The organism is Candidatus Zixiibacteriota bacterium (assembly GCA_035574315.1).
Taxonomy (GTDB): Bacteria; Desulfobacterota; Binatia; order UBA9968; family UBA9968; genus DATLYW01.
This window is the reverse complement of sequence record DATLYW010000029.1, coordinates 1-57,671: the sequence shown is the minus strand read 5'-3', so window position 1 is coordinate 57,671 and position 57,671 is coordinate 1. Positions and strand designations below refer to the sequence as shown.

The following is a 57,671-nucleotide window of genomic DNA, read 5'->3' as shown; positions in this document are numbered from 1 at the left end:
TACGGCGCTTTGCTTCACCTGATCGTGATGCCGCGGACGCGGCCCGACCTGCCGGGACACGCGCGTCAAAAGGCATATCGCCTCGCGGGCCTGAAAGCCGCGGTTCATCTGGCGCGGGCCGGTTTCGCCCGGCCTGCGGATACGGTCGAAACGCTCGAGATCGAGGCCGCCGGCGGAGAACGCCGGGGACTTCCGCGGATGGCGTACGTTGGCCAGATCTTCTCGCGCCAGAGAAAGCCGGAAGCGGGGGAGCAGATTCTGTACGGGGCCGACACCGACGGGATGCTGCCGGTCGTGCTCCACCCCAACGAGTGGCTGGACGGAGCCGTGCTGCCGTCGTATCACACGTCGCTCGGCGGTGCGGAAACCTACTTTTACCAGAACCATCCCGTGATCGGCGCGCTTTACGAACGCCATCGCGCCGGCGAGCTGGCGTTCGTGGGGACCGTGGCGACGATCGCCTCTGCGAACAATTTCGACCGCGAACGGAACTGCTCCTTTGCGGCCAATCTCGTGAAGACGGCGCTGGGCGCCGACGCCGCGGTGCTAACGAAATTCGGCGGCGGAGTCCCCCACACGGATCTCGCCGAGACGGCGCGCCTGCTCGAGAAGCTGGGAGTCAAGACTGCGGTCATGGTAACCGACCTGGCGCGTGACCACCGGGTCGAATCGGCCCTGCTTTTCAACTTTCCTGAGGTCGACGCGATTGTCTGCATCGGCGGCAACGACACCCGATGGTCGCTGCCGCGGGTCGAGCGGGTGATCGCGTCGACTCGCGAGATGGCCGAAGTGCTGGCAGGACCCTTGGAGATCGAGTCGCTGAACGTCGTCGGCGTGGCCAACCAGCAAGGCGCGTCGAGGCTGAGGGCGATGGTGTGTTGATAAAAAATCGTTCAAAAGGTTCAAGCGGTTCAAGCGGTTCAAACGGACCGCTTGAACCGCTTGAACGGAGCGAAACGGTCGAATGACTTGAACGGTTTTCTTCCGTAAGAGGTGCCCAATGCGGGTCGTCCATTATCTGAACCAGTTCTTCGGCGGCGCCGGAGGCGAGGAGCGGGCCGGTATGGGGCTGGAAGTGCGCGAGGGCGCCGTCGGCCCCGGGAAGCTCTTCGAGCAGGCGATGGGTGGCGAGGCGCGGATCGTCCGCACGCTGGTATGCGGCGACAACTACGCCGTGGAGGAGCAGGAGTCGATGCTCGCTTCGGCGCTGGCCGCGATCCTGGAGGCCGGCGCCGAGCTGCTGGTCGCCGGACCATGCTTTCAGGCCGGGCGATACGGGATCGCGGCGGGGGCGGTCTGCGCCGCCGCGCAGGAGCGCTTCGGGATCCCGGTCGTCTGCGCGATGAGCTCCGAGAATCCCGGCGCGGAACTGTACCGGGAAAAACTTTACATCGTGGACTCCGGAACCAGCGCGGCCAGGATGCGGGACGTGATGGCCCGCATGGCGGGCTTGGCGCGGAAGCTCGTGGCCAAGGCTGAGATCGGTCTGCCGGCCGAGGACGGATATCTGCCGCGGGGCTTCATTCGCGACCGCTTCGTCGAGCAAACTGCGGGGCAGCGCCTGGTGGCGATGGCCCTCGCGAAAGCGAGGGGCAAGCCGTACGAGCCCGAAATGCCGCCGCCCGCCTTCACACCGATCCCGAAGCCGCCGCCGGTGAAAGATCTCTCGCGGGCGCGGATCATGGTGATCACCGACGGCGGTCTGGTTCCCAGGGGAAATCCGGACCACATCGAAAGCTCGGCCGCGACCCGCTGGGGGCGGTACAGCATCGAAGGGGTGGCCGATCTTCGCGGAGAAGACTACGAAATCTCGCACGGCGGCTACGATCCGCAGTTCGTGCGCCAGGATCCCGACCGCCTCGTCCCGGTCGATGCGCTCCGGGAGCTGGAACGAGAAGGCGTCATCGGCAAGCTCCACGACGAGTTCTTTTCCACCTCGGGGCTGGCCAATCCGCTTTCGAACACGCGCCGGATCGGGCGCGAGATGGCGGAAACCATCCGGTTGCTGGACGTGGACGCCGTCCTGTTGACCTCGACCTGAGGGACGAGCACGCGCAGCGGCGCTGCGATCGCAACCGAGCTGGAGAAAGCGGGTATCCCGACCGTGCAGATCACGGCGGCGCTTCCGGTGGCGAAAATGGTCGGCTCGAACCGCACCGTGCTCGGAAACGGCATCGTCCACGTCGTCGGCGATGCCAGGGTTCCGCCTCCGGAGGAGAAAAAAATCCGCCGTTCGCTGGTGGAGAAAGCGCTCGAAGAGCTGAAGAGCTGAATCGAGAGGGCGGCTCACCCGGGGGCGCGAAAGACCGAGCCGGCCCGGATCGTCCAGCGAACGGCAAGGCGCTGCCCGGCCGTAAGCTCGCCGCCGACGGAATCCCGCAGGGAGACCCGATCCTCCGTCAGCGAGAGCACGGCGAGGTCGGCCTCCCGGCCGACGGCGACGCTCCCCAACCGGTCCTCCCAGCCGATTGCCCTGGCCGCGTTGATCGTGCACGCGGCAACGACCTGGTCCAGGGACATGCCCAAGGCGAGAAACTTGCTCATCGTCGTCGGCAGATCGACGACCGGGTTCGAAGGGCCCAGCCGGCCGTGCAGGTCGGTGCTGATGATGTCCGGCGCGAGCCCGCCGTCCAGGGCGCTGCGCACGAGCTGAAAATCGAAGTGGCCGCCGGCGTGGCCGACGTCGAAGATCACCCCTCGCTCGCGCGCCCGGCGCACGGCGCCGCGCAGACGCCCGGCCGGATCGACGATCGCAGGTTGTTGGGGCGTGTAGCAGTGGGTGACGATGTCGCCGGGGCGCAGCGTGTCCACGATCTCTTCGATCCAGAGGCCGGTGTCGCCGATGTGAACCATCACCGGGGCGCGACAGCTCTCGCCGGCCTCGATCGCCAGCCGGAGCGCCTCCCGGCCGTTGTCGCCCACCGCCTTGCGATGCAGGCGGACCTTGATCCCGGCGGCGATTTCCCGATTTTCCGCCACCGTGCGCGCCGCCGCCTCCGGATCGGCGAAGCGGAGATCGGTAAGCTCTCCCGGAGCGTGAAGCACGCCGTGCTGCGCCAGCGCGACGAACGCGAGCATGCGGGCGCGCGAAGGCGCGTGGATCAGGCGCTTGAAGCCCGGAAAGTTGACCGGACCGGCGGAGCCGGCGTCGACCGTGGCGGTGACGCCGGTCGCGGCGCAGATCGGATCGAGGTCGAGGCCGTACGGATTGACGCCCCAGTAGCTGTGAACGTGGAAGTCGATCAGCCCGGGCGTGACGTAAAGCCCGCGAACGTCGAGCGTGTGAACCGCCTGATCGCGAGGCAGCGAGGGACCGATTGCGGCGATCTTCCCGGACACAACGGCGACGTCGCCCGGCCCGTGAAATCCCGTCGCGGGATCGAGCACGGTGCCGCCGGACAGGAGGAGATCGAAAGGCCGGGTCACGCGGCGCAGTCCCCGGTGCTTCGCACGGCGGCGGCGTGCGGGGCGCCGACCGCCGCGGGTATCCTCGCCGGGGCGTCGCCGGCCCGGCCCCGATAAAGGGAAGGCGGTTTCGGCATCGTCGGCACCGTCACGGCTCGTTGACCAGCCTGCCGTCCTGGTAGGAAAAAATCTCGCCGCTCTGCTCGACCGGCAGCTCGGCCGCGAGCACGAAGCCTTTTCCAAGGATCTCCGGGCCGGGAAGTCGGGCGAACGCCTCCGCGGGGGCGTCTTCGGTCACGATGGGCACGCGCGGCGAGAAGATCACCACGCAGATATTGGAGTCGCGTACTTCCTCGGCGACGTAGCGGGTGAAGGTGCGGATGGCATCCTTGGTGACCACGTACGCGCAGGCGCCAGCGGGTTTGATGCCGCCGCCGCCGTACAGATTGATGATGTGACCGGAGCGGCGTTTCTCCATGTGCGGGATCACCTGCCTCGTGCAGAGGAACGTTCCCCCGAGATTGGTCTGGATGACGCGGTCCCAGAACTCTTTCGACATTTCGCTGATTCGCGGCCAGCGGGGGATCCCCCAGGCAAAGTGCGGTACGATGGCGGCGTTGTTGACCAGCACATCGATCTGACCGAAGCGCCGTATCACCTCATCGACCATACGCTCCACGCTCTCCGGGTCGCGGACGTCGGTGCGGATCGCGAGCGTTTCGGTTTGCTCGCCGAGCTCGCCCGCCGTCTTGCAGGCCCGCTCCTCGTTGAGGTCGGCGATGACCACGTTGGCCTTTTCGGCGGCAAAAGTTCTCGCCGCGTGCTTCCCGATTCCCTGGGCGCCGCCGGTAACGATCACGACTTTGTCACGAAGCATGGCAACTTCTCCGTAGATTCGGGCCGCCTTGCCTGCGGACCCGGGCTGCGACGGTTCGATGGACCAGCATCTATAATTCGCCGGCCGGGTTGTCAAACGGCCGCCTGTGGTGGTCGTTCAAACCGTTCGAGCAGCTCGACCCGTTCCAGCCGTCTGCCGCGAAGCCGCGGTAGCTGCTCACGGCTTGCTGCTCGCAGCTGGCGCGACGGTTTTGGCTAACTGCCGGGAAAATCGTGAAAATCGGCGCCAGAGCAGAGATTTTCGTTGACATCCAATTCCTCGTGGTGCGAAAATCAAACAACTTTTACTTGTACCAAAAATTTCTCTGGAGAAAGGGAGTAGACAATGGGGCAATGTAAAGAGATTTTACGTGCGGGATTGGGTGCCGTGGCGCTTTTGATTGCGGCCGGATGCGGTCCCGCAGCAAATCCGCCGCAGCCCAAGTGGACGGTGGAGAACCCCAGCGCCTCCACCGGAGCGAAGGAAACCAGGCAGGCGGCGAGCCGGGAGGTCAAGAAAGAACCGAGCGCTTCGAGCCTGGATGCCCTCCGCCGCGGCGAGGCGGCCGCGGAAGGACCGCTCAAGGACATCCACTTCGCCTTCGATCGCTACGATCTCTCGCCTGCGGCGCGCGATATCCTCAAGGCCAATGCCGCGTGGCTCAAGGCGAACCCGTCGGCGCGCGTCCAGATCGAGGGCCACTGCGACGAGCGCGGAACCAACGAATACAACCTCGCGCTCGGCGCCAAGCGGGCGGAAGCGGCGAAGAACTACCTCGTCAGTTTGGGAATCGCCGCCGGCCGGCTGAGCACGGTGAGCTACGGGGAAGAAATCCCCGTCTGCAAAGAACACAACGAAGGCTGCTGGCAGAAGAACCGCCGCGCCCGGTTCGTGGTGACCGCGGGCGGACCGGCGACCTGATCGTTTCCCGCCTTTCGATGGCTCCGGCGGCTCCAGAGAAGCCGCCGGAGCTTTGTCACCCGGCGTGTAACTGCTTCATGAACCAGTCGGCGATCGCGCTGCGGCGGTCGAAGCGTTTTTCACCGTGACCGACCCCGTCGAGCATCGCTCGATTCGGGGAATTGACCGATTTTTCGTAAAGCTTCAGCGCGCCGCGAGGGTCCATGACGCGATCATCGCGGCTGTAGCCGACGAGCAGCGGGCACTCTATCTTTTGCGCCCTCCCTTCGAGCGTGAACTCGCGCATTTTTTCTCTGGCCTCTTTGAGATCGCGGGCGCCGGTCAACCAGCGCAGCCGATCCTGGATCGGCGGGTAGTAATCGAACAGGTCGTCGACCAGGTTGTAGGCCCCGCTCCATACGGCGACGGCCCGTATGCGTTTTTCCTCGGTCGCGCACCGCGGGCCCGAATAGCCGCCCATGCTCGAGCCATGGACGCCGATCCGCTCCGGGTCGACGTCCGGCCGGGTGACGAGATAGTCGATGACCGCTTTGGCGACGCGCTCGGAGTCGGGCGGCGCGTACAGCCCCTTTTCGCGCAGGCTTCCGCCGTGCCCGGGCCCGTCCACGTCGATGAACGACATGCCGCGGCGCACGTACTGGCGGGCGCCGCCGTCGTCGCCGCGCAGCAGTATGCCGTCGGCTCCCGCGTAGTTGTACACCACGGGGAAACGGCCGTTTCCGCCGGCGGGATAGAAAAGAGCGTCCAGCCGGTGTCCCTCGTAGGGGATCTGCACCCGCTCGAACGGAGGCGGCACGAGGTTCCAGGCCTTGTCGAAGGTCGTCTGGAGCTTGCGATAAGTCGGTAGCATACGCGGGTCGGAATCGGGCATGTAGACCAGCGCTCGCCGATAGAAATCGGCCGCCCGCAGGTAGAACTCGTGCGCGGTAACGTTCAGGCCCTGACTTTCGAATCGTTCCGCCAGCTCCTCGTTCTTGCGCGCGACCCCCGTCCACTCGGCGTGCCAGCTTTCCAGATTGTACGGCTTGACCCGCCGCGCGACCGCGCGGATGTCCGGGTCGGGGTGCTTGTCGGAAATCTCCATCCGGATTTCCAGCTGGCCGCCCCCGGGAAGCCCTCGCCCCGGAAACAAAGCCCGCTCGGCCGCTTCTCTGTCGAGCACGTCACCTGTCGAATCGGTCATGGCTGTGATCTCCTTCATCTGGTAGTGAGCAGTAAGCAGTGAGCAGTCGGCAGAAAAACTAACGGCGCTTGGAGCACGGAGGTGCCGACCTGAGACCGGAGACCGGCACGAACGCGCCGGCAGGCGCGACGGCTTGAACCGCTTGAACGGTTTGAACCGTTTGAACGGGAGCGAAGCGACCAGTCGGAGCGAAGCGACTTGAATGGGTACGACCGGGGACCGAAGACGGAAGACCGGCACGAGCGCGCCGCAGGCGCGACGGTTTGAACCGCTTGAACGGTTTGAACCGTTTGAACGGTTTGAACCGTTTGAACGGGAGCGCAGCGACTTTAACCGCGCGAAGCGCTTGAGCGGCCGGGACTGTCATTGGCGACGTTTACAGGGTACGGCCCGGCGGCGCGGCATGGTAGCGGGAAGGCGCACTGCCGCTATACACGCACGGCAGCGTAATCGTGAACGTGCTGCCCTTTCCGAGCTGGCTTTCGACTCGGATCGTGCCGCCGAGCATTTGCACGAAGGTCTTGACGATGTGGAGGCCGAGACCGACGCCGCCCTGGCTGCGGGTGCGCGAGCTGTCGACCTGACGGAACTTGTCGAAAATCGAAGGCAGGTCGGCGGGAGCAATGCCGATTCCCGTGTCGGAGACCTCCAGCTCGACCCGATCCTCGGCCGTCCGGCGAGCGGAGACGACGACCCGTCCGGCTTCCGTGAACTTCAGCGCGTTGTTGATCAGGTTTTGCATCACGTGCTTCAGCTTGCCGCGGTCGCTCCGGATCCGCGGCAGGTCGGGCTGATAGTTCCACTCCAGGGAGAGATTCTTCGGCAGGGGGTAATCGTAGAGATACGCGAGATCCTGCAGGAATTCGGACAACGAAAAATCCTCGCACTCGACCACGACCGCTCCCGCCTCGATCTTGGTGGCGTCCATGATGCTGTTCACCATCACGAGCAGCTCGCTGGCGTGGCGGGACACCTTTTCCAGCGCGTTGACCTGCTCCGGGTTGACCTCTCCGAGCATGCCGTCCTCGACGAGCTTGGCGTACCCCGAGATGACGTTCAAGGGGGTGCGCAGCTCGTGCGACATGACGCTCAGGAACTCGTCCTTGACCCGGTTCGCCCTTTCGAGGTCGACGGCCTGCCTGCGGGCCTGCTCGTAGAGCTGCGAGTTGTCGATCGCCACGGCGGTCTGCGCGGCGACGTTTCTGAGAAAATAGAGCTCTTCTTCGGAGAATTCGCCCGGCTCGCGGCGGTAGAACGAGAGAACCCCGAAGACCGCGTCCTTCGCCATGAGCGGCACTCCGAGACAGGAGACAAAGCCGTTCCGCGCGAAAACATCGCAGTCGGGCAGCCCGCTCTGGCGGATATCGGGAACGAAGAGGACCTCCTTGCGCGACAGGACCGGGTGCTGCCCCCGGGCACGTTCCTCGATTTTCCACGCGTCCGGCGCGATCCCGCGGCAACCGACTTTCGAGAGATCCTCGCCTTGCTTGCCGAGGAGCATGACCGTGACCGCGGTGTGCGGCAGCAGGCGCTCCAGCCTGTCGAGCAACAGGTTGAGGACGGCCTCGAGCTCGAGCGTGGAGGTGATCGCACGGTTTATCTCGTAGAGGGCCGCCTGGCGTTCGGCGTGGCGGCGCAGCTCCTCCTGCGATTTCCTTTGCTGGGAGATGTCGCGGAAGATGCAGATGAAGGCGACCGGGCGGTGGTCCTCGCCGATCATGGGGAAGGAGGAGACGCTTACATGAGTCACGCCGTTTGCTGCAGCCGGGAGCGCCAGCTCGACCTCGCGCAAGGAGCCTGCGAGAATCCGCCGCTCCAGGTCGGGGCACGCGCCCGCCCAGCGGCTGCCGAGCTCGCCCACCGGAGAGCCGATCAAACGATTTTGCTGCCGCTCGAAAAGCCGGCACGCAGCGGGATTGGCGACGCGCACGATCCCTTCGTGATCGAGTATTAGCAGAGCGTCGGCCATGGCATTGATCACCTGTTCGGCGGCGAATGCCGGAGTGACGTCGATCAGCCGATAACGGCGTACGGCGCGCGCGGCGAGCACGATGGAAGCAAGGACCGGAAGGAAACCGACGGGATAGAGGGGGACACCGAAGGCCGGCAGATAATCGACGGCGCCCAGGTATCCGACGCAAAAGGCGGTGAACAGTGCCTTGCTGCGAAGCTTGCCGGTGCTGGAGCCCGCGGTCCGGAACCCGAGCCGGTAAGCCTGGAGGCTCCAGGCGATCGCCGCAAAAAAGTAGAGCAGGAAAGCCGCGCCGATCCAGCCATAGCGCACGTAGTACCCCCAGCTATAGAGGTAGACCCCGGCCACGAAGCCGTTGGTCCAGGCCACCGTGCAGAGAAACAGGCCCGACAGGAGCCAGCAGAGCCCGATGGAGCGCTTGCGCTTCTCGTGGACGCCGAGAACGCTCGCGGTGAAATGGTAAAAAGCAGCCGGGATCGCCGTCACCCCCGCCTGGCCGACGGAAGCCCAGGCGACCGCCACCGACTCCACGCGCGCGCAGTAGGCGAGCGCGTAGCTGAGGAGCCAGACGGCCACGGCCAGCGTCATGGCAAGGAAGGGCACCGCCGCCTGGCGCTTTTCGACCGCGGCAATGACCAGACCCAGGGCCGCAGCCGCGATCGCCGTCAGGAAGACCGGCAGCGCCTGCAGGTTCGCGGCGTAGTTTTCAGTCTGCAAGAGCATCCGGACCATGAGGCGACGCCGGTCATGATCGCCGGGCGAACCGCCGGCAGGTTGCCACGAAAAACGTCAGTATTCGGCGCCCGGCGGAAGAGCGATCGGACAGAGCTTCAGGGTGCCACTGGACGCCGAGCGCAAAAGGATGGTTCCGGCTTTCGATCCCCTCGATCAGGCCGTCCCCGGCGGTGGCGTTGACGACCAGCCCTTTCCCGGGTTCCTTGACGGCTTGGTGATGCCTGCTGTTGACCGTGAGGCGCTCGCTCCCGACGATTCGCCGAAGCAGCGTGCCTGCGAGAATGCGCACGGAGTGGCGGGGAGCGGTCCTTCCCGGCGTGCGCTGGTGGACGCCGGCGCCGGGGAGCTGCGTCGAGATGTCCTGATAGAGCGAGCCGCCGAGGGCGACGTTGAGCGCCTGCGCGCCGCCGCAGATACCGAGCAGCGGCATGTCTCGCCTCAAGGCCCGCTCGATCAGCTCGAGCTCGAACGCGGTCCGCTCGGGTTTGATCTCTCCCAGAGCGGCAACCGCTTTCTCGCCGTAGCGACGGGGGTGAATGTCGAAGTTTCCGCCGCTGATCAATAGTCCGTCCAGCCGGTCGAGCAACCCGTCGACAGCCCGACCTTGGGAGACCGGCGCAAGCATCACGGGCAGCGCTCCATAGCGCTGCAGGGCGAGGCAGTAGCGCCGGGGCAGGAAAAGCAGGGCTTCTTCACCCGCCCCTTTCTGCGCCGGTGCCGGAGTGAGATCGGCTGTAACGCCGATGACGGGCGCGCCTCCCGGGCCGATTCTGCTCATCGCTATCGGTCGTACAACTTCTTGTAGATCCGGTGATTGCGAACGACCAACTTAACATATTGGCGGGTTTCGAGGTAGGGGATCCGCTCGACGAACTCCTCGACGTCGTCGCTCGCAAGCTCCCTTTCCCAACGATCCACCGCGGCCTCGCCCGCGTTGTAGGCGGCAATCGCCTTGATCAGGTTGTTCGCGTAGCGACGCAGCAGATCCTTCAGGTACTGAGTGCCAAGCGCGATGTTGAGCTCCGGCTCGAACAACTTCTCTTCGGAAAAGCCCGCAAGCCCGGACTGGCGGGCAATCCTCGCCGCCGTCGAGGGCAAAAGTTGCATCAGGCCCATGGCGGAGGCCGGAGAGCGGGCTCGGGGGTCGAAGAGGCTCTCCTGCCGGATCAGCGAAACCACGAGATAAGGATCGAGCTCTTTTTCGGCCGCCTCCTTCCGGACCGTTGTCCAATAGGCAAGTGGAAAGCGGTAAAAATCGCGCTCGCTCCATGAAACAGGCAACCCGTTGGTGACCGCCACGCTCTGACTGAAAGCCTGGTTTCGCGCGAACTCGCGCGCCAGCAGCACGCTCAAACCCGGCTGCATGGCTCCGGCGCGCCGCAGCTCCTCCAGCTCGCGCACCGCGAAGCGCCGAAGCTGTATCCGGCCGAGCTCCCTGGCCCGTTCGAGGTGGAAGGCAAGGGCGGGCGAAAGCGCGGGGTCGATCTCCGCCTCGGCCATCTTGCTCGGGGGCTGCGGCTGCTCGATCTCGATTCCGGACCGTTTCAGCCGTTCGGCGGCGAGCGATTGATAGTAGGACTCCTCCGGAGCCGCGCAGATCTCCCGATAAAGACGAATCGCGGTCTCGGCCATGCCGGATTTCTCGGCGCTGCGCGCCTGCCAGTAGCGCGCGGCCATTCGATAGCGATCGTCGTCGGTGCGGCCCGCGAGGCGCTTGAAGGTTTCGAAGGCCTTCGAATGATTTCCCGAGCGGTAGTGGAGCCACGCCAGCCGCCAGGTAGCGTCGTTCCGCGTCCGGCTGTGCGGGAAGCGTTTGCCGATGGTGGTGTAGAACGCGGCCGCTTCGTCCTTGCGGCCCAGCGACTCGTAAATGTCGGCCGCCGCGAAATAGGCCTGGTCGTTGTAAGGACTTCGCGGGTAGCGTTCCATGAGACGATGAAAGTAGTCGAGCGCCCGCAGGTTGTCGTTGCGGTTCCAGAGGATCTGCCCGATCCGGAAAACCGCCTCGGCCGCCTCTGCGCCGTCGGGGAACTCCCGGGCGATCTCCTCCAGAACGGGCAGGGCTTCGTTTCGCCTGCGGGCGGCCAGGTAGACACGGGCGAGCCTGGAGAGAAAGCGAAGGCGGAGCGGCGGCTCCAGATCCTGAGCGAGCAGCTTCTTGTAGAGCGCCTCGGCGGCGCCATGCTCGCGCTCGAGAGCCAGCCGCCGGGCTTCCTCGGCGAGATCCGCGACCGTAACGAGACCGAACCGCTCCGGGTAGGCCTGGCGCAGCCGCTCGACTTCTCTACGGGCAGCCGCCGCCCAGGGGGACCGCGGTGCCGCCGCTCTCAGCTCCTGGAAAAGCGAGTGAGCCCGGGCGAGGTCGCCTTCGCGTTCTATCGCCCGAGCCTGGACGAAAAGCGCCTCCTCGGCCACGTCCGACGGAAGGCTTTTTTCGGACCGAAGGGCTTTCGCGAGCGCGGCGGCCGCGGCGTAGTTCTTCTGCGCGAGCTCTACTTTCGCGCGCTGGAGCCCCGCTCGATGATACCAGATGCTGGAAGGGAACCGCTGCCGGAGCTGCTCCAGAAAACCGACCGCCGCGGGCCAGTCGGCTTCTTCCGAGGCGATCGAGGCGAGATGATAAAGACTGTGGTCGGATAGGAGGTAGTCGGCCGCGAGCGTCCGCTGAAAGAGCTCGCGGGCCGTGGCGCGGTCCCCGGCGGAAAAGGCCGCGTAGGCGGCTGCAAAGAGGCTCCCGGCATCGGGCTCCTGCGCCGCTGCCGGGAGCGGCCCGCTGGCACAGAAGAGCAGGACGAGTGCGGCCGCAACCGACTTCATCCGCGTTAGTCTAACCAAGGCTCCCGGGGGATTCAACGAATAGGAGACCGCGCAGCGGCACACCCACGACCGGGGACCGATGACCGGGAAAGACGCCGTCGCACTTCCCGGTCCTCCGTCCCGGCCCCGGTCTTCACTTCGAACGTCAAACCGGAATCCGGGAGCTCTTTGACAGCGCGGCGCTGTTGTTTTTCCGGGCGATGAAAGTTATGGTTTGTCGCATGCAGGCGGTCCTGTCTGCCCGGGTGCGACGGCCGCTGCCAGGAGGAGGCACGCGTGAAAATCGAAGGGAGTTACACGTTCAACGCGCCGCGTGAACGGGTCTGGCAGGTCCTGCTCGACCCGAAGATCCTCGCACAGTGCATGCCGGGGTGCGAAGAGCTGCGGGAGATCGGGCCCGACCGCTACGAGGCGGTTATGAAGGTCGGGGTGGCGGCGGTCAAGGGAACGTACAAGGGAAAGGTGGCGATCAAGGACAAGCAGCCGCCAGCTCACTACGTCCTGAGCGGAGAAGGATCGGGCGGCCCCGGCTTCATGCAGGGGGACGTCGCCATCGACCTCGAGGAGCAGAACGGGAAAACCCTGGTGCGGTACAGCACCGAGGCGAAGGTCGGCGGGCTCATCGCAAGCATCGGCCAGCGCATGCTCAGCGGCGTCGCCAGGATGATGGTCGATCAGTTTTTCAAGAAGATCGAAACGTTCGTGTAAAAGAAACATTCAAGCCGTTCAAACGGTTCCGGGGCAGTAAGCAGTGAGCAGAACAGATCGATCGCGCCAGGAAGGCAAAGAGAAGATTTTCGCCTTCGCGCCAACGGCGCGGCACGGCTCGAACCGCTTGAACGGCTTGAGCCGTTTGAACGAAGCGTAGCGCTTGAACCGTCTGAACGATCCTTTAGTCAGCGTCGTTATCCCGACTTACAACCGCTGGCCGATGGTCCGTGAGGCGGTTGAGTCGGTGCTCGCGCAGAGCTTTCGCGACTTCGAGCTGATCGTCGTCGACGACGGCTCGACCGACGGCACGGCGGAACGGCTCGCCTCCGTGCGCGGCGTAACGGTGCTACGCCGGAGCCGGGGGGGCCCGGCGGCGGCGAGGAACGCGGGCGTGGCCCGCTCCCGCGGGAAATACGTCGCGTTTCTCGACTCCGATGACCTCTGGCTGCCGCGCAAGCTCGAGCTGCAGACCGCGTACCTGGAAGCAGCTCCCGAAAGGGAGATCTGCCAGAGCGAGGAGATCTGGCTGCGTTGCGGCGTGCGCGTGAATCCCAAAGCGCGCCATCGCAAGCCGTCCGGCGACATTTTCCGGCGGAGCCTCGATCTCTGTCTCGTGAGCCCTTCGGCCGTCATGATGACGCGCGAGCTTTTCGACCGGATGGGCGGGTTCGACGAATCGTTTCCGGTCTGTGAAGACTACGAGCTCTGGCTGAGGATCGGCGCGCGATACCCGGTCTGGCTCCTCGAAGAGCCTCTGGTGGTCAAGCGGGGCGGCCATGCGGATCAGCTTTCGCGTTCGGTGTGGGGGATGGACCGGTTCCGCGTCGCGGCCCTCGCCAAGCTCCTGCGGAGCGGAATCGAAGGCGAGAGGCGCCGCTGGGTCGCGGAGGCACTCGAGCGCAAGGCGGCGATCGTGGCGCAGGGCGCGCGAAAGCGCGGCCGGCTGGCGGAGGCCGCCGGGTACGAAGCGCTCGCGGCCGGGGCATTGGAAGAAATCGGCGATGTCGGAAGAACAGATTCGGGAGCACGGGACGGCGCGGGGATTTCACCCGCGCACAGTGAGCCGCTGGCTCGGCTGGCCGGAGCGCGATAGGGAAAGCCTGCTCGTCCTGGCGCGGGAGCTGAAGATCGGCGAGAACCACCTGCGCGATCTCATGGACTGGCTCGAGGAGATCGCCGCCAGGGACGGAACGCCGGTCGCCGCCGTTCTGGAGGGTCCCGCGCTCGCTGCGATCCGGACGGATCCCAGGCTCGGGCGGGCCGACAGGCTCAAGCGCGTGAAAGAGGAGGTCCGGCGGTTGAGGTTTCCCCGGCTGAGCCGGGTCGAGGATGCGATCCGCGCGCGCATTCGCGAGCTGAAGCTCTCTCCTCGGGTCACCCTCTCCGTCGCACCCGGCCTGGAGGGCGGCGATCTGCGAGTCGAGTTCGCCGCGCGCGATGCGGGCGAGCTGAGGGCGGCCGTGGAGAAGCTCGCGCAGGCCTGCTCGAGCGCGGCCGTGCGCGAGATCTTCGAGCTGCTCAGGGGCGAGAGAGGCCCCGAAGGCGAAGGGCAGGCGGCTGAAGGGCCGGAGAAAGATCGTACCTAGAGCGCGCCGAATCATGGTCCCGTTTAAATTCGAGGAGATCATCGTCGAGCAGGGCTCGGAGACGAGCCCGATTTTTTATAACCTCAGGCGAAGCCTGCCGGAGGTGCCGGTTCGCCTCGTTGCGCCGGACGATCTCGCTGCCGGCCGCGAGCCGGTCAGAGGCTTCGCCGCCGCCAAGAAAAAGCTCGTCCTGGCCAGGCACAAGGGCGAGTTCTTGAAGAAATGTCCGGGAAGCGGCGGTCAGGTCTGCTGCAACTACTTCGTGATCAATTTCGCCAGCAACTGCCCGATGGATTGCAGCTACTGCTACCTGCAGGACTATCTCTCGGAAAATCCGGCGCTCAAGGTCTTCAGCAATACGGACGACCTGCTTGCGGAAGCCGGCGCGCTGCTCGCCCGGCACCGCAAGCTGCTTTTCCGGATCGGCACGGGCGAGATCACGGACAGCCTCGCCCTGGATCCGTACATTGGCTTTTCCAGACAGGCCGTGCCGTTTTTCGCGGCCCAGCCGAACGTCCTGCTGGAGCTGAAGACCAAGAGCGATTGCGTGGACGACCTCTTGAAGCTCGACCCGAAGGGGCGGGTGGTGGTTTCGTGGTCGATGAGCCCGCAGCGGGTGATCGAAGCCGACGAACCGGGAACCGCTTCGCTGGAGGAGCGCTTGCGGGCGGCGCGCCGCTGCCAGGACGCGGGCTACCGGCTCGGGTTTCATTTCGATCCGATGATCGAGTACCCGGGATGGGAGCAAGACTACCGCGATCTGGTAGAGCGGATCTTCGCGACCGTCGACTGGCGGCGGGTCTCGTGGCTGAGCATGGGCGTTCTGCGCGCCACCCCGGCGCTCAAGCGAGCCATGCGCGAGCGCGGCGCGAGCGCCCGCCTGCTCGCCGGCGAGCAGGTGCTCTGCCGCGACGGCAAGCTCCGCTATTTCCAGCCGCTGCGGGTGCAGATGTACCGCCGGATGCTCGGCTGGATTCGGAGCGCCGCCCCGGCCACGAAGGTGTACCTCTGCATGGAGTCCAGGGAGGTCTGGCAAGACGTGTTCGGCTACGCGCCCGGCTGCGAAAAGGAGCTGGGCGACTTGCTGCTGCCGGGAATGTGAATCGTCGGCCGGGCGGGGCCGCGACGGCTTGAACTGCTTGAACGGCTTGAACCGCTTGAGCGGGAGCGCAGCGACTTGAATGGGTACGACCGGAGACCGGGGACGGAAGACCGGCACGAACGCGCCGCAGGCGCGACGGCTTGAACCGCTTGAACGGTTTGAACCGTTTGAACGGGAGCGCAGCGACTTGAACCGTCTCGTCGACCGTGACCGTCCGATCGGGCTGTTCGATTCCGGCATCGGCGGCTTGACCGTGCTGCACGAGATCATTCGCGCGCTGCCGCACGAGAACACGGTCTACCTCGGCGACACCGCGCGCGCCCCGTACGGCCCGAAGTCGGTCGAGACGGTCCTGCGCTACTCGTTCGAGAATACCGAGTTTCTCATCGAAAAGGGCGTCAAGCTCCTGGTGGTGGCGTGCAATACGTCGACGGCGGTCGCCCTGGAGGCGTTGCGCGCGAACTGCTCCGTGCCGGTTCTGGGGGTGATCGACGCCGGCGTTCGGCGTGCCCTGGAGATCAGCCGGAGCCGGAAGGTGGGGGTGATCGGCACGGAGGCAACCATTCAAAGCGGCGCCTACACGAAGGCCCTCAAGGCCCGAGACCCGGCCGTCGAGGTCTACAGCCGGGCGTGCCCCCTGTTCGTGCCGCTTGTGGAAGAAGGCTGGACCGACAACCGCATCGCCCGGCTGGCGGTCGAAGCCTATCTCGGTAGCCTCAAGCAAAGCGGTATCGATACCCTGATCCTCGGATGCACCCACTATCCCTTGCTGAAGAAGGCCATCCGGAAGTTCATGGGGCCTGGAGCTCGGCTCGTCGACTCGGGAACAGAGGTCGCCAGGGAGGTCGCGACCGTTCTCAAAAGGGAGTCGCTGGCGCGCAGGAACGGCAGGGGAGTGCACAGCTTCTTCGTCACGGACGCGCCCGAGCGGTTCGTGAAGGTGGGCCGCCGCTTCCTGGGAGAAAAGGTCGAGTCCGCGGTGCGCATCGAGCGCTGACGGGGCTCGGTCCGCCGCTCCCGAAGGCCCGCCGCGACCCCGGCACCTTGTATGCTCCGGTCACTATCGTGTATTTTATTATCGAGCGCCGAAGGCGCTCTTTGTCTGCCGCGCAGCGGCCTTTGAAGCATGCTGGGAATCATCAAGAAAATCGTCGGCACGAAGAACGATCGCGAGATCAGGCGGATCCGTCCGATCATCGAGCGGATCAACGCCCTGGAGCCGGAATTCGCGCGGCTGACCGACGCCGAGCTGCGGGCGAAGACCGACGAGTTCAAGAAACGGCTGGCCGACGGAGCCACGCTCGATGACCTGTTGCCCGAGGCCTTCGCCGCCGTGCGCGAGGCCTCCAGGCGCACCATCGGTCTGCGCCACTTCGACGTCCAGCTGATCGGCGGGGTGGTCCTGCACGAAGGCAAGATCGCCGAAATGAAGACCGGCGAAGGCAAGACGCTCGTCGCGACGCTGCCCCTTTACCTCAACGCCCTGGAAGGCAAGGGCTGTCATCTCGTGACCGTCAACGACTATCTCGCCCGGCGCGACGTCCAGTGGATGGGTCCGATCTACCACAAGCTCGGCGTCTCGGTGGCGTCGATCGTCCACGAGATGAGCTATGTTTTCGACCCGTCCTATCTCACCAAGGACTATCGCTACCTCAACCTCCGTCCCGTCAGCCGCCAGCAGGCTTACCGGGCAGACATCACCTACGGCACGAACAACGAGTTCGGCTTCGACTACCTGCGCGACAACATGAAGTTTTCCCTCGAGGATTACGTCCAGCGGGAGCTCAACTACGCGGTCGTGGACGAGGTCGACAACATACTCATCGACGAAGCCCGGACGCCGTTGATCATCTCCGGCCCGGCGGAGGAGTCGACGGACAAATACTACGTGATCGACCGGATCATTCCCAAGCTGCAGCGCGGCGCCGTCATCCAGGGCGACCCGACGCAGGACAAGCGCGCGGCGATCGAGGCACAGGGAGACTACACCGTCGACGAAAAGAGCCGGTCGGTCACCCTGACGGAAAGCGGCGTCGCCAAGGTCGAGAAGCTGCTCGGCATCCACAATCTCTACGATCCGCGCCAGATCGACACGCTGCATCACGTGCAGCAGGCGCTGAAGGCGCATTCGATCTTCAAGCGCGACGTCGACTACGTCGTCAAGGACGGGGAAGTCATCATCGTCGACGAGTTCACCGGTCGGCTCATGCCGGGGCGCCGCTGGTCCGACGGCCTGCACCAGGCGGTCGAAGCGAAAGAACGGGTGCACATCCGCGAGGAGAACCAGACGCTCGCCACGATCACCATCCAGAACTATTTCCGGATGTACAAGAAGCTCGCGGGCATGACCGGCACCGCCGACACCGAGGCTCCGGAGTTCAAGAAGATCTACAAGCTCGACGTGGTCGTGGTCCCGACCCACCGGCCGATGATCCGGGAAGACTATCCGGACGTCGTCTACCGGACCGACAACGAGAAGTACGAGGCGGTCGTGCAGGAGATCGAGGAGCGCCACAAGAAAGGCCAGCCCATTCTCGTCGGCACCACGTCGGTGGCGAAGTCCGAGCGGCTGTCGCGCATGCTCAAGAAAAAAGGAATCAAGCACAACGTCCTGAACGCGGTCAACCACGAGGCCGAGGCGAGCATCATCGCACAGGCGGGCCGCTTCGGTGCCGTGACGATCGCCACCAACATGGCGGGGCGCGGAACCGACATCCTGCTCGGCGGAAACCCCGACTTTCTCGCCCGCTCCGACATGGAAAACGAGTGGATCACGCGCGCGGCCAAGCTGCCGGTTCAGGGCGCGGCGCGCTACGAGGACGCGTTGCGGGAGCTGCGGGAGAAGTTCGAGGAGGAGGTCCAGAAGGCCCAGAAGCAGTACCTCGCGGAATCGGAGCTCTACGAGAAGCAGCGTAGCGAAGCGCTCAAGCGCTCGACCGAGCTGCAGCGCCGCATCCGGGACCTTTCGCCGTTCCGCGACCTCCGCCGTGCCTACGACGACCTGTCGACGACGGAGCTGATCGAGGCACTGCACAACCTGCGGGACATTCCCGAGCCCTACCTCAGGTCCAAGGAGGCGTTCGAGGCGGCGCTGGTCGACGGAACGCCGGCCTCTTCGAGCACGCGGATCGCGTTCGACGAGGCGCGCCGGGAGTACGCGGACGCGATCGAGCGCTGGCAGGGGAAAAACGGCGACCGGGCGGACCTGGTCGAGGCGCTCGACGAGAGGCGGCGCAACTACGAGCAGCGGATCAACGATCTGGAGTTCGAGCAGGCGCTCGCGGCGCTGCGCCAGGGGGAGGAGGCGGAGCTCGTTCGGGAATACGAAAGCGCCCACGCCGCCTTCGAGGAGGCGGAGGAGCGCTGCGAGCGGATCCGCGGGCCCTATGAGGCCAGGCTGCAGGAAGCCCAGCGGAACTACGAGAGCAAACGGCAGGAATACCTGCGCGTGGTCGAAGAGATTCGCGAGCAGCTGGACAAGGCGCCCGACGAGTTCCGCCACCGCTTCGGCGAGCTGCTGGAGCATTACAACCGCCTGTGCGCGGAGGAGAAGGAACGCGTGATCGCGGCCGGCGGACTGCACATTCTCGGCACCGAGCGCCACGAGAGCCGGCGCATCGACAACCAGCTCCGGGGCCGGGCCGGACGGCAGGGGGACCCCGGCTCGTCGCGTTTCTATCTCTCGCTCGAGGACGACCTCATGCGGATCTTCGGCGCCGACCGGATCCAGGGAATCATGGGGCGCCTCGGGATGGAGGAGGGCGTCCCGATCGAGCACCGCCTGGTCACCCGCGCGATCGAGAACGCGCAAAAGAAGGTCGAGGCCCACAACTTCGACATCCGCAAGCACCTCCTGGAGTACGACGATGTCATGAACAAGCAGCGCGAGGTGATCTACACCCAGCGGCGGGAGGTGCTGAAGGGCGAGCACCTCAAGGAAGACGTCGTCGAGATGATGCAGGAGATCGCCGCTGATATCGTCGGCCGATACGCCGACAAGGAGCAGCATCCGTCGGAATGGGACCTCACGGGATTGCACGAGGCGCTCTATCACCAGTTCAACATCCGCTTCGACCTCAGGCCCGAGGAAGTGGAGGGGCTGACCGCCGACGAGCTGACCGACAGGGTGGTGCGCAAGGTCACCTCGGTTTACGAGGAAAAGGAAAAGCGCTTCGGCGAGCCGGTGCTGCGTCAGCTCGAGAAGATCATCATGCTGCAGACGATCGACAGCCTGTGGAAGGACCATCTTCTCAACATGGACCACCTGAAGGAAGGGATCGGGCTGCGCGGCTACGGCCAGAAAAATCCGCTTCAGGAGTACCAGAAGGAAGGCTTCGAGATGTTCGAGGAGATGGTGGCGCGCATCCAGGAGGACGTGATCCAGAAGCTGTTCACGGTGGAGATCGCGCGCGAGGCGGTGGCGGAGCAGATCGAGGTGCAATCGCGGCCGCAGAGAGTGATCTTGAGCCACGGCGGTGAAGCCGCCGCGCCCGAACGCCAGGCCTCCGTCCGGCGACAAGGGGAGAAGATCGGGAGAAACGACCCGTGTCCCTGCGGCAGCGGCAAGAAATACAAGCGGTGCTGCGGAAAATGAGAATCGTGAGCAGCGAGCCGTCTTTGCGGGAAAAAGAGGGTTCGAGGTTCGAAGTAAAGACCGGGGACCGACGACCGAAGACCGGCACGAGCACGCCGCAGGCGGCGACGGTTTGAACTGCTTGAACGGTTTGAACCGTTTGAACGGGAGCGAAGCGACTTGAACGGGTACGACCGGGGACCGAAGACCGAGGACCGGCACGAGCGCGCCGCAGGCGCGAAAAGAAGATCTTTCGCGCCAAGCCCGCTAAGGGCGCAAAGAGAAGATTTTCTATTTCGCGCCAACGGCGCGGAAAAATACTCGCTCTTTCTTGGCGATCTTTGCGTCTTTGCGGGGAAAATGATGTTCGAAGTTTGAGGTTCGAGATTCGAAGTAAAGACCGGGGACCGAAGACCGAAGACCGGCACGAGCACGCCGCAGGCGGCGACGGTTTGAACTGCTTGAACGGTTTGAACCGTTTGAACGGGAGCGAAGCGACCAGTCGGAGCGCAGCGACTCTTACCTTGAACTTTTGAACTGATTCGATCGTGCTTTCCGGCTACAGATTCGCGGGCGTCGCCTGCGGCATCAAGAAGAGCAAGCGCAGGGACGTCGCGCTCATCGTGTCCGACCGGCCGGCGACGGCGGCCGCTCTGTTTACCACCAACCGCGTCAAGGCCGCGCCGGTGCTGGTCGGCATGAGGCGCATGAAGAGCGGAAAGCTGCAGGCGGTCGTGGCGAACAGCGGCAATGCGAACGCCTGCACCGGGAAGCGCGGGCTCCGCGACGCCGAGGCGATGTGCCGCATGGCGGCCGACGCGCTGGGTATCGATCCGGGGCTGGTGCTGCCTTCCTCCACCGGGATCATCGGGGTTCCCCTGCCCATGGACAGAGTCGCCGCGGGCATCCGCCGCGCGGCGGCGGAGCTGTCGGCCGACGGCTTCGAGCGGGCGGCCGAGGCGATCATGACCACCGACCGCTTCAGGAAAACGGCGACCGCGACCTGCAGGATCGGGGGGAAGCCGGTGCGCGTCGCGGGGATGGCCAAGGGCGCCGGGATGATCGCGCCGCACATGGCGACCATGCTCTGCTACGTGCTGACGGACGCCGCGGTCCAACCGGGCTGCCTGCGCTCCATACTTCGGGCGGCGGCGGACGACACCTTTCACTGCGTCACCGTCGACGGCGACATGAGCACCAACGACACTCTCTTGCTGCTCGCCAACGGCGCGGCGGGCAACGAGCCGGTCCGCGCGGGAACGGCAGCCGCGGCTGCGCTGGAAAAAAGCGTGCGCGAGGTGATGAAGACGCTCGCGCTCAAGCTCGTGGAGGACGGTGAAGGCGCGACGAAGGTCGTCGAGGTTCGAGTGGACGAAGCGCGGTCGCTGGCGGCGGCCCGGCAGATCGCCTTCGCGGTCGCTCGGTCCCAGCTCGTCAAGACGGCGTTTTTCGGCGAGGACCCGAACTTCGGGCGGATTCTGGCGGCTGTGGGCTACGCGGGGGTTCCCGTCGATCCCGACCGCATCGACGTCTTATTCGACGGCGTCGCGGTCGTGAGGCGAGGGGTGGGAAACCCGGCTGCGGAGCGGCAGGCCGCGCGCGTGCTGCAGCGGCCGCGGTTCCGCGTCCGCATCCGTCTGCGGCAGGGGACGGCGGGCGCGTCGGTCTGGACCTCGGACCTGTCGCACGAGTACGTGCGGATCAATTCGGCGTATAGAACCTAGAAAAGATCGTTTAAGCAGTTCAAGCCGTTCAAACGCTTCGCTCCGTTCAAGCCGTCGCGCCTGCGGCATGTTCGTGCCGGTCCTCCGTCTCCGGTCTCCGGTCTTTACTTCGAACCTCGAACCTCGAACTTCGAACCATCTTTTCTCGCGCAAAGACGCAAAGATCGGCAAGAAAGAAGGAGTATTTTTCCGCGCCGTTGGCGCGAAATAGAAAATCTTCTCTTTGCGCCCTTAGCGGGCTTGGCGCGAGAAAAACAGGATGCTCGCGCAAAGACGCAAAGCACGCAAAGAAAGGCCTGATATTTCAATCGCGGCCACGGCCAGCAGACCGAGGACCGGGGACCGAAGACCGGGAAGGACACGGTCGCGCTTCCCGGTCTTCTGTCTCGGGTCGGCCGTCTTCGCTTCGAACTTCGAACCTCGAACTTCGAACATCATTTTCCCCGCAAAGACGCAAAGATCGCCAAGAAAGAGCGAGTATTTTTCCGCGCCGTTGGCGCGAAATAGAAAATCTTCTCTTTGCGCCCTTGGCGGGCTTGGCGCTCTTGGCGCGAGAAAAACAGGATGCTCGCGCAAAGACGCAAAGCACGCAAAGAAAGGCCTGATATTTCAATCGCGGCCGCGGCGTGTTCGTGCCGGTCGTCGGTCCCGGTCTTTACTTCGAACTTCGAACCTCGAACCTCGAACCGGGATTCGCCATTCGCAGTTCGCTATTCCCAATCGTGCCTGCGCTCGTGCCGGTCTTCGGTCTTCGGTCGTCGGTCCGTTTCCACCGCTCGTTCCGTATCTTGTAGCGTGCCATCAGCTCGTAGAGGTTGACCCGGCTGATGCCGAGATCCCGGGCGGCGCGGCTGACGATGCCCCGGTTCCTGAAGAGGGCTTTCCTGACGAACTCGATCTCCATCGCGCGCCGGGCATATTTCAGGTTGATCGAAGCGGGAGGCTCGGGGGTGAAGCCCAGGTCGTCCTCGCGGATGATCGAATGGCCGGCCAGCACCACGGCGCGGCTGATCACGTTCTCCAGCTCGCGCACGTTTCCGGGCCAGCCGTAAGACGAGAGCGCCCGTATGGCTTCGCGGGACAGCGTCATGGGGGCTTTTCGCTGCTCGCGGCAAAAGCCGGCGAGAAAGTGCTCCGCCAGCGGAACGATGTCCTCGGGCCGCTCGCGCAGCGGCGGGAGGTGGATGGGAACCACCCGGAGGCGGTAGTACAGATCCTCCCGGAAGCGGCGGCCCTCCATTTCTTTCTGGAGGTCCCGGTTGGTGGCGGCGATGATCCGGACGTCCAGCTCGATCGACTGCGTGCCGCCCACCCTTTCGATCCTCCGGTTCTGGAGAAAACGCAGCAGCTTGACCTGAAGCGGCGCGGCCAGCTCTCCGATCTCGTCCAGAAAGAGCGTGCCGCGGTGAGCCAGCTCGAACTTGCCTCTTTTTTGAGCGTAGGCTCCGGTGAATGCGCCTTTCTCGTGGCCGAAGAGGTCGCTCTCGAGGAGATTGTCCGGGATCGCCGCGCAGTTCACGACGACGAAGGCCTCTTCATTCCTGCGGCTCCGCCGGTGGATGGCGTGCGCCACCAGCTCCTTGCCCGTGCCGCTTTCGCCGGAGATCAGAACGGAAAGATCGGAAGCCGCCACGCGCTCGATCGCCCTGAAGACCTCGCGCATCGCGCGGCTGCCGCCGATGATCCCCTGGAATTCGGCGGCGGGGGGCGCAGGCTGCTCCTCCAGGCGGCGCCGGAGGTCGTGGATGTAGAAAGCCCGGGCGATCATCACCTTCAGCTCCTCGAGGCGGACCGGCTTGGAAAAATAGTCGAAGGCGCCCAGCCGCATGGCCCGAAGCGCGTTGCTGTGCGCGGAGTTGCCCGTTACGACGATGGCGGAAGTGGAAGGCTCGCGGGTAAGAAACTTCTCGAGCAGTCGCAACCCTCCGAGGTCCGCCGGATCGCCGGGATTGAGCGCGAGGTCCAGCACCGTCACCGCCGGCCGTTCGCTGTCGAAGATCTCCTCCGCCTCGCGCTCGCGCGAGGCAGTCAGAACGTCGTATTCGCTCCCGAGCGCCCAGCGCAGCTGCTGGAGCAGCGCCTCCTCGTCGTCCACCAAGAGCAGCTTTCGTTTCACCGGTCGGATCCTCGAGGTTCGGAGGCGACGGCGCCGTCCGCTCGGAGCCCGAGGCGGGCGGCGAGCGCCATGATCTTCTCCGTGGTTCGGGCGAACGCGCGGAACGCATCGGCGACGAAGGCGGGATCGTCGCGGCGCGCGTCCGCGTTTTCCAGCGTGATGCTTTGCACGGCGGCGACATTCCGAAGCTCGTGCCTGATCGAGCCGAGCGCGCGCTCCAGAGTTTCCTGTTCGGCCGCTCGAAGCCGGTCATCGAAGAGGCGCCGCTCCGCGATCAAGCTTCCCATCCGGTGAGCGACGCACATCAGGAACTCTTCGTCCTGCGGCGAAAGCGGCGCACCCTCGCGTCCTACGCCGGCCAGCCCGAGCGTGCGCTCGCCGTCCCAGATCGCCGCCACGCGCCCGACCCCGAGCCGTTCGATCCCCTCCAGCTCCGCCGCTCCCGTACGAGCGGGAAGCGCAGGCTTGCCTCCCGGCTCGTAAACGACATCGGGGGCCAGGCGAGCGGTGTCGAGCTTGAGCGGCATTTTCGCCAGATCGTCGGGCCGGACGCCGTGGCTTGCGGCGAGGGAGAACCACTCGGAGCCGTCGGTTCGAAGCCAGATCGCGACCCGGCCCGCGCGCATCGCCTCCGCGATGAACGAGGCCATCGTGGCGGGAAGGTCCGCCGGCGCTGCCGGGCGCACGGCTTCGCTGAATTGCCGCCAGAGTTCGCGGTAGTCGTACGGTGCGTTCGCCGTCGACATGCCTGTGATCTTCATCGCCCGGAGGCGGCCCGTCGTTCCCGTGGTCTCACGATGAAGGCCGGATCGAAGGCGGAGAAAGTTTTGGAGCATGACCTTGCCGTCGCGGCGACCAAGCGAAGTATCTACCCGTGGCCGCGTCCCCGTCGGTCCGGCGCGACAATCGCGGAAGACGATGTCGAGCAATGGCCGTACCAGGAAGAGACAGGCAAGCTTGGCAGAAAATGCGACAAGAGTTCGGGCAGTCGAGCCTGAAACCTCGAGGCGCCGCGGTTTTAGGGTAGGACAGCCGGATTTGGCGCGGTCCGCGCGGCTCCTCCCGGAGAAGCGCCGGAGGAGCTTCAAAGCCATCGCGACCGCGGGTTGGAAGCTTGCGGCGACCCGCCGAGTTGTCATGGTTTCTCAACGCGCTGCTTGATTGGCAAGGGGCGCAAAAAGTTGTAAACTCCCGGAACAGCCGCTGACGCCTGCAAGTCTTGCCGGCGGCTGCGCAGTGCTTCGAAGCAGACCCGGGATGAAAAACCCGATGAACAATCACGCGGCCGAAAAATTCCAGACGGGCGGCTACGTGGATCTGTCGGGCGTCCCGCGCCGACGGACCGTCCAGGAAAAGGGGCTCATCGACCTGCTGCCCTGCGTTCTCTACGGCTGCGACGAACACTGGGTCGTGCGCTTCGTCTCGGAAGGCATCGCCCGCCTGACCGGTTGCGAAGTCGCGGAGCTGGCGGGTCGTCCCCTCTCCTGGGAGCGCATCGTCTTCGAGGAAGATCTTCCCCTGATCTCCGAACGGCTCGAAGAATTCAAAACCAGCGGCGAGATCTCCGTCATCCATCGGGTGCGCACGGCCGGAGGGCTGCCGTTGTGGGTGTCGCATGCGATCCGGCGGGTGCGGGTGGAGGGCGGCAGCTCGATTCACGGCTGCCTGACGCCCATCCCTTACAGCCAGGTCGCCGGGCGGCTGGATCACGGTGCGGCTTCGCGATTCGTCCACAAGCTCGGCAACTATTTTCAGTTGATGAACCTCTTGATCGGCTCCCTGCGAGTCAGGGATCCAGGCTGCGATGAAATCGGGGCGCTCCAGGAGGCGCTCGACAAGACGGTCGAGCTCACGCGGACTTTCGCCGAGTACAGCCAGGCCCCGGCGTGGACCTCGCTGATCGACGTGGGCGAGGTCCTGAGCGACGCGGTCGCGTCAAAGAAACCCCTGTTCGCCAGAAAGGGCGTCTTGCTGGAAAGCGACGCGGCGGAGGCGATCCACGGAGCCACCGTCGAGGGCGACCCCTATCTCCTGGAGGCGGCGTTCTCAGCCGTCCTGCAGAACGCGCTCGAGGCCACGGAAGAGGGCGGAGCGGTGCGCGTGCTGGCGCGGCTCGATCGCTCGGCGGGCGCCTCGCCGATCGCCAGCATCCGCGTCAGCGATTCCGGCTGCGGCATGGACGAGAAGATGCTCGGCCAGGCGACGGCTCCGTTCGTGACCTCGAAAAAGAACCATGACGGATTGGGGCTCGCGCTCGCCGCGCGTTTCCTGGAAATGCACGGCGGGTTGCTCCGGATCAAGAGCGGCGCGGGCCGGGGCACGGAAGTGGAGATGGCGCTGCCCGCGAGAGTCCCATGGGAATTCACCCAACGGTAGGGGAGCCGGTCCGGGTGGACCGGTCCGCCGGCGCATCGGTCATGTACAGCGTGCTCGTCGTTGAAGATCACGATCGTCTGAGAGAGCAGCTCGGGCGCTTTTACGAACAGCTGGGCTACAGGGTGGCGACCGCCGCCTGCGGCGAGGAAGCGATCCAGCGCCTCGGCGAGGAGAAGTTCGCGCTGGTGGTTTCCGACGTGAAGATGCCCGGCATCGACGGCTTCGAGCTGACCCGGCACGTCCGCGAGAAGTATCCGGAGACCGACATCATCCTGATCACCGCGTTCGGCAACGTTCAGCAGGCGGTGGAGGCGATGAAGATCGGCGCCAGCGACTACATCACCAAGCCCTTTCAGCCAGAGGCGATCCGGCTGGTGAGCGAGAAGCTCATCGAGAAGCGCCGGCTGCTCGACGAGGTTCGCGAGCTGCGGCAGCGCGTGCAGCACGAGCACAGCCTGGAGAACATCGTCAGCAAGAGCCCCAAGATGCTGAAGATCTTCGACCTCATCCGGTCGCTGGCGGAGACCGATTCGGGGGTGATGATCACCGGCGAGACCGGAACGGGCAAGGAGCTGGTGGCGCGCGCCATCCACAACCTCAGCCGGCGCCGAAACCGCCCGTTCGTGGCGATCAACTGCGGCGCGTTTCCCGATACGCTGCTCGAAAGCGAGCTGTTCGGCTACGAGAAGGGGGCCTTTACGGGAGCCGTGGTGAGCCGGGCGGGCAAGGTGGAGCAGGCGGACGGGGGGACGCTGTTTCTCGACGAGATCGAAACGATCGCGGCGCCGATGCAGGTGACGCTGCTTCGGGTTCTCCAGGAACGGGAGGTCGAGCGCCTAGGAGGCAACCGCAAGATCAAGGTCGACATGCGCGTGATCGCCGCGAGCAACGTGGATCTCTCGCTCTGTCTGGCGCGGGGAACGCTGCGCGAGGACTTCTACTACCGGATCAACGTGATCCCCATCCATCTTCCGCCGCTGCGGGAGCGGCCCGAGGACTTTCCCATTCTCATCCAGCACATTCTCGAGCGGCATCCGCTGGCGCGTGCCAAGGAGATCCGCGAAGTGGCGCCGCGGGTGCTCGACCAGATGCTCGCCTACCGGTGGCCGGGGAACGTGCGCGAGCTGGAGAACATCCTCGAAAGGGCCATAGTGAAATGCCGGGGCCAGGTGATCGAGGAAGTCGACCTGCCGGCTCCTCCCCAGCGCGTCGCGGACCTCGGCCCGTCGCGCAACGGCATGGAAAACATGTCGCTCAAGCAGTGGCTTCTGGGGAGCGAGAAAGACTATCTGAGGAACCTCCTCGTCAAGCACCGGGGCAGCATCTCCCTTACGGCCAAGGAAGCCAAGGTCGACAACAAAACCCTTTACAGGAAGATGAAAAAGCATGGACTCCTGAAGGAATCCTTCAAGGAGTTCGAGTAAGCACGCGCGTCCTCGAGCGAGAAGCGGGCCATGAGCAGACTGTTCGAAGCGCTTGCCAGAGCGGGGGCCGAGATGCATTTGGCCGGGGAGAAAATGGCAGAGGTCGCACGGCGCCTGCAAGGCGACTTTGCCGGCTGCCGCACGATCGTCGGCGGTCCGACGATTCTCGGGACTGCGTGGCGCTGCCTGCGTCCCGGCGGCGGGCGCGCGGCGGACCGTTGAAACGTGGAGCGCCCGCGCCCCTCTCCCCGGGATCCCGGCGAGCAGATTTTCCTTTCCGTCGTCGTTCCCGCGTTCAACGAGCAGGACGTTCTTCCTGAGTTCCACCGCCGCCTTGCGGCCGTCCTCGACGGGCTGCCGCACGCCGCGGAGGTGATCTACGTCAACGACGGCAGCGATGACGGGACGCTCGAGGTGATGCGCCGGCTGAGGGAAGCCGACGCCCGGGTCGCCATCGTCGACCTGAGCCGCAACTTCGGCAAGGAGATCGCGCTGACGGCGGGGCTCGATCACGCGTCCGGCGACGCGGTGGTGGTGATCGACGCCGATCTCCAGGACCCGCCCGAGCTGATTCCCGAGCTGCTCAAATATTTTTTCGAAGGCTACGACGTCGTCTACGCGCAGCGTTTGACCCGCGCGGGCGAGAATTTTTTCAAGCGCGGCACGGCACATCTCTTTTACCGCCTCATCCAGGCGGTGAGCCGGGTGAAGATTCCGCGGGATACCGGGGATTTTCGGTTGCTCAGCCGGCGGGCAGTCGATTCGTTGGCCAGGCTCCGCGAGCAGCACCGGTTCATGAAAGGCCTGTTCGCGTGGATCGGCTATCCCCAGCGGGCGGTGCCTTATCACCGCGATCCGCGCTACGCCGGCAGGAGCAAGTGGAACTACTGGCGGCTGTGGAATTTCGCCCTCGAGGGGTTCACCTCGTTCACGATCGCGCCCCTGAAAGTGGCGACCTATCTCGGGATGGGCGTGGCGCTGTTTTCCTTTCTCTACGGACTCGAAGTGATCTATAAAACGCTGGTGTACGGCGAGCCGGTTGCCGGCTACCCGTCTCTGATGGTCGTGATCCTTTTCCTCGGAGGGGCGCAGCTCATGACGATCGGCGTGCTCGGGGAATATCTCGGCCGGATGTTCGACGAGAGCAAGCAACGCCCGCTGTATTTCGTCAACGAGTACCAGCCTGCAAGGGGAGGTAGTTCAAGCAGTTCAAACCGTTCAAACCGTTCAAGCCGTTCGACGGCCGCTGCGCGGCAGACCGAAGGCCGGCAAGAAAGAGCAGACCGGGGACCGGAGACCGGGAATAAAGAATAGACCGAGGACCGGGGACCGGAGACCGGGAAGGGCGCGGTCGCATTTCCCGTCCCCCGTCTTCGGTCGTACCCGTTCAAGTCGCTTCGCTCCCGTTCAAACGGTTCAAACCGTTCAACCGCTTCGCTCGGTTCAAGCCGTCGCGGCCGCTGCGCGGCAGACCGGTCTTCCGTCTTCGGTCCCCGGTCTTTACTTCGAACCTCGAACCTCGAACTTCGAACCATCTTTTCTCGCGGAAAGACGCAAAGATCGCCAAGAAAGAAGGAGTATTTTTCCGCGCCGTTGGCGCGAAACAGAAAATCTTCTCTTTGCGCCCTTGGCGCTCTTGGCGCGAGAAAAACAGGATGCTCGCGCAGAGACGCAAAGATCGCTAAGAAAACTGGTATTTCAATAGCGCCTAACGGCGCGTTCGTGCCGGTCTTCGGTCTGCACCTCGAACTTCGACCCATCTTTTTCCCCGCGTTCGTGCCGGTCCTCCGTCTCCGGTCTCCGGTCTTACCCATTCAAGTCGCTGCGCTCCGGTTCAAACGGTTCAAGCCGTTCAAGCAGTTCAAGCCGTCGCGCCTAACGGCGCGTTCGTGCCGGTCTTCCGTCCCCGGTCCCCGGTCGCTTTCCATCGGGCATTTCTGTCCCTCCTGCTCGTCTTGTCTCGCTATTGCCCGGAGATTTTGTCTCCAAATTTTCAAGGCAAAAATGACCGTAGAGGACATGATCGGGCGTGAATGTCACGGAAGGGTGTCAAGTTTGACTCGTTGTCACTGCCGAGTCACGGTCGTTTTCTTCGGAAATGACGAAATTGCACAGGGTTACCCATTGGTTCGCGATTTGCTTTCCACCGGTTCCGTACAAAAAAGTACGTGTGCGAACAAAAATCGTACGATCAGGTGGAGCAAAAATCGTACGGTCAGGTGGAGGGGAGCTTGGAGCACAGCGGTTTTGGCCGGAAGTGGTACGCGGCGTTTACCAAACCACGGAGCGAGGAAACAGCCAGGTGTCACCTGGACAAAAAGGGTATCGAGGTCTTCTACCCCAGGCTCTTCCTCCCCATCGCAACCCGTTCCGGGCGCCGGGTCGTTTCACTTTTTCCGAACTACCTGTTCGTGCGAATCGACGTTTCATCCGAAGAATACTCGCAGGTCGTTTGGTGTCGCGGCGTCAAGCGGCTGGTGAGCTTCGGGGGAACCCCTGCGGTCGTGGAGGATAGCGTCGTCAATTTCATGCGGGAGCAGGCCGACCCGGAGGGGTTGATCGTAGCCAGATCGAGGCTCAAGGCGGGCGACGAGGTTGAGATAGCGAGAGGGCCGCTCAAGGGCCTGGTCGGGATTCTCCAGGAGCCCCCGGATACCCGGAGCAGAGTGAAGGTTTTGATGGAAATCCTGAGCCGGCCGGTCCAGGTGGAGGTGCCGGCCGAATGTATCAACATCGGCTGGGTGGCTCCGTGCCCGGCAGTGTCAGTGTAAAGCCCGGTGTGGTCAGGAATCGAGTATCGGTTCAGCTGTACGGCCTGAACGAGAGGCTGACAGAGCTGGCTCCGAATTAGGGCTCGCGAAGCCGGTTTCGTGCGTTCCGCGCTCGAGCGCCTTTCGCGGGCCTCTCGCGCTGAAGCCGGTACTCGAGTGTTTGTGTTTTCCGACGTCTTTTTCTTTTCGAAAACGGAGTGTGCCGTTATGGGCGGAGCTATGCCGAACGTCCGATTAAAAAGTATGCACGTGCAAACGGCGGCCGGAACCATTGCCGCGGTTATGCTCGGTGCCGCCGTCCTCCTCGTCTCCGCTTGCGGCAACCCCGTGGCCCACGTTCCCGAGTTTCCCGCAGCGAACATTTCCGCGTCAACCGTGGTGCCGCGGCTTCCGACCGGGCAATATCGACTGATACCCCTCGATCAGATCAGCATCCGTTTTCCTTTTCATCCAGAACGCGAACCGAAGGCGACCTCCTTTCCCGTCCAGCCAGACGGGAACGTCGTGCTTGACGAAATAGGTCCGATTCGCGCCGCGGGGCTGACGCCCGAGGAATTGGGGAAGGCCATCGCGGAAAGAGTGTCGGACCGGTTGCGGGACCCGCAGGTGGTGGTCACTGTGGTCCAGTACGCGCCGAGACGGGTTTTCGTAGGCGGCGAGGTCAAACAACCCGGCCCCGTCAACATCCACGACGGTATGACGCCCCTGCAGGCGATTTTCGACCGCGGCGGCTTTACCCCGACGGCACAGATGGACAGCGTGATCCTGATTCGCGACGCCGGGTCTGAAAATCCACAGATCGGAAAGCTCGATCTTACCCAGGCGATGGACAACGCAGCCCCCGAGCGCGTTACTCTCCTCGCCAACGATGTGATATACGTCCCGATGAGCGGCATCGGGAGGGCGGACCTCTGGGTGAAGCAGCACATAAAAGACTTGATCCCGTGGGAGCTCTTCAGGCCGCCCACGGCGCGGGACTTGATGTTTCGCTAGGCTTTCGGTGATTATATCCGCTCGCCTGACGGCGAGCTGCTGGCTGGAGAGCGGAATCGAGGAAAAACATGGCGTGGATTGAAATCGATGGAAAGCAAATACCGCTCCTGGAGCCGCCGGAAACGCATAAAGAGCTCCCGCGCAGGATTTTCCACGTCCTGTTCAAATACAAGAGACTGATACGCAACGTCTTTCTCGGCGTGAGCCTCCCTCTCTTGCTCATCGTTCTCCTTGCGCCACAGAAGTACGTCGGCGTCGTCAAGGTTCTCATCAAGCCCAGCCGCGCTTTTCTAAGCCTGACGCCGACGGGCTCGGACAACGCCGTGACGGTTCCCGCGTCGGCGGACGTTTTGATGACCGAGATCCAGCTGATACGGAGCCGCGAAGTCCTCGGCCAGCTGGCAAAGGAATTGCCTTTCCCGGACAGTGGATTCTTCGCCTACGGCTCGCCCTTCGGCGTTGAGGCGGTGCCCGTGCGCGGTACGAGCATTATTCAGATCAGCCTTACCGGGACCAATCCCGAGTGGACGGCCAAGGCGGTGAACCGGGTGGCCGAGCTTTATCAGGAACAGAGCCTCAAGGTGCGCAGAACGCAGGGTATCGAAAAGTTCTACGATGAGCAGGACCGGCGGTTGAAAGAAGACTTGATCAAAGCAGAGCAGGATCTCAAGGAATTTCAGCAGCGTGAAGGTATCGTGGACGCTGCCAGAGAGGTGGACGCCAGCCTGACCGCGCTGGCCGTGGTCGAGAAAAACCTGAAGGATACGGAGTCCACGATCAAGGAAACGGAAAAAAGGATCGCCATCCTCGAGCAGCAATTGAAAAGCCAGCAGCCTACCGTAACGGCCAGCAAGAGCATCACGACCGATCCCGCGTACGCCACGATCCGAAATCGTCTCACGCAGCTCGAGCTGGAAAGGCAATCGTTATTGCAAAGATACCTGCCCAAGGATCGTCTGGTCATGGACAAGGAACGGGAGATCGCGGAGCTGAAAAAGCAGCTCCAGGAGGCGGAAAAGACGACGGTTGGCTCGGAGAATATCGCTTTGAATAGCGTTCATCAGCGGATCCTGAACGAGCTTCTTTCGGCGAAGGTGCAGCTTCAGGCATTGCGGGAAAAGCGAACCGCGGAGGCTCAACAGGTCGCGTCGTACGCCGCGGTCGCTGCGGAAAAGAAGAAAAAGAGCTACGAGTACGAACGGCTGCAACAGGTTGTCAACATGAAACGCGAGGCTTTGGCCCTCTACAAGAAGAGGGCGGAAGAAGCGAGGATTTCCGACGCGATGGACGAGCAGAAATTCGGTAACGTGGTGATCCTGGACCGGGCCCGGCTGCCGCTGCCCTACGCCGGCCTCCCTACCTTTTTGTGGATTATCCTGATTGGTTTCTTCTCGACCGCCGTCTCGGTCGGCGTTGCGTTTGTCATGAACTATTTCGATCCGACCGTGCAGGATGAACTGTCCATCGAGGAAGAGTTCGGATTGCCCGTGCTGGCGACGATCCAGCATCACGGGGTTTGAGACGAGGGTGGCGTCGTGTATTTGAAGCACTTCGGCCTGCGTGAGCAGCCCTTCAACCTGACGCCCGATCCGCGCTTTTTCTACGACAGCCCGCTTCACCGCGAAGCCTGGGCGTCGCTTTACTACGGCATCAAGGAAAAGAAGGGCTTCGTCGTCGTCACGGGCGAGGTCGGAACGGGCAAGACCACGTTGATCCGCAAGCTGCTGCGGAGCCTGGAAGCCACGCACCGTTCGGTTTTCATCTTCAACACGTTGCTCTCCTTCGACGAGCTGCTCGAGTCGGTGGTTCGGGACCTCGACCTGGAACCCGCCCCCGGCCGGATCGCAATGCTGGAACAGGTGAACGATTTTCTGGTTGCGGAGGTCGGGAAGGGCCATACCGTGTCGGTGTTGATCGACGAGGCCCAGAATCTCGACGAGGACGCGCTCGAGGCCGTGCGCTTGCTTTCCAACCTGGAGACCGATCGGGAAAAGCTGCTGCAGATCATCCTGTCCGGGCAGCCGGAACTGGAGGCGAAGCTGAACAGCCGCGAGCTCCGCCAGCTCAAGCAGCGGGTTTCGCTCTGGTGCCGGCTGGACCGGTTGAGCCAGGCGGACACGGCCGCCTATATTGCTCACCGCCTGGCGGTTGCCGGGTATCAGGGTCCGGAGCTTTTTTCGAAAGCCGCGCTGCAGCTCATCTGGGAACGAACCGGAGGAATCCCGAGGCTCATCAATGCGATCTGCGACAACGCCCTGGTGACCGCCTTCGCGACGTCGTTGAAGACTGTGACTCCTGACGTCATTCACGAAGCGGCTCGTGATCTCCGGTTGACTCCGGAGGCCGGCAACGGTTCCTTGGAGGTGGAGGGGAGCAAGCGGGAGCAGTTGGCGAGAAGGAATCCCGGGACTCCGGTCGAGATGCCGGACAACAGCGGAGTAGGGCGAAGCCGCCGTGCTGAAGAGCCGGAACGACCCAGGTTCGCACGCGCCGCCGGCGAGGTCTTTCAGAATTTGGGGTTGAAGCAGGAGCCGGCCGCCAGGGACGCGCCCGTGGCTGAAGTTATGGAGGCCAGGCGCCCGTCCCCCAAAATGGCTGCGGTGGCGGAGCTGAAGGAGGTGAAGGGCCGGCCGAGCGAAAAAGAGGAAAACCCGTGGGTTGTACCCGAGCGTTCGATTGCGCGCCGCGGCACGGTCGAGCCGAAAGAAGACTATCGTGTCGACGAAATGGTCGTCCCGCGTGGGTTTTTTGACGGGTTGATCGCGGCACTGACGGACGCCATGGGGCCGATGGCGAACCTTGTGCTCGCCGAGCAAGTCGCCGCTTTGGGGGAGTCTTCGGAGCGCTTCCCGATCGCCAGATTGGCCGATCTCCTGCAGGGCCTCAAGTCGGAGATCCTGAGCGATCCCTTGCGAGCCGCGTTCGAGAGCCGGATCAGGAAGCAAATTCAGGAGTACACCCGTCCGGCGAGAAAATTGGGCAAGCAGTAAGAAGAAAAAACCGGTCGCGCCAAAAACGCCAAGAGCCCAAAGGAGAGGTGATTTTCTCGCGCCAAGCCCGCCAAGGGCGCTAAGAGCTGAAAACGCGCCCTATCTTCTTTGCGTACTTTGCGTCTTCGCGGGAAAATCGTGGTTCAAAGTTCGAGGTTCGAAGTTCGAGGTGCAGACCGAAGACCGCAGACCGACGACCGGCACGAACGGGCCGCAGGCCGCGACGGCTTGAACCGCTTGAACGGTTTGAACTGCTTGAACCATTATGTCTAGGATAGGCACGGGGAAACCGGAAGGCTTCGCCGGGAAATCGGGGGATCGATGAGTAAAATTTTCGAGGCGCTTGTCAAAGCCGAAGAAAAGCTGAAAGAGCAACAGACGAAGCCTGATCAGCCTTCGGTCCGGTTCACTCCACTCAGCCTCCTGCACCCGAAGCGGCATCCGATCAAGATCGATTTCGATCTGGATCCGCTGCTGGAGGAACAGTATCAGAAGCTCCGGCGCCGTCTGGCTCCAAGCCCCAATCATCCGGCTATCAAGGCAGTGATGGTCGCGGCGACGACCCACGGCGAGGGTGCGACGACGACCTCCGCGATTCTCGCATCGATGCTGGCGCGCTCCGGCCGTTCGAAAATTCTGCTCGTCGACGCCAACCTGCGTACCCCGGCGCTCGACGGGGTTTTCGACGGTGCCAAATTTCCCGAGGGGCTTTCCGATGTGATCGTATCGGACAAGCCTGTCGACAGCGCGATTTACCAGACCAACTTCTCCAACCTGTTTCTGCTCCCGGTGGGAAGGCCCCATTCGTCGCCGTCCTACCTCTTCGACGGCAATCCGATCTCGAAGTTGCTCGAAACTCTCAAGGAGCGATTCGATTTCATCATTTTCGACGGCGCCCCGCTCGACGGATATTCGGAGTCGTTTTTTCTTGCCTCCAAGGTCGACGGGGTGATTCTGGTCGTCGAATCCGAACGCACCAAGAAGCAAACGGTCAAGAGGATCAAGAAGGAGCTGGAGTGGGGGCCTGTCAACCTTCTGGGGATCGTGCTGAACAAAAAGAAGAAGTACATCCCTGAGCTGTTGGAGCGATTCCTGTAACAACACTTCGAAGTTCGAAGCGAAGAACCTATCACGCCAAGTCCGCCAGGGGTGCAAAGGCGCGGACCGGAGACCGCAGACCGAAGACCGACGACCGGCACGAGCACGCCGCCGGCGCCATTGAAATACCCTGTGTTTCTTGGCGAGCTTTGCGTCTTCGCGGGAAAAAAGATGGTTCGAAGTTCGAGGTTCGAAGTTCGAAGCATGGGACGATCCCGCCACGGGCGCAACGGACGCGAAAAAAAAGATCTTTCGCGCCAAGAGCGCCAAGGGAGTAAAGAGAAGATTTTTAGTCTCGCGCCAACGGCGCGGAAAAATACTCGCTCTTTCTTGGCGATCTTTGCGTCTTAGCGCGAGGAATCGTTCTTCCCCGTCTCCGCTCCCCGGTCCTCGGTCTGCTCTTTCTTCTCGGTCCTCGGTCTGCCGCGCAGCGGCCGACGGGTTGAACGACGGCTGAAAGCGGTATTCGCCAGTGGCGACCACTTACATTTTAGGCATCTCGGCGTTCTATCATGACTCCGCGGCCTGCCTTCTGCGCGACGGAGAGATCGTCGCCGCCGCTCAGGAGGAACGTTTTACGCGGCGGAAGGGCGATTCGCGTTTTCCGGTGAACGCGATCAACTACTGTCTCGAAGAGGGTGGGATCGACCGGGCGCGGCTGGACCACGCCGTTTTCTACGAGAACCCATGGCTGAAATGGGAGCGTCTGCTGGAAACTTACGCCGCCTTCGCCCCCGCGGGGTTCCGGTCTTTCGCGCGGTCGTTTCCGCGTTGGGCGGCCCATCGGCTGCGCCTGCCGGAAGTTATCCGCAAGGGGATCGGCGAGGGATTCAAAGGACGCCTGTGGTTTGCCTACCATCACGAGTCCCACGCCGCGAGCGCGTTTTTTCCTTCTCCGTTCGACGAGGCCGCCATCCTCACCCTGGATGCCGTCGGGGAATGGGCGACCAGCTCGATCGGGAACGGACGCGGAAACCGGATCGAACTAACGCACGAGATGCGATTTCCTCACTCGCTCGGAATGCTCTATTCCGCTTTCACGTACTACACCGGGTTCCAGGTCAACTCGGGCGAGTACAAGCTCATGGGGCTGGCGCCATACGGAGAGCCGAAGTACGTGGACTTGATCCTCGACAAGATCGTCAAGATCCACGACGATGGGTCGCTGTGGATGGACATGTCGTACTTCAACTACTGCCAGGGGCTCACCATGACGTCCCGGAAGTTTCACGATCTCTTCGGCGGGCCGCCGCGAAAGCCGGAGTCGTTCATAACCCAAAAGGAGATGGACCTCGCCGCCTCGATCCAGAAGGTCTGTGAGGAAGTGGTCCTGCGGGCGGGAAGGCACGCACACGCGCTGACCGGGATGCGCAATCTCGTCATGGCGGGAGGAGTGGCTCTGAACTGCGTCGCCAACGGGCGGTTGCTCAGGGAGGGGCCTTTCGAAAACATCTGGGTGCAGCCTGCCGCGGGAGATGCCGGAGGCGCACTTGGAGCGGCTTTCGTTGCCTGGCATCACTTCCTCGGGCAGCCGCGGCGTGCACGCGCGGGAGACTGTCAGAAGGGCTCGCTCCTCGGACCGTCTTTCGCTGCGCGGGACATCGAGCTTTTCCTGGACTCCGTGGGGGCGCAGTACGAACGTCTCGATTGCGAGGCCGAGCTGCTGGACCGGACGGCGAGGCTGCTGGCGGACGGCAAGATCATCGGCTGGTTCCACGGCCGGATGGAGTTCGGGCCGAGGGCGCTCGGGGCGCGCAGCATCATCGGAGATGCCCGCTCGCCGAGCATGCAGCAGACGATGAACCTCAAGATCAAGTTTCGCGAGTCGTTCCGGCCCTTCGCTCCTTGTGTCCTGCGCGAGTTCGCGCACGAATACTTCGAGGTGCGGGAAAACGAGGACAGCCCGTACATGCTTTTCGTTGCCCCGGTGCGGGAGAGGCACCGGGTTGCGTTGAGTACAGAGGAGCACGCGAAGATGAAGGACCCGGACCTCAGAATTCGAGTTTCCGTGCCGCGCTCGACCGTGCCGGCGATCACCCACGTGGATTACTCGGCGCGGATCCAGACGGTCGACGAGGAGAGGCACGGGCGGTTCTACCGATTGATGCGGCGCTTTTACGAGCTCACCGGCTGTCCTGTTATAGTCAACACGAGCTTCAACATCCGCGGCGAACCGATTCTCTGCACGCCGGAACAGGCCTATCGCTGCTTCATGGCGACCGATATCGAGTGTTTGGTAATCGAGAATTACGTCTTGATGAAGGAATGGCAGCCGGTAGCGTTGCGCGAAGACGCCGAAGCGTATAAAGCTCAGTACGCGCTAGATTAATCAATGCTCCGACCTCTTCCGTTTCCGCCCAGACGGGCCTTGCTTGCCGGGTACTCGATTGCGGCCGGACTGGTCCTGGGCTTGTCCTTGGCCGTTGTTTTATGGTTCGCTTCGGGGATGCCGGGGGTATACGCGGGTATTGCCGCTGGTGCGGTTGTCGGGGTAACCGCACGGCTGTTACCCGCAACCGGCCTGTTTCTCTATCGCGCCTATAACAAGAGCGTCCGTTTGTTTTCTTCGGCTGCCCGTGCGTGGATCCTCGCGGTTTGCTATTTTGTCATCTTTCGGGTCGTTGCGTGCGCCGGGAACAGGTTCAACTTGGCGAGTCCTCGCGACGGCCAGTCATCCTGGATCGCTGCGGATTCAAGGATTGACTCGCTGTCGCCTGTTTTCGGCCCCAGTGCAGGCACCGGCAACACCGCATGGATTGAATCCTACTGGCGTTGGTGCACGGAACCGCCAAATGGATGGGCGGTTTTTCTCATACCCTACATGTTCGCTCTGTCTCTGTGCAACGCCTCTGAAAAAGAACCCGAGAACCTACCGACCAGCATCTATACGCTGTACTGAGCCATGGGGACATTTCGGTTCATTCTGGCGCTCGCCGCCTCTTCGGTAGGTTTCATTTTGATCTTACCGGTGTTGCTGGCCATGATTCCGCTTGCGGTCTTGAGCCGATTCGCCGTGGTGATTGCCCGATGTCTGGAGCCCGGCATCGCGCGTTGGGGTGAGTTGATAGAATTCGAGCCGGAGATCGGATGGAAGCCAGCCGCGAACCTGAGCACCTTTCACCTTGCCGAGGACGTTTACCAAGTGAGCACGGATCGTCAGGGTTGGCGCGGAAAGACGGATCTCGAGCAAAGCGACGTTGTTGTTTTCGGTGATTCGTTTGCTTGGGGGTTCGGTATCGATGACAAACGGTACTTCGGCAACCTGCTGCCGGATGTGCGTATCAAAGCCATTGGCACGAACGGTTACAACATGGTTCAGGAGCTGCTCTGGATGCGTCGCCTGGCGCTGAAGCTGAAGGACAAATTGGTGGTATGGTTCATTTATTTCGGCAACGACCTGTACGAGAATCTCACTCCAGACATGTGTGGCTATAGGATGCCTTTTGTCCGTCCGCTGGACGGTACAAGGGAGTGGCAAATCGTGACCGACCATGTCAACGCGACGCGATGGCCATCCACTCCGGACGTCGACACGGCAATGCGGAACTATTACGGCAAGCTCGCCGACCTGTGCAGCCGTTCGTTCCTGTCGGCCAGAGCTTATCCGGCCTGTGCCTTTTTGTTGCGGCAGGGCGCGGAACTGTGCCGTGAGGTCGGGGCGGAGCTGGTCGTCCTGACTATACCCGATGTTACTCAGCTGACGCCGGCTGGCAGGCAGTTGTTGCTGCGACAGGGCGGGGATCCGAAATCCTTCGACGCAGAGCTTCCCGACCGGGAGATCGGCCGGATTTGCTCCGAGTTGGGCGTGAGGCATGTGGCGCTCAAGGATCACCTTAAACCGGAGGACTATAAGGTCGGAGACTGCCATTGGAATGCGAAAGGGCATCGCAAGGTCGCAGAGCTCCTGCGGGAATTGCATCGGCGGCACGGCGACGCTGCTGGCAACATCGGTTCAAAAACCTTGGTTGCGCCCGGCGACCGGGTCACTGTTCAGCCCAATGCGCTCTGAGTCGATTGGCGTACAGAGGGGTTCGCTGGCAAATCTCGTTGCGGTCGTTGTGCCGATGCATAATCGGAAAGAGATCACTGCCGACGAAGAGATATCCTTCAGGCACCTCATCCGATTTCTCGATAGGTACGACAAATACCTGGTTTTGCCGGAATCCTTGGATCTCCGGATCCCGGGTTTTCTTCAAAGGCACTTCAGCGATCGTTTCTTCGGCAGCATAACCGCACACATCCGGTTGATGCTTTCCCGCGGATTTTACGAGGCGTTCCGTGAGTACGAATATATCCTCGTTTACCACACAGACGCGCTGGTCTTCTCGGACCAGCTCATGCAGTGGTGCGAGTCAGGGCTCGATTACGTCGGCCCGCCGTGGCTCAACTGTCCGGACACGCCCTGGGTGAAAACCCCGAAGGTGGGAAACGGCGGTTTTTCGCTGCGAAAGGTTTCGAGCTTTCTGAAAATCTTCGATTCCCGCAGGTACGCCGTGGATCCGGAAGAATACTGGCGGAAAACCTATGCCTCGGTACCGACCCTTGAGCGCTACATGAACCTTCATAAGCGATACCTCAAGCGCCTTCGTTTCTTCAACGGAGTCAGGCGCGAGATGGCGGACTGGCCAAAGGTCTCTTGGCGCAACGAAGACCATTTCTGGTCGGACCGCGGCACTCATTATTTTCCCGAGTTCAAGGTCGCGGATTTCGACACCGGCCTGCGCTTTGGTTTCGAAGCAGCCCCCCGTTTGTGTTTCGAGCTGAACGGTCGCAAGCTGCCGTTCGGATGCCACGCGTGGCCGAAGTACGATAGGGCATTCTGGGAACCCTACCTATTGCGCTAACGGTTAACTGGTCGCGGTCCGGTTCTTTCGGGAAGGGGCGGAGAACGCTCGCGCCCGTTGCGCTCCGCACGGATTGGGCGCGTCGATTTTCAGTGGTCCGTTCTTCAGGAGGATTTCGCGACAAGCTCATATGGTAGCTGGCGTCTTCGAGAAGAAGTATCAAGGCCGGATCGGGGAGCTTTGGCAGTCGTGGAAGCACGCCGCGAAGGCAATCGGAGATTTTCAGGCGCGTTTGATTCTCGTTGCGTTCTATTTTGTCATTGCGGCGCCGTTCGCCCTATTGGTGCGTGCCGGCGACCCGCTGGCCCTCAAGTCAGGCTCAGCGCGGGGATGGAGGGCCCGGGCGGGAACATGGTCCGGGTCTCTCGAAGACGCGAGAAAGCAATTTTGATGAACGTCCTCGGAATCTCCTGCTATTTCCACGACGCAGCGGCAGCCTTGCTGCGTGACGGACAGTTGCTCGCGGCGGCGGAGGAGGAGCGCTTCAGCCGAAAGAAACACGACTACGAATTTCCCCAGCAGGCGATCGACTTCTGCCTGCGAAGCGGACACATTCGGGCCGAGGACGTCGATTACGTCGTCTTCTTTGAAAAACCGTTCGTCAAATTCGAGCGCCTGATACTGACGAGCCTGCAGATGTTCCCGCGCTCGCATCGCGTCTTCAGGGAGGCGATGATCACGTGGCTCGGGGACAAGCTGTGGATCCGTCACCTGATCCAGAGAAGGCTGGGCGTGCCGCCGTCGAAGATTCTTTTCAGCGAGCATCATTTGTCCCACGCCGCGAGCGCTTTTTACTGCTCTCCGTTCGAAGAAGCGGCGATTCTCACGGTCGATGGGGTCGGTGAATGGACGACGGCCAGCCTGGGAGTAGGGCGCGGGACGGAAATCAAGCTGCTAAAGGAGATCCGCTTTCCGCACTCGCTGGGGCTGCTGTACAGCGCATTCACCGCTTTCTTGGGTTTCGAGGTGAACGAGGGCGAGTACAAGGTGATGGGGATGGCGCCGTTCGGAGAACCGCGATACGTCGACAAGGTGCGCAAGGTGGTTCGCATCGGGTCGGATGGGAGCTTCGAGCTCGACATGGATTATTTTTGTTTTCACTACTCGACGGACAGGACCTTCAACGGGAAGTTCGAGGCTCTGTTTGGGCCGCCCCGTGATCCACAGTCTCGTTTCTTCACCGCAAGCAGCGGTTACCCTTCCTATTTCGGCGAGAAGCCGGGAAACTATCAGGAGCTTGCGCGGCAAAACCAGCACTATGCCGATATCGCGGCGAGCATCCAGGCGGTCATCGAAGAGGCCATGCTCCGGATGGCGAATCACGCTTACCAGGAGACCGGGCTCAAAAAACTCTGCATGGCGGGCGGCGTGGCGCTCAATAGCGTGGCGAATGGCCGCATTTTGCGCGAGACGCCGTTCGAGGAGCTCTACATCCAGCCGTCGGCCGGTGACGGCGGGGGCGCCGTGGGCGCGGCGCTGTACGGCTACCATTCAGTGTTGGGGAAACCCCGCGGCTTCGTGATGGAGCACGCGTATTGGGGAGAGGAACACAGTGCCGCCCGTGTCAAGGATTTCTTGGACCGAAGCGGAATTCCATACCGGCGTTTCGACGACGAAGAAAAGCTCATCGGTTACACCGTCGACCGCTTGCGGGAGGGAAAGGTGGTCGGCTGGTCGCAAGGAAGGTTCGAATGGGGCCCGAGGGCGCTGGGTAACCGCAGCATCCTGGCCGACCCCAGGCGGCCCGAGATGAAGGACGTGGTCAACGTCAAAATCAAATTCCGGGAGCCGTTTCGGCCGTTTGCCCCTTCGGTATTGGCGGAGCGGGCAAAGGATTACTTTGACCTGGCGTCGCCGGAGACGCACTATCCAGCGCGTTTCATGCTGTACGTGGTCGACGTCCGCGAGGACAAGCAGGAGGTCCTTCCCGCCATTACTCACGTCGACGGAACAGGCCGCTTGCAGACGGTGCGGCGCGATACCAACCCGAGCTATTACCGCCTGATCGAGACGTTCGGCGAAGCGACGGGTGTTCCGGTCGTGCTCAACACGTCGTTTAACCTGAAAGGTGAGCCGATCGTCAACACCCCGGAGGAAGCGTTCAACACATTCAGCCGCAGCGGCATGGACGTCCTGGTGCTGCGTGATTGCGTGGTGGAGAAGGCGAATTAAAGACCGGTAACCGGTGACGGGGGATGGGTACGGCGCGGGCGAAAAGCGGAAACAGGGTAAGGCACTGAGCGACCAGTCTTCGGTCTTCGGTCCGCGGTCGTCGTTCCCCGGTCCTTGAAAGGAGGTTAGTTGTATGCGCCTCATAGACAGTATCCTAAGCCGGCTCGGCATTGCGGGCGAGCTGTTGTTTTTTTTCTGGCAGCACAAATGGTGGTGGATCACGCCCATGGTGCTGGTGTTGTTGCTTTTCAGCGGCTTGTTGATTTTCGCCCAGAGCTCCGCAATCGCGCCGTTCGTTTACACGTTATTTTGATGGATGCTGCGATTCCCGTACAGGGCCACAGGGCTACACGGGAGATACCGTCGCTGGTGCTTTGCGACGCTGCGGGAATCCTTCCATGAACATCGCCGGAAACAAGGCCGGAATATCCATCGGCCTCGGCCTCGCGCTTGTGGTTTTCGGTGTAGTTCTTAGCCGTACAACCTTGGAGACGACGGGGTTTTGCGGTCCACCGATAACGTCGCGTCTTTTTCTGACCCTCATATTCGGCACGAGAGTGTCATGCGTGGGGCTCGGGCTATACCTGCTCGTAATTCGCCCGAGGTTGCGGGGATCGAGAGTCGGTCTGATGCTTTGTAGTGGGGCATTTACAATCGCGCTGATCACGGTAATGCTGCAGCTGTTTTATAAGCCCGTTCCGCTGCGTGCGGGCTGGAGATCGTCAGCGCCGGCCGCTGAAAAAAACCAGCTCGGATTTCGCGGGCAGAAGATCGAATATTCGGATGAGGACTTCGTCGTCGTTCTGCTCGGTGACTCTCAGGTGGAAGCCAGAGCGAGCGCATACGGGTGGATGCCTGAGCGACGATTGGAATTCTATTTCAATTCCGCCGGTCTCAAGGCGAGGGTGTTCACGTTGGGTACTGGCGGATATGGAACAGATCAAGAGCTGCTCGCTCTGAAAGAATACTATCAGAAATATCGTGCAGATTTGGTTGTTTTGTGGGAAACCCCGAACAACGATGTGTGGAATAACGTGTTCCCAACGTACTACCCGGTAAACGGTACTCCAAAGCCGACATTCTGGCTGGAAGATGGAGAATTGGCCGGCCCCAGCGAGCAATTGGGGGAGGATTTGAATCCGCAAATTAAGGTGGTGGCGCTGCTACGGAGATATTGCCCCGCCGACAGGGATGGGGTGTGGGAGAAGCGTCTTCCGAAAGCATTCGTGCCTAAGGAGAGATATGACGGCCCAGTTAACTGGAACTGGCAAAGGATGCACGATGCGGGAATGATGCGCAATCATCAGCTCAGCACAGAAAAAAGCCCGCTGGCGATGATGCTGACTCCGCGCAGTGAAAGAACCCAATATGGGCTGGATCTTACCCGGAGCTTGTTGAAGGAGATGGAAAGATTGGTAGTCTCAAGGGGCGGGAAGTTCGTCATACTCTATACCCGTGCACCGGAATCGAAATACTGGCATTCGACTGGCGACGAGTCGAGTGCCGAGCAGGTTCATGTCTTGAACGGCAAATATTACACGACATCGCGGCAGCAATACGAGGCGAATGTCGATTACATCAATCGAGATTTCGACGTGCATGTGATCCCGGTGACGGTGGAGGAGTGGGAAGTAGGGCCGGCCGATAGCCATCTGAACGAGCATGCCAACGACCAGGTTATGAGGGATTTGGCGCGCAGGTTAATTCCTGTGGCTCGCGCATTGACCAAACGTGAGAAAGTACAGAACCCTACGTCCGGACTTTCCTTGCGCGGCGAGCGAGCGCGGTGACTGCCTCTTCAGGAAACCTCCGCCGGCGCTGTGGCCGTAGCGGACCGTGAAGACGAGGCATTGCGATGCCGGCGCAGCATTTGATTGCGGGTTAACGCATTGAAGAACGTGCTCAAAGGCGGGGGGCCTGGACGCCCGGTGCGGATTCCGGACACTGAGATCTCGCTGGAGCGGACAAGTGGGGCGGACGAAGTGGGTGTCGTGTTCCGTTGGCGTGGAGAAGTGTATCGGGCCATTGCTGCTCAGTACGAAGTTTTCTATCGGCAATTGTTGGACAGTCCGCTGTATGGCGAGTTGACGACGCTTGGCATGGTGGAGACCGAGATCACCGAGCACCGTATCGACGGATTTGATCTCGTCGTCAAGCCGAAAACCATTCCCGTGGTATCCTATCCCACGGAGTGGACCTCGGCGATGCTGAAGGACGCCGCAATGATGACGTGCGATATCGAATTGCGTCTGCTGAGATCGGGTTACACGCTCAAGGACGCACACCCCTGGAACATCCTCTTCGATGGATGGAGGCCGGTTTTCGTGGATATCGGCAGCATTTGCGCGAAAGGGCCGGCGCCGGTACGTACCTTTTTGCACGAATTTCGAACGGATTTTCTTTACCCTCTGTTGTTCCTCGATAGTGAGGCATCGCCCCTGGTCGATGTTGCAATGAACGCCTATTTGGGCTTGCCGAAGCTCCCGATATATCGGTTGCTGTTCTGGCTTATGCCGATGCGGCACTGGCTGTATCACTTTGGAATGGATCGGAAAGCAAGACGGGTAGCCCGAAGATCCCCGGAAGCGGCCGTTGAGATTTTGCGCAGACAGATAGAGCGGCTGCCCGGACATCACGGTGAAAAGAACCCAGTGTGGTCGCTGTCCGGCGTTGAAGCGGATTGGGAACGGAGTGTAAACACTGCATTGGGTGATATCGTCGATAAGCTCAGACCGACGAGCGTCCTCAAAATAGGGGCGGATGAATCGTGGTATCGTCTGGCGGCGGCTTGCTGCAAATCGCGGGTCATAATAGCCGATGCGGATGATGACCGTGCGAACCGAATTTACGAACGTGTCAAAAATGAGCGGTTGAATTCACTTGTGTTGAAGGTCGACCCGATTCTTGCGAGTCCGCCCCACGACCGATGGGGGATACACAGGCCGGCAGAAGAGCGCCTCCGATGCGACGTCGTCTTCATGTTTAATACCGCCCGTTATTTCGAGGGCCGGCGGAAAAAGCGGTTCTCGGATGTGGCTTGGCGGCTGAGCAGGTTCTCTCGCAAGGCGGCGTTGGTCGGGTACAAACCGGCGCAGTACGGCGATTCGGAAGGCTCGGCGAAGACTCTTACATTAGCGAGCGCCAGGGAAACGTTGGGAGAATATTTCGAGAAGGTGTGTAGCTACGCGGAACTCGATCGGGACCGGTGGATGCTCCTGTGCCTCGAGCCTCGGCGAAACACAGATCCCGAACTCCGAGAGCGAACGAAGTTCGTCCTGAAAGAATGAGCATGAAGCGCTATGTCGGGCTGCTAAAAGCGCCCGTTCGATGGGCCCTCGATCGGGTTCTTGGAACGGTCGTGGGCGTGGATACCGAAGAACCGTTGGCGGCCCTGACATTCGATGACGGCCCGCACCCTGAATATACGCCGAGAGTGCTCGACATCCTGGAGCGATACGGTGCGCTAGGCACGTTTTTCATGGTGGGAAAAGCCGCGGTCGAACACAGAAATTTGGTAAAGCGGGTCGCGGAAGCAGGCCACGCGATCGGGAATCATTCTTGGGATCATCCGTCCTTTCCGCTGCTCAGAGCGAAGGACAGGCGCGCTCAAATCCGCTCCTGCTCAGATGCGCTGGCACCCTATGGCGCGAAATTGTTTCGGCCGCCGTTCGGGAACCAAAGCGTACTTTCATATCTCAGCGCCCGTATGTTGGGCTATGAAATAATCGCCTGGTCGCTAGAAGTAAGGGACTGGGTTCCGAACGACCCCGAATGGATTGCCGAACGGCTAAAGACGAGCATTCGTCCTGGCTGCATCGTTCTCTTGCACGACCGACTTTTCGTCAGGGCTGACAGTTATTGCAGTCGTGAACCTATGCTGACCGCCGTGAATTCGTTCCTGCGAGAGGCGTCGGTACATTATCGATTCGTCACCGTTCCAATGTTGCTGAAGGCTGGTCGCCCGCGCCGGCGGCGGTGGTTGATGCCGCCGGATCTCAAATTTCTCGACGGCATCAAGAATGACGCCCTCAAGGAGCCTTGATTTGCCGACTGTGGAAGAAAGCAAAGCGTGGACCTAAGCGTCATTATTCCGTCTCTTAACGCGGCTCGGACGATTGCGACTCAACTCGAAGCATTGGCGACGCAGAAGTGGAGCCGAAGCTGGGAGGTGATCATCGCGGACAATGGATCGTGTGACGAGACCCTCGAGATTGTCAGGCAATACCGAAACCGCCTGCCGGGCTTGCGAATCGTCGAGGCCCGCGAGAGACGTGGTGCAGCACATGCCCGCAATGTCGGTGTTGCAGCAGCGGCGAGCCGCAATGTTGTATTTTGCGACGCAGACGACGAAGTCGCTCCGGGATGGGTAGCGGCAATCGGTGAAGCCTTGTTCGAGCATGGTTTCGTAGCGTCGCGATTCGACACCGGAAAGCTCAACCACCGAGAGCTTCAGAGAGTCCTGGGCAATCCTCAGTACAGGGAGTTGCAAAAATTGTGGTATTCGCCGTTCCTGCCCCATGCCGGCGGCAGCGGGATGGGAGTCAAGCGAGAGATTCATGACGCCGTAGGAGGATTCGACGAAACCTTGCTCCGACTCTCGGATACGGATTATTGCGTCAGGATTCAGAAGCGAGGCATCCGTCTGCACTTCGTCGAGGACGCGGTGGTGAACGTTCGATGTCGCGACAGCCTGCGCGCATTGTACCGCCAATCTCGGGGGTTCGCCGAGTATAACGTGCTCCTATACAAGCGGTACCGGACTTCGGCGACGGGCAGCAGCGCGCTCTGGAGTTCTTATGTAAGAGATTGGATCGCGTTGCTTCGTGCGCTTCGGGGAATTCACCGTGAACAGGGCCGGGGAGTGCTGGCGTGGCGGCTCGGAAGACAGATCGGACGATTGGTAGGAAGCGTCAAGCACTGGGTTCCCCCGGTATGAGGGATAGAAGGGTGGAAGACGCCTTGGCGGGCACCCGGCGGCGCTGGTAAGGGCTCCAAACGCTAGGCATCCGGATTCTAGTACCATGAGCGACACGGTTATCCGCGTAGAAAATCTTTCGAAGTGCTATCGGATCGGAGCTGCGCAGGCGCCATACGATACTCTGCGGGACAAGATCGCCGGCGGCCTGGCCTCTGTTTTTAGCCGAAACGGCCGCCCGCCAACGGAAGGATTCGTCTGGGCGCTGAAGGATGTTTCGTTCGACGTCAGCGAGGGGGAGGTCGTCGGCATTATCGGCAAAAACGGGGCAGGAAAAAGCACTTTGCTCAAGATACTTTCCCGTATTACCGAACCCACGGCGGGGAGGGCCGAGATCCGGGGCCGCCTCGGCTGTCTTTTGGAAGTCGGGACGGGCTTTCACCCTGAATTGACCGGCCGGGAAAACATTTACCTGAGCGGGGCGATTCTCGGCATGAGGAAGACGGAAATCGACCGTAAGTTCGACGAGATCGTGGCGTTTTCAGAGGTGGAAAAATTCATCGATACGGCGGTGAAGCACTACTCCAGCGGCATGTATGTGCGGTTGGCGTTCGCCGTTGCCGCACATCTCGAGCCGGAAATCTTGGTGGTCGATGAAGTGCTCGCAGTCGGCGACATTGGCTTCCAGAACAAATGCCTGGGGAAAATGGGGGATGTCGCGCGACAGGGCCGCACAGTTCTCTTCGTCAGCCACAACATGGGGGCCATTGCGAACCTGTGCACGGCGGCCATCTGGCTGGACGGCGGCAAGATTGCGCTGCGGGGGGACGTGACGTCGATCATCGGGGCGTACGTCAAGAACAGCACGGCTCCGAACCGAGCGGAGCCTGGCAACTACAGGAGGGTTGGAACGGGAGAGGCGCGGATCAGGAAAGCGAGGCTGCTGGACACAGAAGGTCAGGAGCGCGAAACGTTCAGCATGGGAGAAACGATTGTCGTTGACTTCGACGTTGAGTTCTACCAGAGCCTTCCCGCGGCATACTTGAGCCTGCAGATCAAGCGAGTGGAAATGGGGTTGCAGGTTGTCCATCTGGAAAGCCAGGACTGCGGCTTTGTACCGGAGCGCGTCTCGGGAGGGTGTCGCCGTCGTTACAGGGTGGAAATCCCCAATTGCCTCCTGTACCCGGCTTCCTATCACATTACCCTGTGCGTTTGGGCACAGGGCGCGACATACGATTACGTCGCGGATGTTTTGACTTTCACCATGGTTCAAAGCAACGTATCCAAACGCACGTTTCCCCTGAATCTTAATAAACAAGCGATTTATTATATGCCGTCCTATTGGCGTGAGCTGTCGGAGTGAGATCAGATAAGGCCCTGGAGTTGTTAGGTGTTTCGCGGGATGTGGGAATCGAACGGTGGCGGGCGTTGCTCGGACGACACTTGGCCTTTGTGGCGGCGACTTACGCTCTGTATGTCCCGGTCTTGTCCTGTTGATGACGCCCAGCGTACCGGTAGGGTCCTCATTAGCCGGAGGGGAGAAGTAATCCGATGAACGAGCAGCAAGTTAGGCCTGCACGCGCGGCAGACCGGCTGAAACCGGTGGCTCAGAGGAACATAGAGTCAGCTCTCGCCAGAGCCGTGAGATCGATTCGGGCGCGAGCGCTCTGGCTGAGTCGCTGGTTCCATCTTCAGCGCATGCGGCGACTCGTCATTCCGAGGCGCGAGTTTCTGGCGGACCTGAAATATGCCGTGGACAGTCGTACGGGTTACGCTGCAGGCAAGATCGGAAGGTCGCAGCAGCACTGGATGTATTACGATATTTTATTGAAGCGGCAAACTGATCGAGAGGAGATTCGTCGGTTCGAAAAGGACCTCCTTTTTCATGCTTTGAAACAGTCTGGGGTTTTCCCGGAGGATATCGGATTTTATCGGGAGTTCAATCGCTTTTACATCCCGCACGTTAAAAACCTGGACTGCATCGGCATTTGTTTTACCGCGTGGGAACCGGAATTGTTTCGCTATTACGGTATCCGATCGAAACCGATCGGTTACCCGTGTCAACAGCCTTTCTTGACGGTCGGTCATCTCCCGATGTTCTTCAAGCGCGCCGATATCGCGGAATCCGAGGGCGAGGGCAACGGGTACCTCGAATATTTTAGGAACAAGCGAATTCTTCTGGTTTGTCCCTTCGCTAAGTTCCTGAAAGAGAGAGCCTGTAAGGAGACCTACGAGGCCATATGGTCCAAAACGGGACGCAAGTGGTTCGAGCCCAAAAGTGTCGAAGCCGTCGAATTGCCCTACGGATTCGAGATCGAGACGCAAAAAAAATATGGAACGGCGATTGATCTGTTCCACGCGGTTGTCGGGGAAATAGACGCGCGGGATTTCGATATCGCGCTGATCGGTGCCGCAGGGTTGGCGATACCAATAGCGTCCCACATAAAGCAAACCGGGCGGATTGGGATTGACTTGGGGGGTATTCTCCAAGTGGTTTTCGGCGTGTACGGAAAGAGGTATTTGGAGCGGGAAACCTGGAAGAGAATGTACTTCAACGACCAATGGGCTCGCGTGCCGGATGGGTACCGACCGTCGCGCATGGATGTGTGTGACGGAGGAGCTTACTGGTAGCGAATGCCTCGGGGACAGAGGCGTCGTGAAGGCAAAAGCCCGCAACCCGCGTTCCGAGGGAAGCGGTCCGGTGGAAGGGACAAGCGTGAAACCGAGGCCCTGTACTAGGCCGGAGACAAGGTGGCGGCACAAAAAAAAGCGCTAATCACCGGGATCACCGGACAGGACGGCTCTTATCTGGCGGAGCTGCTTCTCGCCAAGGGATACGAGGTCCACGGCATCATCCGGCGGGCGTCGACCTTCAATACCGGCCGGATCGATCACCTCTACCAGGATCCGCACATCAATGGCGTGCGGCTGTTTCTTCACTACGGCGACATCGCGGACTCCACCAACCTCATCAAGCTGCTGTACAGGATCCAGCCGGAGGAGATATACCATCTCGCCGCTCAGAGCCACGTGAGAGTGAGCTTCGACATTCCCGAGTACACCGGAGACGTGACGGGTCTCGGGACGATCCGGATCCTCGAGGCGATCCGGGAAACCGGGCTCAAGGCGAAGTTCTACCAGGCCAGCAGCTCGGAAATGTACGGCAAGGTACAGGAGATTCCCCAGCGCGAGACGACGCCTTTCTATCCCAGGAGCCCCTATGCGGCGGCAAAGGTATACGCCTATTGGGCAACGGTGAATTATCGCGAGAGCTACGGCATGTTCGCCTGCAACGGCATCCTGTTCAACCACGAGTCGCCCAGGCGCGGGGAGACTTTCGTGACGCGCAAGGTCACCCGGGCTGTCGCGCGCATTCGCGCCGGGCTGGACCACAAGCTCTACCTTGGCAATCTGGATGCACGGCGGGACTGGGGTTATGCGAAGGAATACGTCGAGGCGATCTGGCTGATGCTCCAGCAGGACGAGCCCGACGATTACGTCGTCGCGACAGGCGAAACTCACTCTGTGAGGGAACTGGTGGAGACGGCGTTCTCGTATGCCGGACTCGACTGGAAGAGGTACGTCGAGAAAGACCCCCGGTACTTTCGGCCTGCCGAAGTCGATCTCCTGGTGGGTGACGCGAGCAAGGCGAAGCAGGTTCTGGGCTGGGAAGCGAAGACAAAATTCAAGGATCTGATCCGGCTGATGGTGGACGCGGATATGGAAGAAGTTAGCAATAAGCAATGAGCAGACAAATCCCGTCGCGCCAAGACCGCCAAGAGAAGACTCTCTCGCCAACGGCGCGGCACGGCTTGAACCGTCTGAACGGGTGCGAACGGGACCGAAGAGCGGCACGAAGGCGCTACAGGCGCAAATATCAGGTTTCTTTGCGTCCTTTGCGCCTTAGCGCGATGAATCGTTCTCTCCGGTCCTTGGTCTGCCGCCCTGGGCGGCATGGCCTGAACCGTTTGAACTGGTAGTATGAGTTTCTCTTGGGCTGACAAACGTGTCCTCGTCACCGGCGGTGCCGGGTTTCTCGGCTCTTTCGTGGCCGAGAAACTCCGCGAGCGGGGATGTCGGGACATTGCCGTTCCCCGCTCGCGCGAGTTCGATCTTCGGGACCGCGATGCGATCGTCCGGCTCTTCGAGCAGAGCCGCCCGCAGGTCGTCATTCATCTCGCCGCTGTCGTCGGCGGCATCGGCGCCAACCGCGCGAACCCCGGTCGTTTCTTCTACGACAACGCGATCATGGGGATCCAGTTGATGGAATACGCCCGCCGTTACGGAGTCAAGAAGTTCGTCGCGGTCGGGACCGTATGCGCCTACCCGAAGTTTACCCCGGTGCCGTTCAAAGAAGACGACCTCTGGAACGGCTACCCGGAGGAAACCAACGCCCCCTACGGCCTGGCCAAGAAAATGCTGCTCGTCCAGGCGCAGGCCTACCGGGCGCAGTACGGCTTCAACGCCATCTATCTGCTGCCCGTGAACCTTTACGGCCCTCGGGACAACTTCGACCTCGACAGCTCGCACGTGATCCCGGCTATGATCCGGAAATGCGTCGAGGCGAAGCGGGCGGGCGCGCAAGAGATCGTTCTCTGGGGCGACGGCTCGCCGACGCGGGAGTTTCTCTATGTCGAGGACGCCGCAGAGGGGATCCTGCTCGGAGCGGAGCGGTACGACGGAGGCGACCCGGTAAACCTGGGGTCGGGGCAGGAGATCAGCATCCGTGACCTCGCACGTTTGATTGCAGCGGAAGTCGGCTTTACGGGAAAGATCGTCTGGGACACGAGCAAGCCCAACGGGCAACCCCGCCGCTGCCTCGACGTGAGCCGGGCGGAGAAGCTCTTTGGCTTTCGTGCGGCCTGTCCGTTCGCGGAAGGCATTCGCAGGACGGTCTCCTGGTATCTGGAGCAGCGAAAACCAAGCAGTCAGCAATGAGCAGAGGTTGTCCACGCCGAGTTAAAGACGAGACTAAGTTCGAGCTTGAGCCCCGACTTAAAGTGGACCTAAGCTTTGCCTGTCTAAGCCAAAACCAAAATTGAATTCGAAATAATCCATGTCCTGTCCGCACGTTTCCGAGCTACCTCCCCCCCCGAAAGGCAAACACGGTTGGCCGTGGACCGAGGAAAGCGACAGACTGGCGCCTCTAATGCCGGGCGGTCGTGTGTGGCCGCGAATCACGGTAGTGACCCCTTCGTTCAATCAGAGCAGCTTCATTGAAGAAACGATCCGATCGGTCTTGTTGCAGGGGTATCCCGATCTGCAATACGTCGTCATGGATGGCGGCAGCACAGACGGATCGGTCGAGATTATCCGGAAATACTCGCGTTGGATTGACTACTGGACGAGCGGACCGGACGGGGGCCAGAGCGCGGCGATCAACCGGGGATTGGAGATCGGCACCGGCGATTTTGCAGCTTGGATCAACAGCGACGACATGCTTTTTCCAAACGCTTTATTTCATCATGCGACGCGGATAGGATTCAACGAGGGGACCGTGTATATAGGGCAGTGTGCCTACTTGGACGTGCACGGCAGGATTACTCGAATGCACCGAAGCAGGATCAGGACCCTGGAAGAGCTGCTCCGTGTTCCTGAGGTGTGGCGCCAGGGCGGTAATATCGTGCAACCGGAGGTGCTGTTTCCTCGGCAGTTGGCGCTTCGGGTCGGCGGCCTCGATGTTAATAACCATTACAGCATGGACTACGATCTGTGGGGGAGATTCCTGATCGCCGGAGCCTGTTTTCAATGCACGGATGTTCCGTTCGGGATGCTACGGAGCCATCGCGACCAAAAAACCACAGATGGACTTCGCACGACTGAGTCTCTGGTTAGAACGGCTCTCAAGCTTCTCGAGCAGGCCGATGGGCTTTCCGGTTCGACCAGAGAGACAATTGAAATGGAACTCCGTGCTTACCTAGCTGAGTATCCGGAAAAGCATTGGAAAAAGTCAGGTCGGCTCGCACGCATCGGGCTTCCGCGAAGCCTTGTCATCCGAATTCGGAGTGCTTTGAAAATCCTGAGGCTCCGATAGGATCAAGTCAGATAGGGTTGAGATCACGATCCCGCGGCGCCCCCATAAATCTTGATGAACCTTAAGCCAGCCTCTTTTTTACAATGAATGTGTTACTTGTTCTTCCGTGGGACCAGTTGCACGGTGGCGTCACATCGGTGGCAGTCAATCTCGCCCGATACCTGGAAAAGCACGGGCATGAGGTATTTTTCTTCCATTCCAGTCGCGGCGCCATTTTTCTCAAGCGAAGCGTGACCCAACTGGGCTTTCGCAGCTTCGAGCTCAGGCTCGGGCTTCCGTTTCGATCAAGACGGCCGGTGTTGAGCGCGTTGGCGTTCCCGATGCTCTTCCCGCTTATGATGTTGGAGCTGTGCCGACTGATCCTGCAGAACAAGATCGAGGTAGTGAACATCCATTATCCGACGGAGACGATGTGTTTTTTCGCGCTGTGCCGGAAGCTTCTTCCGATCAAGCTCGTAACATCGATTCACGGAGCGGATATTTTTCCCAAAGGTCGGGCGCGGGAGCGTTACGAATGGCCCTTGAAGGCCCTGTTGAATGCCTCGGATCTCGTTGTGGCGAATTCGGAAGCGTTTAGACGGGACTTTTTGTCTTTGTTTCCGCAATTCGACAAAAAAACAATCACAATTCACAACGGGGTTGATATAGAGACGTTCTCTCGGCCGTGCGAGGAGCCCGCGAAGAACGGCCGCCGTTATTTATTAAGCGTTGCGATGCACAACGAAAAGAAAGGACTGGATGTGTTGATCAGCGCGTTCGCTGAAATCGCAACGCACGATGCAGCTTTGGAGCTGGTGCTAGTAGGGGACGGGCATCTGCGTCCCAAGCTGGAGGCTCTGGCAAGGTCGCTGAAGGTGCAAGACCGCGTGAAATTTCTGGGCCGCCGGGGACAAAGCGATGTCGTCAGGCTGTTGAAGGGCTGCGAAGTGTTTGTCCATCCCGCAGTCGCAGAGCCCTTTGGAATCGCGATCTTGGAAGCTCTGGCGTGCCAAAAGCCGGTGGTCGCTAGCAATACGGGAGGGATCCCTGAGATCATTCGAAACGGGCAGAACGGCGTTCTCGTCGAGCCGAGAAATCCGAAGGCGTTGGCCGCGGCTATCTCCACGGTGCTGTCCGATGGTGCACTGCGGGACGAACTGGCGGCGAACGGTTACGCGACAGTGCGGCAGTTTTTTCGTCATACGGCGACGGGACAGAGATACGAAAGTGCGCTCCGAGAATTGATCGTTGGTCGTCGGCCCGGCGTTGTCGCTCGAGTAGATGGGTAAACTCTGGAAGATGGTCTTGGTGGCTGGTGCCCGGCCGAACTTCATGAAGGTCGCGCCGTTGATCCGCGAGCTGCGCTGCCATCCCGATCTATTCGAGCCACGGCTGGTCCATACAGGCCAGCACTACGACACCGAGATGTCGGAAATCTTTTTCGACGAGCTGGGACTGCCGCAGCCCGACCGGTTTCTCGGAGTGGGCTCCGGTAGCCACGCTGAACAAACGGCGCGAATCATGGTGGAGTTCGAGAAGGTGTGCGTGGAGGATCGACCTGATCTCGTCGTGGTGGTCGGCGACGTAAATTCCACGATGGCTTGCGCGATCACCGCCAAAAAACTGGGCATCGCTGTGGCTCACGTCGAGGCGGGCCTGCGCAGCCGGGACTGGACGATGCCGGAGGAGATCAACCGCGTCGTCACCGACGCGGTGGCGGACCTGTTGTTCACGACGTCACGCGACGCGGACGAGAACCTTTTGAAAGAGGGAGTCGCGGCGGAGCGGATTCACTTCGTGGGCAACGTGATGATCGACTGCCTGTTGGCGCTTCTCCCGAGGGCAGAGGGACGGGGTACCTTCGAACGTTTCGGAGTCGAGCCCGGCGGCTATGCGACGCTCACGCTGCACCGCCCGAGCAACGTGGACGATCCCGAGGTGCTCGAGGGAATCGTCGAGGTTCTGATGGAAGTGTCGCGCGGGCTGCCGATCGTCTGGCCGGTCCATCCGCGGGCGCGCAAGAGCCTCGAAGCGTTCCGCCTCGCCGAACGGGTGGAGCGATGTCCGGGAATCAGGCTGGCGCAACCTCTGGGCTACCTCGACATGCTGGCGCTCAGCCGGAACGCGCGCCTGATACTGACGGATTCCGGGGGTCTGCAGGAGGAGGCCACAGTTCTCCGCGTGCCCTGCATTACGCTCAGAAACAATACCGAACGGCCGGTAACGGTCGAGTGCGGCTGCAACCGGCTGGCGGGGAACGATCCGTCCCGGATCCGGGCCGCGGTGCTCGCCGCTCTGGACAGCTCGGGCTCGAGCATCGGGACTCCGGAGCTGTGGGACGGCCGCGCCGCGGAGCGAATCGTGGACGTGTTGAAAGCGTTTGAGCCGGGCGACGCAAGGACGGCAGAAAAATGACCGGGGACCGGAGACCGGGAAGACAGAGCAGACCGGCGACCGAGGACCGAAGACGGGGAAGAACGATTCCTCGCGCTAAGACGCAAAGATCGCCAAGAAAGAACGAGTGTTTTTTGCGCCGTTGGCGCGAAAGAGAAAAACCCCTCTTTGCGCCCTTGGCGGGCTTGGCGCGAGCAGGGAATTGAATTCGTCGCGCAAAGCCGCAAAGGCGGCCAAGAAAAAAGCAGTATTTTGCTGCGCGCGTAGGCGCGGGGGAGAAAGTCTTTTCTTTGCGCGCTTGGCGCTCTTGGCGCGAGAAAATGGATTCATTGCGCAAGAGCGCAAAGAACCCCCGCCCAGCGGCGTGTTCGTGCCGGTCATCGGTCTTCGGTCTTCGGTCTGCACCTGGAACTTCGAACCTCGAACTTTGAACCATTATTTCCGCGCAAAGCCGCAAAGGCGGCCAAGAAAAAGCAGTATTTTGCTGCGCCCGTAGGGCGGGAGAGAAAGTCTTTTCTTTGCGGGCTTGGCGCTCTTGGCGCGAGAAAATGGATTCATCGCGCGAAGATGCAAAGAACCCCAAGAAACACGGGGTATTTCAATCGCGCCCGGCGGCGCGTTCGTGCCGGTCATCGGTCTTCGGTCTGCGGTCGGCACCTGGAACTTCGAACCTCGAACTGAAATTCATCTGTGCCCGACTCATTGGAGTTTTTCGCAGAGGTCGATCCAGCCGAACGGACCTGTGAATCGCTGGCGGCGGGTTTTCCTGAAATTCCGTTTTTCACTTCCGCGTATCTTCGCGCGCGGCGCAGCACCGGGTTCCAGCCCGTTGTGCTCGGGCTGAGGGAAAGAAGCGGAGCGTTAGCGTCCGGATGCGCGGCGCTTCTGAAGGCAAATTTCCTGTTTCTTTCGCTTCAGATCCCTTTTCTTCCGCGCCTGCCCCGGCCGGACATTTTCAGGGATGGGTTGCTGGGGTTTTGCCGTGAGACGAGAATCCGGCGGTTGTCGCTTACAAGCGGGGCCGCGCCCGGGGATCAGCCCTTGTCTCTCCCGGGAGAGCCGCGGTGCACCCCTCGGTGCGCTTATCTCCTGGATCTGACAGGCGGGGATCTTCGCTCGCGTTTCTCTCCCGGTCACGTGCGCAACATCAGGCGGGCGGAGAGCGCAGGGCTTCGGCTGGACCGGACAAGACGACCCGAGGCATGCAAGGAGCATGTCCGACTGGCCAGCCACTCCATGGAACGCCGCAGAAAGAGGGGCGAGCAGGTTCCTGCCGTCGACGGGGCAGGGTTCCCAGCTTACCTGGAGGAAGGAGCCGGCGAGCTTTTCCGGGTGATGAGCGGAGACCAGGTGCTCGCATCCGTGATGGTCCTCAGAGCGCGTCGCGGAGCATATTACCAGTCGGCAGGAAACTCCCCGGAAGGGATGGCCTCCGGCGCATCTCACTTCTTGGTCCACCGAACAGCAGAGACCTTGCGGGCCGAGGGCCTGACCCTGTTCAATCTGGGCGGAGCGGGAGCGGACGCTGCGGGGCTTCACCGGTTCAAGGCTGGCTTCGGGGCGGAAAAGGTCGAGTTGGAAACCGTCGAGTGGTTCCTCGGCGGCATGCTGCAAAGGACATCGCTGGCCGCATTGCAGTCGGTCCGGACCGCCTGCAGGGAGGTTACAAGGGGACTGCGCGAAGCATGGCGTTAAGAAGCAACGCCGCTGGGCGGCAGACCAGCGACCGGGGACCGAAGACGGAGACGAACGCAGTCGCACTTCCCCGTCCTGTCTCCGGTCCCCGATCTTAACCTCGAACTTCGAACCTCGAACTTTTCCCCCGCCCCAGGATTTCTTTGGACACCTGATTGGGAGAAATGTTAAGGAGAAAAACCCAGGAGGTGTCCATGTCGAAAAGACAAGTGCAACGAGGTCGATTTTCTGCTCGCCGGAAGTTGGAAGCTGTGCTTCGGTTGC

47 protein-coding genes (1 of these 47 running past the window's edge) are annotated in these 57,671 nt (G+C 61.9%); 37 read left to right on the top strand and 10 right to left on the bottom strand.

Going from position 1 to position 57,671, the window contains the following annotated elements:
• From VNN77_09520 to VNN77_09510, 3 genes are all read left to right on the top strand, one after another.
• Positions 1–882, top strand: partial view of a glycine/sarcosine/betaine reductase component B subunit gene (locus VNN77_09520; protein ID HXG51628.1) — the 3' portion only. Its footprint begins 396 nt before the window's first position; only the last 882 of its 1,278 coding nucleotides appear in the window; its start codon lies off the left edge, out of view; it ends in the stop codon at positions 880–882.
• Between the two features lie 118 nt (positions 883–1,000).
• Positions 1,001–2,041 (top strand): glycine/betaine/sarcosine/D-proline family reductase selenoprotein B, encoded by a 1,041-nt coding sequence (locus tag VNN77_09515; protein HXG51627.1) that lies wholly within the window; start codon positions 1,001–1,003, stop codon positions 2,039–2,041.
• Between the two features lie 63 nt (positions 2,042–2,104).
• On the top strand, positions 2,105–2,272 hold the full coding sequence (locus tag VNN77_09510; protein HXG51626.1) for a hypothetical protein: 168 nt from the start codon (positions 2,105–2,107) through the stop codon (positions 2,270–2,272).
• 14 nt (positions 2,273–2,286) lie between these two features.
• Here VNN77_09510 and VNN77_09505 read toward each other — a convergent pair whose 3' ends face one another.
• The 3 genes from VNN77_09505 to VNN77_09495 all read right to left on the bottom strand — a co-directional run bounded on the left by VNN77_09505 (position 2,287) and on the right by VNN77_09495 (position 4,553).
• The gene (locus tag VNN77_09505; protein HXG51625.1) at positions 2,287–3,426 is read right to left on the bottom strand and encodes an amidohydrolase/deacetylase family metallohydrolase; all 1,140 of its coding nucleotides are present in this window, start codon (positions 3,424–3,426) and stop codon (positions 2,287–2,289) included.
• Positions 3,427–3,553: 127 nt separating this feature from the next.
• Complete coding sequence (locus tag VNN77_09500) at positions 3,554–4,282, bottom strand: SDR family NAD(P)-dependent oxidoreductase (protein ID HXG51624.1); 729 nt, start codon at positions 4,280–4,282, stop codon at positions 3,554–3,556.
• A 70-nt stretch (positions 4,283–4,352) separates the two neighbouring features.
• The gene (locus VNN77_09495; protein ID HXG51623.1) at positions 4,353–4,553 is read right to left on the bottom strand and encodes a hypothetical protein; all 201 of its coding nucleotides are present in this window, start codon (positions 4,551–4,553) and stop codon (positions 4,353–4,355) included.
• 116 nt (positions 4,554–4,669) lie between these two features.
• Here VNN77_09495 and pal point away from each other — a divergent pair, with 116 nt between their 5' ends.
• Positions 4,670–5,203 carry a peptidoglycan-associated lipoprotein Pal gene (pal, locus tag VNN77_09490; GenBank protein HXG51622.1) on the top strand — a complete coding sequence of 178 codons (534 nt, stop codon included), beginning with the start codon at positions 4,670–4,672 and terminating at the stop codon, positions 5,201–5,203.
• A 55-nt stretch (positions 5,204–5,258) separates the two neighbouring features.
• Here the strand turns inward: pal and VNN77_09485 are convergent, their stop codons facing one another.
• The 4 genes from VNN77_09485 to VNN77_09470 form a co-directional block, all read right to left on the bottom strand.
• Positions 5,259–6,386: a CocE/NonD family hydrolase gene (locus VNN77_09485; protein ID HXG51621.1), complete on the bottom strand. Its 1,128-nt coding sequence runs from the start codon at positions 6,384–6,386 to the stop codon at positions 5,259–5,261.
• Between the two features lie 376 nt (positions 6,387–6,762).
• Entirely contained in the window at positions 6,763–9,090 is a 2,328-nt protein-coding gene (locus tag VNN77_09480; protein HXG51620.1) for an ATP-binding protein, read from the bottom strand.
• Positions 9,091–9,103: 13 nt separating this feature from the next.
• On the bottom strand, positions 9,104–9,871 hold the full coding sequence (locus VNN77_09475; GenBank protein HXG51619.1) for a gamma-glutamyl-gamma-aminobutyrate hydrolase family protein: 768 nt from the start codon (positions 9,869–9,871) through the stop codon (positions 9,104–9,106).
• 2 nt (positions 9,872–9,873) lie between these two features.
• Positions 9,874–11,910: a transglycosylase SLT domain-containing protein gene (locus tag VNN77_09470; protein ID HXG51618.1), complete on the bottom strand. Its 2,037-nt coding sequence runs from the start codon at positions 11,908–11,910 to the stop codon at positions 9,874–9,876.
• Between the two features lie 276 nt (positions 11,911–12,186).
• Between VNN77_09470 and VNN77_09465 the strand changes: the two genes are divergently transcribed.
• From VNN77_09465 to argJ, 7 genes are all read left to right on the top strand, one after another.
• Entirely contained in the window at positions 12,187–12,618 is a 432-nt protein-coding gene (locus VNN77_09465; protein ID HXG51617.1) for a carbon monoxide dehydrogenase subunit G, read from the top strand.
• Positions 12,619–12,781: 163 nt separating this feature from the next.
• The gene (locus tag VNN77_09460; protein HXG51616.1) at positions 12,782–13,714 is read left to right on the top strand and encodes a glycosyltransferase family A protein; all 933 of its coding nucleotides are present in this window, start codon (positions 12,782–12,784) and stop codon (positions 13,712–13,714) included.
• Positions 13,680–14,207, top strand: coding sequence for a hypothetical protein (locus tag VNN77_09455; protein HXG51615.1), 528 nt, complete (start codon positions 13,680–13,682; stop codon positions 14,205–14,207). The genes VNN77_09460 and VNN77_09455 overlap by 35 nt, the downstream gene beginning before the upstream one ends.
• 13 nt (positions 14,208–14,220) lie before the next feature.
• The gene (locus VNN77_09450; protein HXG51614.1) at positions 14,221–15,309 is read left to right on the top strand and encodes a radical SAM protein; all 1,089 of its coding nucleotides are present in this window, start codon (positions 14,221–14,223) and stop codon (positions 15,307–15,309) included.
• Between the two features lie 187 nt (positions 15,310–15,496).
• Positions 15,497–16,306 carry a glutamate racemase gene (murI, locus tag VNN77_09445; protein ID HXG51613.1) on the top strand — a complete coding sequence of 270 codons (810 nt, stop codon included), beginning with the start codon at positions 15,497–15,499 and terminating at the stop codon, positions 16,304–16,306.
• Between the two features lie 129 nt (positions 16,307–16,435).
• The gene (gene secA, locus VNN77_09440; protein ID HXG51612.1) at positions 16,436–19,903 is read left to right on the top strand and encodes a preprotein translocase subunit SecA; all 3,468 of its coding nucleotides are present in this window, start codon (positions 16,436–16,438) and stop codon (positions 19,901–19,903) included.
• Between the two features lie 524 nt (positions 19,904–20,427).
• A complete protein-coding gene (argJ, locus tag VNN77_09435; GenBank protein ID HXG51611.1) occupies positions 20,428–21,606 on the top strand; it encodes a bifunctional glutamate N-acetyltransferase/amino-acid acetyltransferase ArgJ in 1,179 nt (392 codons plus the stop codon).
• Between the two features lie 655 nt (positions 21,607–22,261).
• On the opposite strand, the gene prsR is transcribed toward argJ, so the two are convergent.
• Together prsR and VNN77_09425 are read right to left on the bottom strand one after the other, a co-directional pair.
• Positions 22,262–23,722, bottom strand: a complete 1,461-nt coding sequence (gene prsR / locus VNN77_09430; GenBank protein ID HXG51610.1) for a PEP-CTERM-box response regulator transcription factor — start codon at positions 23,720–23,722, stop codon at positions 22,262–22,264.
• Positions 23,719–24,483, bottom strand: a complete 765-nt coding sequence (locus tag VNN77_09425; GenBank protein ID HXG51609.1) for a hypothetical protein — start codon at positions 24,481–24,483, stop codon at positions 23,719–23,721. Before VNN77_09425 ends, prsR begins: the two co-directional genes overlap by 4 nt.
• Positions 24,484–24,991: 508 nt before the next feature.
• On the opposite strand from VNN77_09425, the gene VNN77_09420 reads away from it, so the two are divergent.
• The 25 genes from VNN77_09420 (at position 24,992) to wecB (ending at position 55,733) form a co-directional block, all read left to right on the top strand.
• The gene (locus tag VNN77_09420; protein ID HXG51608.1) at positions 24,992–26,098 is read left to right on the top strand and encodes a PAS domain-containing sensor histidine kinase; all 1,107 of its coding nucleotides are present in this window, start codon (positions 24,992–24,994) and stop codon (positions 26,096–26,098) included.
• A complete protein-coding gene (locus VNN77_09415; protein HXG51607.1) occupies positions 26,077–27,522 on the top strand; it encodes a sigma-54 dependent transcriptional regulator in 1,446 nt (481 codons plus the stop codon). Before VNN77_09420 ends, VNN77_09415 begins: the two co-directional genes overlap by 22 nt.
• Before the next feature lie 30 nt (positions 27,523–27,552).
• Positions 27,553–27,744 carry a hypothetical protein gene (locus VNN77_09410; protein ID HXG51606.1) on the top strand — a complete coding sequence of 64 codons (192 nt, stop codon included), beginning with the start codon at positions 27,553–27,555 and terminating at the stop codon, positions 27,742–27,744.
• Positions 27,745–27,747: 3 nt separating this feature from the next.
• On the top strand, positions 27,748–28,836 hold the full coding sequence (locus VNN77_09405) for a glycosyltransferase family 2 protein (GenBank protein ID HXG51605.1): 1,089 nt from the start codon (positions 27,748–27,750) through the stop codon (positions 28,834–28,836).
• Between the two features lie 917 nt (positions 28,837–29,753).
• Positions 29,754–30,293, top strand: a complete 540-nt coding sequence (locus VNN77_09400; GenBank protein ID HXG51604.1) for a transcription termination/antitermination NusG family protein — start codon at positions 29,754–29,756, stop codon at positions 30,291–30,293.
• 207 nt (positions 30,294–30,500) lie between these two features.
• A complete protein-coding gene (locus VNN77_09395; protein HXG51603.1) occupies positions 30,501–31,286 on the top strand; it encodes a polysaccharide biosynthesis/export family protein in 786 nt (261 codons plus the stop codon).
• Between the two features lie 68 nt (positions 31,287–31,354).
• Positions 31,355–32,806 (top strand): hypothetical protein, encoded by a 1,452-nt coding sequence (locus tag VNN77_09390; GenBank protein HXG51602.1) that lies wholly within the window; start codon positions 31,355–31,357, stop codon positions 32,804–32,806.
• A gap of 15 nt (positions 32,807–32,821) precedes the next feature.
• The gene (locus VNN77_09385; protein HXG51601.1) at positions 32,822–34,276 is read left to right on the top strand and encodes an AAA family ATPase; all 1,455 of its coding nucleotides are present in this window, start codon (positions 32,822–32,824) and stop codon (positions 34,274–34,276) included.
• 321 nt (positions 34,277–34,597) lie between these two features.
• The gene (locus VNN77_09380) at positions 34,598–35,374 is read left to right on the top strand and encodes a polysaccharide biosynthesis tyrosine autokinase (protein ID HXG51600.1); all 777 of its coding nucleotides are present in this window, start codon (positions 34,598–34,600) and stop codon (positions 35,372–35,374) included.
• A 472-nt stretch (positions 35,375–35,846) separates the two neighbouring features.
• Positions 35,847–37,703 carry a carbamoyltransferase gene (locus tag VNN77_09375; GenBank protein ID HXG51599.1) on the top strand — a complete coding sequence of 619 codons (1,857 nt, stop codon included), beginning with the start codon at positions 35,847–35,849 and terminating at the stop codon, positions 37,701–37,703.
• A gap of 573 nt (positions 37,704–38,276) precedes the next feature.
• Positions 38,277–39,383, top strand: coding sequence for a hypothetical protein (locus VNN77_09370; GenBank protein HXG51598.1), 1,107 nt, complete (start codon positions 38,277–38,279; stop codon positions 39,381–39,383).
• Positions 39,340–40,218 (top strand): DUF5672 family protein, encoded by an 879-nt coding sequence (locus VNN77_09365; protein ID HXG51597.1) that lies wholly within the window; start codon positions 39,340–39,342, stop codon positions 40,216–40,218. Before VNN77_09370 ends, VNN77_09365 begins: the two co-directional genes overlap by 44 nt.
• Positions 40,219–40,608: 390 nt before the next feature.
• Positions 40,609–42,390, top strand: a complete 1,782-nt coding sequence (locus tag VNN77_09360) for a carbamoyltransferase (protein ID HXG51596.1) — start codon at positions 40,609–40,611, stop codon at positions 42,388–42,390.
• Between the two features lie 133 nt (positions 42,391–42,523).
• Positions 42,524–42,703 carry a DUF5989 family protein gene (locus VNN77_09355; protein ID HXG51595.1) on the top strand — a complete coding sequence of 60 codons (180 nt, stop codon included), beginning with the start codon at positions 42,524–42,526 and terminating at the stop codon, positions 42,701–42,703.
• A gap of 85 nt (positions 42,704–42,788) precedes the next feature.
• Positions 42,789–44,180, top strand: a complete 1,392-nt coding sequence (locus tag VNN77_09350; GenBank protein ID HXG51594.1) for a hypothetical protein — start codon at positions 42,789–42,791, stop codon at positions 44,178–44,180.
• Positions 44,181–44,279: 99 nt separating this feature from the next.
• Complete coding sequence (locus tag VNN77_09345; protein ID HXG51593.1) at positions 44,280–45,677, top strand: hypothetical protein; 1,398 nt, start codon at positions 44,280–44,282, stop codon at positions 45,675–45,677.
• Between the two features lie 2 nt (positions 45,678–45,679).
• On the top strand, positions 45,680–46,432 hold the full coding sequence (locus tag VNN77_09340; protein ID HXG51592.1) for a polysaccharide deacetylase family protein: 753 nt from the start codon (positions 45,680–45,682) through the stop codon (positions 46,430–46,432).
• Positions 46,433–46,459: 27 nt separating this feature from the next.
• Positions 46,460–47,326 carry a glycosyltransferase gene (locus VNN77_09335; protein HXG51591.1) on the top strand — a complete coding sequence of 289 codons (867 nt, stop codon included), beginning with the start codon at positions 46,460–46,462 and terminating at the stop codon, positions 47,324–47,326.
• An 85-nt stretch (positions 47,327–47,411) separates the two neighbouring features.
• Positions 47,412–48,668: an ABC transporter ATP-binding protein gene (locus VNN77_09330; GenBank protein HXG51590.1), complete on the top strand. Its 1,257-nt coding sequence runs from the start codon at positions 47,412–47,414 to the stop codon at positions 48,666–48,668.
• Between the two features lie 188 nt (positions 48,669–48,856).
• Positions 48,857–49,936 (top strand): hypothetical protein, encoded by a 1,080-nt coding sequence (locus VNN77_09325; protein HXG51589.1) that lies wholly within the window; start codon positions 48,857–48,859, stop codon positions 49,934–49,936.
• A gap of 120 nt (positions 49,937–50,056) precedes the next feature.
• On the top strand, positions 50,057–51,052 hold the full coding sequence (gene gmd / locus VNN77_09320; GenBank protein ID HXG51588.1) for a GDP-mannose 4,6-dehydratase: 996 nt from the start codon (positions 50,057–50,059) through the stop codon (positions 51,050–51,052).
• 234 nt (positions 51,053–51,286) lie between these two features.
• Entirely contained in the window at positions 51,287–52,243 is a 957-nt protein-coding gene (locus tag VNN77_09315) for a GDP-L-fucose synthase (GenBank protein HXG51587.1), read from the top strand.
• A 226-nt stretch (positions 52,244–52,469) separates the two neighbouring features.
• Entirely contained in the window at positions 52,470–53,339 is an 870-nt protein-coding gene (locus VNN77_09310) for a glycosyltransferase family 2 protein (GenBank protein ID HXG51586.1), read from the top strand.
• A gap of 83 nt (positions 53,340–53,422) precedes the next feature.
• The gene (locus VNN77_09305; GenBank protein HXG51585.1) at positions 53,423–54,607 is read left to right on the top strand and encodes a glycosyltransferase family 4 protein; all 1,185 of its coding nucleotides are present in this window, start codon (positions 53,423–53,425) and stop codon (positions 54,605–54,607) included.
• Positions 54,600–55,733, top strand: coding sequence for a UDP-N-acetylglucosamine 2-epimerase (non-hydrolyzing) (gene wecB, locus VNN77_09300; GenBank protein ID HXG51584.1), 1,134 nt, complete (start codon positions 54,600–54,602; stop codon positions 55,731–55,733). Before VNN77_09305 ends, wecB begins: the two co-directional genes overlap by 8 nt.
• A gap of 75 nt (positions 55,734–55,808) precedes the next feature.
• On the opposite strand, the gene VNN77_09295 is transcribed toward wecB, so the two are convergent.
• The gene (locus VNN77_09295) at positions 55,809–56,093 is read right to left on the bottom strand and encodes a hypothetical protein (protein HXG51583.1); all 285 of its coding nucleotides are present in this window, start codon (positions 56,091–56,093) and stop codon (positions 55,809–55,811) included.
• A gap of 309 nt (positions 56,094–56,402) precedes the next feature.
• Here VNN77_09295 and VNN77_09290 point away from each other — a divergent pair, with 309 nt between their 5' ends.
• A complete protein-coding gene (locus VNN77_09290) occupies positions 56,403–57,407 on the top strand; it encodes a GNAT family N-acetyltransferase (GenBank protein ID HXG51582.1) in 1,005 nt (334 codons plus the stop codon).
• The last annotated feature ends 264 nt before the right edge of the window (positions 57,408–57,671 follow it).

Bases quoted from the DNA above. Each gene is read 5' to 3' on its own strand.
- VNN77_09515 (HXG51627.1), top strand. From the start codon at position 1,001: ATGCGGGTCGTCCATTATCTGAACCAGTTCTTCGGCGGCGCCGGAGGC.
- VNN77_09500 (HXG51624.1), bottom strand. From the start codon at position 4,282: ATGCTTCGTGACAAAGTCGTGATCGTTACCGGCGGCGCCCAGGGAATC.
- VNN77_09495 (HXG51623.1), bottom strand. From the start codon at position 4,553: ATGTCAACGAAAATCTCTGCTCTGGCGCCGATTTTCACGATTTTCCCG.
- VNN77_09485 (HXG51621.1), bottom strand. From the start codon at position 6,386: ATGACCGATTCGACAGGTGACGTGCTCGACAGAGAAGCGGCCGAGCGG.
- VNN77_09480 (HXG51620.1), bottom strand. From the start codon at position 9,090: ATGGTCCGGATGCTCTTGCAGACTGAAAACTACGCCGCGAACCTGCAG.
- VNN77_09475 (HXG51619.1), bottom strand. From the start codon at position 9,871: ATGAGCAGAATCGGCCCGGGAGGCGCGCCCGTCATCGGCGTTACAGCC.
- VNN77_09470 (HXG51618.1), bottom strand. From the start codon at position 11,910: ATGAAGTCGGTTGCGGCCGCACTCGTCCTGCTCTTCTGTGCCAGCGGG.
- VNN77_09450 (HXG51614.1), top strand. From the start codon at position 14,221: ATGGTCCCGTTTAAATTCGAGGAGATCATCGTCGAGCAGGGCTCGGAG.
- secA (HXG51612.1), top strand. From the start codon at position 16,436: ATGCTGGGAATCATCAAGAAAATCGTCGGCACGAAGAACGATCGCGAG.
- VNN77_09425 (HXG51609.1), bottom strand. From the start codon at position 24,483: ATGAAGATCACAGGCATGTCGACGGCGAACGCACCGTACGACTACCGC.
- VNN77_09420 (HXG51608.1), top strand. From the start codon at position 24,992: ATGAACAATCACGCGGCCGAAAAATTCCAGACGGGCGGCTACGTGGAT.
- VNN77_09415 (HXG51607.1), top strand. From the start codon at position 26,077: ATGGGAATTCACCCAACGGTAGGGGAGCCGGTCCGGGTGGACCGGTCC.
- VNN77_09410 (HXG51606.1), top strand. From the start codon at position 27,553: ATGAGCAGACTGTTCGAAGCGCTTGCCAGAGCGGGGGCCGAGATGCAT.
- VNN77_09395 (HXG51603.1), top strand. From the start codon at position 30,501: ATGGGCGGAGCTATGCCGAACGTCCGATTAAAAAGTATGCACGTGCAA.
- VNN77_09390 (HXG51602.1), top strand. From the start codon at position 31,355: ATGGCGTGGATTGAAATCGATGGAAAGCAAATACCGCTCCTGGAGCCG.
- VNN77_09380 (HXG51600.1), top strand. From the start codon at position 34,598: ATGAGTAAAATTTTCGAGGCGCTTGTCAAAGCCGAAGAAAAGCTGAAA.
- VNN77_09370 (HXG51598.1), top strand. From the start codon at position 38,277: ATGGGGACATTTCGGTTCATTCTGGCGCTCGCCGCCTCTTCGGTAGGT.
- VNN77_09360 (HXG51596.1), top strand. From the start codon at position 40,609: ATGAACGTCCTCGGAATCTCCTGCTATTTCCACGACGCAGCGGCAGCC.
- VNN77_09355 (HXG51595.1), top strand. From the start codon at position 42,524: ATGCGCCTCATAGACAGTATCCTAAGCCGGCTCGGCATTGCGGGCGAG.
- VNN77_09350 (HXG51594.1), top strand. From the start codon at position 42,789: ATGAACATCGCCGGAAACAAGGCCGGAATATCCATCGGCCTCGGCCTC.
- VNN77_09340 (HXG51592.1), top strand. From the start codon at position 45,680: ATGAAGCGCTATGTCGGGCTGCTAAAAGCGCCCGTTCGATGGGCCCTC.
- VNN77_09330 (HXG51590.1), top strand. From the start codon at position 47,412: ATGAGCGACACGGTTATCCGCGTAGAAAATCTTTCGAAGTGCTATCGG.
- VNN77_09325 (HXG51589.1), top strand. From the start codon at position 48,857: ATGAACGAGCAGCAAGTTAGGCCTGCACGCGCGGCAGACCGGCTGAAA.
- VNN77_09315 (HXG51587.1), top strand. From the start codon at position 51,287: ATGAGTTTCTCTTGGGCTGACAAACGTGTCCTCGTCACCGGCGGTGCC.
- VNN77_09305 (HXG51585.1), top strand. From the start codon at position 53,423: ATGAATGTGTTACTTGTTCTTCCGTGGGACCAGTTGCACGGTGGCGTC.
- wecB (HXG51584.1), top strand. From the start codon at position 54,600: ATGGGTAAACTCTGGAAGATGGTCTTGGTGGCTGGTGCCCGGCCGAAC.
- VNN77_09295 (HXG51583.1), bottom strand. From the start codon at position 56,093: ATGACCGGCACGAACACGCCGCTGGGCGGGGGTTCTTTGCGCTCTTGC.